This is a genomic window from Erythrobacter sp., assembly GCF_011765465.1.
Lineage (GTDB): Bacteria > Pseudomonadota > Alphaproteobacteria > Sphingomonadales > Sphingomonadaceae > Erythrobacter.
In genome coordinates, this window is the sequence record NZ_CP050265.1 from 2,584,801 (window position 1) to 2,639,353 (window position 54,553).

Sequence of the window (54,553 nt, forward strand, 5' to 3'; positions counted from 1 at the left end):
GCGCCATCAGCAGCGAGGTGAGCATCGTCTCCTCGTCGCCCAGCAGCCGATGTGCGATCCGCGCGGCGAGCAGCATGGCGCAAAACAGGGTGACGAGCGGCACGATCACCAGCGCCGCCCCTTCCGCCGCGCCCGCGCCGAGGATCGGCGAAAGCAGCGCGATGACGAGCAGCAGCGGGATGTCGACCAGCCGCGACCAGTGCATCGCGATGCCGCCTCCCGGCGCATCGACCCGGTGCTGGACGAGGTCGAACCAGCCCTGCCCCGCGAGCACGTCGCGCACCTGCACCAGCCGCATCGCGTCGTCGGGGTCGGGGAATTGCCGCGCGCCGATCGCCTGCCAGTTGACCGCGAGGACCACCGCCGCGACGATCAGCCACGCAAGCGCGACCCGGATCAGCAGGTCGGCGGGAAAGGCTCCCGGGCGGCGCTCGACCAGCATTTCACGCCCCCTCGCCCGCTGCCGGAGCGGGGCGGAAGACGATCCGGCTGCGCACCAGCCACGTCGCCATGAAACTCACCCCGATCGCCACCAGCTTGGCCGCGCGCGGGTCCGCCCCGGCGCGCTCGCCGAGGCCGACGATGGCGGTGGTCAGCGCAAGGCCGAGCAGGGCGGAAATCACGAACAGCGCCTTCTGCCGGGTCCGCGCAAGGCCGCTTTCGGCGACCGATCCGTGGAACACCGCGCGGCTCGACATCAGCCAGTGCGCGACGATGCCGAGCGAATAGCCCGCCGCCGAGGCAGGCGCCGCCGCGCTCCCCGCCGACAGCAGCGCGAGGAACGCGCCCATGTCGACCGCCAGCGCGCCGACGCTCGCGAGCAGGTAGCGCACGAAGCGCGCATCGCGCAGCCGGACAAGGAGGCGGGCGGCGAGGTCCATCAGGCGCGCCTGCGCACGTCCTCGCCAGCAGGCTCGGGCTTCACCCGTTCGGGCACGCCGCGCAGGGACGTGAGCGCTGCGACCTGATCCTCGCTCAAGGGCTTCGTATCCGCCGCCTCGCGCGCGGGCAGGCCGGTATCGGCGCCCTCGTCGCCCGCTTCGTGATATTCGGCGTCCTCGTTGACGCACCACGTATCATAGACGCGCTTGCCGGCGAGGATGTTCTCGACCGTCAGCATCGCGGTCATCATCGCGTGGTCCTGGTTGTTGTAGCGGTGCATCCCGTTGCGCCCGACGAGGTGCAGCGTGGGGTGCTTTTCCTCGAGTTCGCGGCGCATCGCATCGACATTGGCGGCGTAGTCCTCGTCATAGACGGGATAAGCCTTTTCCTGCCGCACCACCGCGCCGCCGCGCACCTTGGCCGGGTCGACGAGGCCGAGGATGGCCATTTCCTTCTTCGCCAGTTTGACGAGATCCTCGTCCGAAGAGGTCCACAGCCCGTCGCCCTCGAAGCAGAAATATTCGAGCCCGACGCAGGCGACGTTTTCGTCCGGCACCATTTCGGGCGACCACGACCGGAAGTTCTGGACGCGCCCGACCTGCACCTTGGAATCGTGGATGTAGATCCAGTTGTCGGGGAAGAGATCCTCGCTGTCGATCATCAGCGCCACGGTGAGAAAATCGCGATAACGCAGCTTGCTCGCCTGCAGCGTGCTTTCCGGCAGCGGGTGGAGCCGCTTCGCCAGTTCGCGCATCGGGGCGGAGCTGATGACGTCCTTCGCGCGGATCTGCGCCGTGCCGGTCTTCGAGCGCGCGGTCATCGTCCACCCCGCGCCATCGCTGGCAAGCCGTTCGAGCGCATGGCCCATCAGCAGCTCGCCGCGCCCGCTGGCAAGGATATGATCGCGCGCCGCGTCCCACATCATGCCCGGGCCGAGCCGCGGGTAGCGGAAGGTCTCGAGCAGGGTCTTCGCCTGTTTCCCGCTGCCGTCGTTGGGCCGCTTGTTGAGGCCGAGGCTGCGCTTCAGCCCGTCGACCACCGCGCCCCACAGCGACAGCCCCTTGATCCGCTGCGCCGCCCAGTCCGCGCTCATTTCGTCGCAGGGCATCCCCCACACCTTCTCGGTGTAGGTCTTGAAGAAGATCGAATAGAGGCGCTTTCCGAACTGGTTGGTGGTCCAGTCCTCGAAGCTCTTCACCTCGCGGATCGGGAACAGCTTGTAGCGCAGGTAGCTCACCATGCAGGCGGTCGAGCGCAGCAGGCCGAGGTTCGACAGCGCCTCGAAGGCGCGCAAGGGATAGGAGTAGAACTTGCCCTCGTAATAGATCCGGCTCATGCGCGGGCGCTGGATGAAGTCGTTGGGCAGGATCTCGTTCCACAGGTCGACGACGGCCTGCGATTTCGAGAAGAAGCGGTGCCCGCCGATGTCGAAACGGTAGCCGTCGTGCTCGACCGTGCGGCTGATGCCGCCGACGTAATGCTCGTCCTGTTCGATGATCGCGACCGACTTGCCCTGTTTCGTCAGGAGATAGCCCGCGGTGAGCCCCGCCGGGCCCGCGCCGATGATGGCGACATCGACGTCGATGATCCCCGAACCCGCGACAGCACGCTCACTCATTCCAGCCCCCGTTCATGCGTTTCGCCCGGGCTGGGCGCGGTCTGCGCGCTGCCGGGCGGGTCGATGCCGGGAGTGAAGGAAATTGGTTAGCGAGCGGTAAACGGCTGCGCTTTACGGCGGAAAAATTGTCGCAGGGCCAGGGGTATCCGCTTAATCGCTCACTCGTGGAGCAGGCCCGGGTCCTGCAATTGCGCCGCCAGCCGGGCGAAATCGCCGAGCGTGAAGGTGTCGTCGAACACGACGCCGTATTGCCTGTCGCGCCGCCAGCGGACCTTGGCGCGGACTTCCTTGCGTGTGCCGGTGAGGTCGGCGCCCTCGATCCGCAGCGACTGGTCGATCGCGAACAGCCCGTCGCATTCGAAGCGCGCGCCCTGCTGCGAGACGTTCTCGACCACGCCCTCGCATTGCTGGGTCAGGGTTTTCACGGTGATCGGGAAGACGAGGTCAAGCCTGATGCCGCGCTTGGGATACATCCCGGCCTCGTTGATGAGGCGGGCGACATCGACCGGGCGGGTGAATTCGAAACCGGCCTCGTTCTCGCGCTGCCAGACATCGCGCATTTCGTAGGCTTCCCCGCCGGGCATATGAAGTTCGTATGGCCCGCCCGAAGGCAGGCGGTGGAACAGGCGCACGCTGACCCCGGTTTCGGAAACGTCGCGGATGACGCAGACGAATTCGCCTTTGGCGCAGACGAGCTTGGCGGCGCGGATCAGCAGGGTGAAGCGCGGCGCGGCGCGCATTTCATCAGCGGCCCGCGCGTCCCCGGCCCCTTCGCCGGGCCTGCCGGAATCGGGCGCATCGGTATCGGGCGTGCCATCGCCGGCCGTCTCGGAGCCGGAAAGGGCCTCGTCTCGGGGCCAAGGATTGCTCGCTGCCTGGTCCATAAGTCGTGCCCTGCCGGTGCGAGCGCGCTGTGGCGACGCGACCGGTTCGAATGATCCCCGCAAGTTCGTGGGTCGGGATTAGGGCAGCGCCGGTTAAGAGCGAGATAACGCTGAACCGGGTACTGGCGCGGTGGAGGGTGCGGATAGGAAGGGCGACCGGACGCCATCGGACCGACTGGGTTGCGGGATATGTGCAGCGCCCCGCCCTCAAGCAGCGAAGCGGTAGGGCGGCAAAGACCACCCTCAAGCAGCGGTTGCGAAGCACAGCCGAAGGCTGAACCGGTAGGGCAAAAAACAACGCCCTCAAGCAGCGGAGCGGTAGGGCTGAAAAAGCGTGCGGGTGGCGGGACTCGAACCCGCACGAGCCAAAGCTCAGGGGATTTTAAGTCCCCGGCGTCTACCATTCCGCCACACCCGCGCAGGAGTGGCGATAACGCCCGGCGCGCGGGCAGGCAACTCGCACGCCGAACGCTTGCCTTGCGCCGCGCCAAGGGCCAAGGTCGCTGCGGTGCAGCAAAGCGGCGGGCGGACTCCCCGCCCTCGAACAACGGAGCGGTAGGGCGACGAACCCGCCCTCAAGTAGCGGAGCGATAGGGCAGACAAAAACGCCCTCAAGTAGCGGAGCGGTAGGGCAACAAACACGCCCTCAAGCAGCGGAGCGGTAGGGCAGAGAATATGCCGGGCGACACAGTTCACGACGCGCATTCGGTGGTGGCGACGATCCAGCCGGCGATCGCGCTGATCGGGCTCGGCATCGGCGCGGCGCTCGTCTCGCGCGCGGTGCGATTGAATCCGATCGTCGGCTATATCGCGCTGGGCCTCGTCATCGGCGCACTCGGCTATCGCGAGGCGTTCGGCGGGCCGGTCGTCGCGGCCATGGCCGAGGCGGGGATCATGTTCCTGCTATTCAATCTCGGCCTGCATTTCTCGCTCGGGCGGATCCGCGAGGAAGCGGCCAACATCTTCGGCTTCGGCAGCCTGCAGATGCTGGTGGCGGGCGGGGCCTTCATCGCGATCTTCCTCGCGATGGGCTTGGCCGTGGAGTTCGCGGTGATCGGGGGCTTTGCCATGGGCCTGTCCTCGACCGCGGTGGTGATCGGGCTGGTGCGCGAGCGCGGGCAGGAGGATTGCCCGGTGGGGCGGGCCTCGCAGTCGATCCTGATCTTCCAGGACATCGCCGCGATCCTGCTGCTGATCGCCGCGGGCGCTCTGGGAAGCGGCGGGGCGGTGCTGCCTGCGCTGGGCCTTGCGGGCGTCAAGGCGCTTGCCGCCTTCGGTATCGCGGTGCTGTTCGCGCGCCACCTGACCGAGCCGCTGTTCCGCCTGATCGGGCGGCTGGGGTCGAGCGAGGTGTTCACCGCGACCGCGCTGTTCCTCGCGCTCGCGGCGGGCTGGGCGGCGGGGGTTTCGGGCCTGTCGCTGACGCTTGGCGCTTTCCTTGGCGGGATGGCGGTGGCGGATTCGCCGTGGCGGATGATGGTGCAGGCCGAGATCGAGGCGTTTCGCGGGCTGTTCCTGAGTTTCTTCTTCATCTCGGTCGGGCTGATGATCGATCCCGCCGTTCTGGCGGCGAACTGGGCGCTGGTGCTCGCGGCGCCGGCGGGGCTGGTGGCGGTGAAATGCGCGTTCAATGTCCTTGCCGGGCTTGCCAACCGCTGGTCGGTGCCGGGCTCGGTGCAACTCGGTTTCCTGCTCGGCCAGGGAAGCGAATTCGCGCTCGTCCTGTTCGCGGTTCCCGCCGTCGCCGGGCTGGTCGAGGAGCGGATGATCGCGGTCCTCATCACCGCCATCGCGATCAGCCTCGCGCTCACGCCCGCCATTTCGGCGCTGGGCCGCAGGCTGGCGGGCAAGCTGCGCACCGGGCCGCCCGATGCGAAGCTCGGCGGGGACGATGCGCCGGTCGTGCTGATCGGGCTGACCCCGGCGGGGCGCGCGGTCGCGGACGCGCTGGGGCAGGAGGGGATCGGCTATCTCGCGGTCGAGGCCGACCACGACCGTTTCGAGCTGGCGCGGGCCGACGGGTACCGTGTCCAGCACGTCAACCCGACCGACCCAAGGAGCTGGGAAGCGCTCGGCATGGGGCGGCGCGCGATGGTGGTGGTGGCGAGCGGCAACGTCGCTGCCTCGCGCGCGCTCACCCCGCTGGTGCAGGAACGCTTTCCGGGGATCACGCGCGTGATCGCGCTGCCGGACGCGGCCATGCTGGACGAATTCGCCGCGCTCGGCATGGTCCCGGTCGAGACATCGGGCGAGGACGGCGCGGAGCGGCTGGTCGAAGCGGTCTTTAAAGGGCTCGGTCGGGAGCGGCGGCACACGGCGAGCGCAGCGGACGAGCCCGCCGCACCGCTGGCGGCCTGACGCCTCATCCGCCGTTGAGGCGTTTCCGGATTTCCTTGCCCGCCTTGAAATAGGGCACGCGCTTGGCCGGAACCTCGACCGTTTCGCCGGTGCGCGGGTTGCGCCCGGTGCGGGCCTGCCTTTCGCGCGTCGAAAAGGCGCCGAAGCCGCGCAGTTCGACCCGCCCGCCTTCGGCAAGGCGCTGGGCGATCTCGTCGAAGAAGATGTCGACCACCTGTTCGACCTCTTCGGCGCGCAGTTCGGGATTGTCCTTGTGAAGTGCCTGCAGCAATTCGGATCTGATCATTTTCGGCCTCCCGGCGACAGCACGGCGACAATTCGCGCTGCCCCGATGGCGGGTGCCCCCCGCTTTTTCCCCTTTGCCGCCCTGACCCGACGGGCGATGTCGAAGCCGGGAGATTGCCAGAGGATCGCGCCTCCCGCAAGCGAGTGCGGCGCCAAAATGGGCGGAATTTCAGCGATCGTGCCGTTTGTGAACGTTCACCCGCGCTCTAGCAGTTCGCCGACGTCGAGCCCGAGCCGGTCCATCCGTTCGCGCAGGTCCGGCCATTCCTCTTCGAGGAAACGCTCGCGCTCGGCCCGGCGCAGGCGTTCGGCGGCGCCTTTGACGACATACATCCCGACCCCGCGCTGGACCTCGACGAGGCCGTCGTTCTGGAACTGCTGGTAGGCTTTCGCCACGGTAAGCGGGTTCGCCCCCTGCTCGGCGGCGAGCGCGCGGACCGAAGGCAGCATCGCGCCTTCGGGATAGTCGCCTTCGATGATGGCGGCCGCGATTCTGTCGCGCAGCTTCAGGTAGACCGGGCGGGCCTGGCTCATGATACGTGTCCCTTGCACCCGCCCCGAGCGGATGCGAGGTGCATCAGTGCCATAATACAGCCATGCGCGTCAAGGCGGGCTCGTGACCGGCGTATGACACGCCTCAGGCGAGGTTCAGGCGGGGCTTGCGAACACGGCCCGCCGCACAACTGTAATCGAGGCTTCACATGGCGGTCTTTGCCGCTAGTGTGCGCGCCTTTCGGGGCGCGCCGCGTGAGAGGGTCGCGCTTCACGGGGATCAATTCGAAAAGGTTTCTTCATGGCTACCCAAGCACTGCCGGACGGGGACAGCGCAGGCACCATCCTTGGCCATCCCAAGGGTCTGTTCGTCCTGTTCTTCGCCGAGATGTGGGAACGCTTCTCCTATTACGGGATGCGTGCCCTCCTCATCTTCTATCTGACCAAGCACTGGTTGTTTTCCGACAGCGAAGCGGGTGTCATCTACGGCGCCTACACGGCGCTGGTCTACATCACCCCGGTGGTCGGCGGCTATCTCGCCGACAAGTATCTCGGGCAGAGGAAGGCCGTGCTGTTCGGCGCGATCCTGCTGACGCTCGGGCACTTCTTCATGGCCTTCGAAGGCGAGCCCGCCGCGGGCAATGAAGGCAACCCGATCATCTATATCTTCTGGCTGGCGCTGGCGCTGATCATCGTCGGCTCGGGCTTCCTCAAGGCCAATATCTCGGTGATCGTCGGCCAGCTCTACCCGCGCACCGACATCCGCCGCGACCCGGCCTACACGATCTTCTACATGGGGATTAACATCGGCGCGTTCTTCGGGTCGATCCTGTGCGGCTATATCGGCGAAACCTATGGCTGGGCTTACGGTTTCGGCCTTGCCGGGATCGGGATGCTGCTCGGCCTCGTCGTGTTCGCCTGGGGCACGCCGCTGCTGCTTGGCCGGGGCGAGCCTCCCAAGCCGCTCGCCAAGGGGACCGAATGGGGGATGTATGCCGCGGGCATCGCGCTCGTCGGCATCTGCTGGCTGGCGATCCAGTTCCAGAGCCTCGTCGGCTATGTCCTCGGCGGCTTCGGCGGCGCGCTGGTGCTTTATGTCCTTTTCACGGCGGTGGTGAAGCTGCCGAGCGAGGAGCGCGACCGGATCTTCGCGGCGATGTTCCTCATTCTGACCTCGATCATCTTCTGGGCGCTCTTCGAGCAGGCGGGCTCTTCGCTCAACCTGTTCACCGACCGCCATGTCGATCGCACGCTGTTCGGCATTGAAGTTCCGGCCTCGGTGTTCCAGTCGGTCAATGCAGGCTTCATCTTCCTGCTCGCGCCGGTGTTCGCCGCGACATGGACCGCGCTCGGTCGCCGCAACATGGAACCTTCCACGCCATTCAAATTCGGACTTGGCGTGATCCAGGTCGGCCTCGGCTTCCTCGTCCTCGTGTTCGGCGCGCAGTCGGTCGGGGTCGATGCGGCGACGCCGGTGATGTTCATCTTCCTGATCTACCTGCTGCACACGACCGGCGAGCTGTGCCTGTCGCCCGTGGGCCTGTCTGCGATGAACCGGCTGGCTCCGGCGCACATGGCCTCGCTCATCATGGGGACGTGGTTCTTCGCTTCGGCGACCGGCAATTTCGCGGCCGGCCTGATCGCGGCGGCGACCGGCGCGGAAGGCGTCGGCGAAGAAGCGGGCAAGCAGGTTGTGCTCGACGTTTACAGCAATGTCGGCTGGGTCGCGGTCGGCGTCGGCGTCGGCGTGATGGTCATCAGCCCGCTGATCAAGAAGCTGATGCATCTCGACACGCTTCAGGACGACAATGTCGGCGACGACCTCGAAGGCCAGCGCGAAGCGGGGCTCGAAGCGCAGGAAGGCGGCATCCGCCCGGCGACGCGTCCGAGCAATTGAGGCGACAAGGCGGGGCCGCGTGCCGGTCCCGCCCGCCGTTCTGTTCGACTTAAGTTACACCCGGCCTGTCCAATGACGTGGACAGGCCGGGTGTCGCGCGTCTAGGCTCCTTCCCTCTCGCGAGAGAAGGGGACTGACTTGATGCGTTTTTCACGATCCGAGCCTGCGCGCCTCGGCCTGATGGCCGGGCTGTGCGGGGCGCTTGCCCTTGCGGGCTGCACCACGACCGGCTCCGCCAATGCCGCTGCCGACCGCAGCGACAGGGCCGAGGCGGGCGATGCCTACGCCGCCAAGACGGAGAGCGAGGCGCCCTTCGCCTCGACCTACGAACCCTATCCCGGCGTTCCCACGGCGCTGGTCGGCGCGGTGGTCTATGACGGCGCAGGCGGGCGGATCGAGAACGGCACTGTCCTTTTCCGCGATGGCAAGGTGGTCGCGGTGGGCGATGCCTCGCTTTCGACCGAAGGCTACCGGGTGATTCCTGCGGGCGGCAAATACGTCACGCCCGGCATCATCGACATCCATTCGCACCTCGGCGACTATCCCAGCCCCTCGGTCGACGCGCATTCCGACGGCAACGAGGCGACCAGCCCCACGACGCCCGACGTCTGGGCGGAACATTCGGTCTGGCCGCAGGACCCCGGCTTCACCCGCGCGCTCGCCAATGGCGGGATCACCGCTCTGCAGATCCTGCCCGGCTCGGCGAACCTGATGGGCGGGCGTTCGGTGACGCTCAAGAACGTGCCCGCGCGCACGGTGCAGGGGATGAAGTTCCCCGGCGCGCCCCACGGCTTCAAGATGGCCTGCGGCGAGAATCCCAAGCGCGTCTACGGCAATCGCGGGCGCAAGCCCTCGACCCGGATGGGCAATTTCGCGGTCAACCGCCAGACCTGGCTCGCGGCGATCGACTACGCCAATTCCGACAATCCCAAGCGCGACCTCGCCAAGGAGACGCTGAAGGGCGTGCTCGACGGGGAGATCCTCGTCCACAACCACTGCTACCGCGCGGACGAGATGGCGCTGGTGATGGATATGGCGAAGGAGATGGGATACCGCGTCACCGCCTTCCACCACGCGGTCGAGGCTTACAAGATCGGCGACCTGCTGCGCGAAAACGACGTGTGCTCCGCGATCTGGGCGGACTGGTACGGCTTCAAGATGGAAGCCTATGACGGCATCCTCGAAAACGCCGCGCTGCTCCAGAACGAAGGCGCCTGCGTGGTCATCCATTCGGACGACGAGAACGACATCCAGCGGTTGAACCAGGAAGCCGCCAAGGCGCAGGCCGCGGGCAAGCGCATGGGCATGGACATTCCCGATGCGACCGTGATCGGCTGGATTACCCTCAACGCCGCCAAGGCGATGGGCATCGCCGACATGACCGGCAGCCTAGAGCCGGGAAAGATGGCCGACGTGGTGCTGTGGAACGGCGATCCGCTCTCGGTCTATTCGCGGCCCGAGAAGGTGTGGGTCGACGGCGCGCTGCTGTTCGACGCGATGGACCCCAAGCGCCGCCCGGTGAGCGATTTCGAGCTCGGCCAGCCCGGTGAAGGAGATGTGAAATGAAGCGCCTCCTGACACTTGCAGCCTCCGCGCTCGCGCTCGCTTCCACTCCCGCGCTGGCGCAGGACGTGGTCGTCACCAATGCGAAGGTCGTGCTCGGCGATGGGTCCGATCCGATCGAGAACGGGACGGTTATCATCGAGGACGGCGAAGTCGTCTTCGCCGGAACGCCGACACCGGGACAGACCTTCGAGACCGACACCGTGATCGACGCGGGCGGAGCATGGGTGACGCCCGGCCTCTTCGCGACCGTCACGACGCTCGGCCTTTGGGACGTGGGCGCGGTGAGCGAATCGAACGACCAGCGCGCCTCGCGCTCTCCGTTCAGCGCGGCGCTCGATGCCGCACCGATCGTGAATCCGAATTCGCAGCACATCCTCGTCCACCGCGCCGCCGGGATCACCCGCGCGGCGACGACGACGCTGCCCTCGGCCTCGATCTTCGCAGGGCAAGGCGCGCTGATCGATCTCGGCGCGGACCCCGAACCCGTCATGCGCCCGCGCGCCTTCCAGATGGTCGACATGGGCGAAGGCGCCGGGCGGATCGCAGGCGGCAGCCGCGCGGCGGCGCACGTGCTGTTCCGCAACGCCCTGCGCGAGGCGCAGTCCTATGGCGAAGCCGCGCGCATACCGGGGCAGAGCGCCTCGCGCCGCGACCTGCGCACCGGGGACGACGTGCCGGTCGACCCGCGCCTTGCCGGACGCGAGACGGACCGGCCGGGCGACGTGCTGCTCACCCGCTTCGATGCAGCAGCACTCGTCCCCGTCGTGCGCGGCGAGCAGAAGCTCTACGTCGCGGTCGAGCGCGCCGCCGACATCCGCGCCGTGCTCGCGCTGAAGGACGAATTCCCCGAGCTCGACATGGTGCTGGTCGGCGCGAGCGAAGGCTGGCTCGCGGCCGAGGACATCGCGCGCGCGGGCGTTCCGGTGATCGCCGATAGCCTCGATGATCTTCCCACCGGCTTCGACCAGCTCGCCGCGACGCAGAGCAATATCGGCCGGATGAAGCGCGCCGGGGTGCAAGTCGCGATCAACGCGGGCGCGATGCAGAACCCGCGCCGCCTGCCGCAGCACGCGGGCAATCTCGTCGCGCTCACCCGGATGCCGGGGGCGACGGGCCTATCGTGGGGCGAGGCGTTCGCCTCGATCAGTTCGGTCCCGGCCGCGATCAGCGGGATGGGCGGGCGCGCGGGCGTGCTCGCGCCGGGCGCGCTGGGCGATCTCGTGTTCTGGGACGGCGACCCGCTCGAGGTGACGAGCGTGCCCACGCGCGTCTTCATCGACGGCGTCGAACAGCCGATGGACAGCCACCAGAGCCGCCTCAAGGAGCGTTACCGCGACCTCGACGAAAGCGACCTGCCCAAGGCGTATGACTGGTAACTGGCGCGGCGCGCAAAGCGGTCTATAGTCCACCCCCCAAGCCTTGAGGGGGTGGATTATGGAACAGGGCCTCGTCGAACTGATCGCCGCGAACGCCGCCTTCGTCGGCACGCATTTCCTGATGTCGCACCCGCTGCGCACGCCGCTGGTGAATATGCTCGGCGCGGGCGGATTTCAGGTCGCCTATTCGATCGTCAGCGCGGCGACGCTTGCCTGGGTCTATTTCGCCTACAAGGCGGCGCCTGTCGGCGACCTGCCCGGCTCGGGCGAGATCGGCTGGATCATCGCCACCGCCCTGACCCTTCCCGCGACCGTGCTGCTGGCGGGTTCGCTGTTCGGCAACCCCGCCCTGCCCGTCCCGGGAGCCGAGGCGCAGGCCCGCGCCGAGCCGAAGGGCGTGTTCCGCGTGACGCGCCACCCGATGATGTGGGGGATCGGCCTGTGGGCGCTCTCGCACATCATCCTCTTCGCCAACTGGCGCAGCGTCATCACCGCGTTTGCCATGGGCCTGCTCGCGCTGGTCGGGGCGAAATTGCAGGACGCGAAGAAGGAGGGCCTGATGGGCGAGGCGTGGAAGGCATGGGAGGCGAAGACCAGCTACGCCCCGCGCCTTGGCAAGCTCGCCTCGGCGGGCGCGCTGGCGTGGGGGCTGGGGATCGTCCTGTTCCTCGGCCTGTCGTGGCTGCATATCCGCGCGGGCGGGATCCCGGCGGGGGTCTGGCGCTGGGTCTATTAAAGGGTCAGGGCCGCGGCGCGGGGTCGGGCAGCCAGCCCATCCACAAGGCGAAACCGCCGATCACGATCAGCGCGACGAAGGCATAGGACACCCAGTCGAGCACTCTCTCCATTATCGGTGCTTTCGGCTCGGGCCCGCGGCGAATACTGATCGGGCGCGCGGGCCTGCGACGCTCGTCGAAATGGCGCACGACCAGTCGCTCGGCCTTCGCCAGCGGCTGCGCCTCCTCCTCCTCGCCGAGCCGCACCGTGCCCGCATCGACATCGACATGAACGGCAAGGCCATAAGCGCCATCGGGCCAGCGGCGGACGAACAGGGTGAAGCGCCCCGGCTCCTCGTGCCATTCGACCGAGGCATCGAAGCTTTCGTCCTGCAGTTCGAAAACCGTCCGGCGCGCCGCGAGATCGCGCACGCGCGGGGTTTCGCGCCACTGCGAATGAAGCCCCTCGCTGAGCCAGTATTCGACCTCGAAGCGCCCGTCGGGCGAAGTCTCGGTCCGCGTGCCGCTCACCGGTTCACTCCCCCCTGAACACCGCCTCGCGCTTTTCGATGAGTGCCGCGACGCCCTTGGCGTGGTCGGCAGTGTGGTGCATCATCGCCTGCGTGTTCGCAGCAAGTTCGAGCGCGGTGTCGTAGCTCACCTCGCGTCCCTGCCGCAGCAGCATCTTCGACTGGCGCAGCGAATGGGGCGGCATTTTCGCGATCCGGCCCGCGAGCGCGCGGACCTCGTCCATCAGCGCGTCGGGCTCGACCACGCGGCTGACGAGGCCCCAGTCCTGCGCAGTCTTCGCGTCGATCACGTCGCCGGTGAAGAACAGCTCCGCCGCGCGGCTCATGCCGATGACCCGCGGCAGGATCCACGTGCCGCCGTCGCCGGGAATGATGCCGAGTTTCAGGAAGGTCACGCCGAATTTCGCCTTCTCGCTGGCGATGCGAATGTCGGCGAGGCAGGCGACATCGCAGCCCAGCCCGATGGCAGGCCCATTGACCGCCGCGATGACAGGGACGCGCAGGCCATAAAGCGCGCGCAGCATTCGGTGGATATTGTCGCGGTAGCCGTCCGAGATCGCGGGCGGCGTCCCGCCGAAAGTGCCGGACTTGTCGCGCATCGCCTTGATGTCGCCGCCCGCGCTGAAGGCCCGCCCCGCACCCGTCAGGATGACGCAGCGCACCTCGCGGTCGGCGTTGATCGCCTCGCAGGCCCGCGCGAATTCCTCCCCGTCGCCGGGCGCGCCCAATGGGTTCATGCTCTCCGCCCGGTTGATGGTGAGCGTGGTGACAGGGCCGTCGGCGGAAATGGTGAGGAGGGACATGGAGCACTTTCCTTTCGCCCCCGTCATGCCAGCACCGCGCGATTTCGTCACCCGCGTATCACGGTGCGGGGTAGCCTTCGCGTTTGAGCAGCGTCGCCAGATGCGCGGCATTGGCGGCGAGGCTGCGCGCGGTCGTCTCCACCGGGTCGGGCACGTCATCGAGATCCTTGAAATCGACCGGCTGCATCGCCTCGCCGACCCAGTAGCACGAGCCCATCGGCGGGATCGTCCAGCCCGTGTCGGACAGCGCCTGGAAGCATTCGGCTGCGACATGGTGCGCGCCGTCCTCGTTGCCGACCACGCCCACCACCGCGACCTTGCCGTAAGGGGGATAGCGGCCTTCCTCGTCCGCCTCGCCGAGGAAGGCGTCCATGCGTTCGAGCACGCGCTTGGCGATGCTCGAGGGCTGGCCGAGCCAGACGGGTCCGGCGAGGACGAGGATGTCGGCGGCGAGCACCTTTTCGCGCATCGCGGGCCAGGCATCGCCCGCGCCTTCGTCCGAGGTGACGCCGGGCTTCACGTCATGATCGGCGACGCGGATGGTTTCGGTCAGAGCCACGTCCTCGCGCGCGAGGTGCTGCGCGATGAGCGCGATCATGCGGTCGGTCGAGGAGGCTTCGCCCGCGCTGCTCGGCTTGAGGCTGCAATTGAGGGCGATTGCGGAAAGGGGGGCGGAAGGGGTCATGGCTGTCTCCTCTTGTCCCCCACCCATCGAGACGGGCGGCGGCGGGGAGATGTTCCAAGGAACCCGCGATCAGCCGCCTTCGCCGACGGCCTCGGCCACGGCAGCGATGTGCGCCGGGCCGACCTCGCAGCACCCGCCGATCACGCTCGCTCCCGCGTCGCGCCAGCCTGCGGCGAAGCGGGCGTAGGCGGCCGGGTCCAGATCCTCGCGCGCGGCGAGCCCATCGACCTGCGCGCCTTCGCGCAGCGCCTCGATCGAGACGAAGCCGTTGGCATAGGCGCCGAAGGCCGCGACTTCGCCTGAAAGCACTTCGCAGGCGGCGGAAATCGCCTCGGGCGGGGAGCAATTGGCGAGCACGGCCTCGGCCCCCTCGTCGGCGGCGGCCCGCACGGCATCGGCAAGGCTTTCGCCAGAGCGCAGGCGGCTGCCGTCGCTTTCGTCCACCGTCACCGAGGTCCACACCGGCAAACCGCTTGCGCGCGCGGCGCGGGTGGCGACGACCGCCTCCTCGATGCTGGGCAGGGTTTCGCACAGGAAGAGATCGACCGCGCCTGCCTGCGCTTCGACGAGGCGTGCATATTCCGAGCGGGCCGCGCGCGGTTCGAGCCGTTCCTCCGGGCGATAGTCGCGCGCGAGCGGCGGCAGGACTCCCGCGATGCGACCCCGTCCGGCCTTGTCCCGCGCGCGCCGAGCTGCGTCGACAGCCGCGGTCTGAAAGCGGGCGAAGTCCTCTGCATGGCCGAGCCGTTCGAGCCGCGTGGGCGTCGCGGCGTAGCTCGCCAGCGTGATGACATCGGCGCCCGCTGCGAGAAAGTCGCCGTGGACCTCTGCGACCAGTTCGGGCCGGTCGGCGAGCACCCTGACCGACCACAGCGGCGAGCCGGTCTCGCCCGCGCGTTTCACCAGTTCCTGCCCGGTGCCGCCGTCGAGAATGGTCATGGTCATACCGGGCCAATGCATGGGCCACGCGGATCGTTTCCGATCCGCGCCCGCTTGAAACCCGGTAAAAAGGGCGAAAGCCTAGGCCCGCGCTTCCTCGACGCTCGCGCTGTTGTGCTTCAGCGCCTTGAGCACCGTCTCGACGATGTGCGGAGCGTTGAGGCGGGCGATGTCGTACTGCTTGTCCGGCGAATCCTGGTCGATGAAGATGTCGGGCAGGCGCATCGTGCGGATTTTCAGCCCCGCATCGGTCAGCCCTTCGTCGGTGGCGAAGGTCAGCACGTGCGCGCCCAGACCGCCGATCGAGCCTTCCTCGATGGTCACGACGACCTCGTGGTTGCGGGCGAGCTTGGCGATCAGGTCCTCGTCCAGCGGCTTGGCGAAGCGCATATCGGCAATCGTGGTCGACAGCCCCTTGGCCTCCAGCGTGTCGGCCGCCTTCTTGGCCTCTTCGAGCCGCGCGCCGAGCGAAAGGATCGCGACCTTGGCGGGCTTGTTCTCATCGCCGCGCACCACCCGGCCCTTGCCGATTTCGAGCTTTTGCGGAGTCTCGGGCAGCGGAACGCCCGTGCCCGCGCCGCGCGGATAGCGGAAGGCGATGGGGCCGGAATCGTGTTCGGCGGCGGTGTAGGTCATGTGGACCAGCTCCGCCTCGTCCGCGGCGGCCATGACCACGAAATTGGGCAGGGTCGCCAGATAGGTGATGTCGAAACTGCCCGCATGGGTCGATCCGTCCGCGCCGACCAGCCCGGCGCGGTCGATCGCGAAGCGCACGGGCAGGTTCTGGATCGCGACATCGTGCACGACCTGGTCGTAGGCGCGCTGGAGGAAGGTCGAATAGATCGCGGCGAAGGGCCGCATCCCCTGCGCCGCCAGCCCCGCGGCGAAGGTCACGCCGTGCTGTTCGGCGATGCCGACGTCGAAGGCGCGGTCGGGATGCCGCTTGGCGAAACGGTCCACCCCCGTGCCCGAAGGCATGGCCGCGGTGATCGCGCAGATCCGCTTGTCGCTGTCGGCAAGGTCGGCAAGCGTGTCGCCGAAGACGTTCTGGTAGGCGGGCGGGCCGGCCGAACCCTTCTGCTTCTCGCCGGTGACGACATTGAATTTGGGCACGCCGTGATACTTGTCGGCGCTTTCCTCGGCCGGGGCATAGCCCTTGCCCTTGGTGGTCACGACATGGATCAGCACCGGGCCTTCGGACGTGTCGCGCACGTTTTCGAGCACGGGCACGAGATGGTCGAGATTGTGCCCGTCAATCGGGCCGACATAGTAGAAGCCCAGTTCCTCGAACAGCGTGCCGCCCGTCACCATGCCGCGGGTGTATTCCTCGGCCTTGCCGACCGCGTCGTGGAGGCGGCGGCTCATCTTCTTGACCGCGCGGCTGGCGAGGCTCCTGAGGCCGAGATATTCGCTCGAGGAGACCATGCGGGCGAGATAGGCCGACAGCCCGCCCACCGGGGGCGCGATCGACATATCGTTGTCGTTGAGGATGACGACCAGCCGGTTGCCCGCCTGCGCGGCGTTGTTCATCGCCTCGTAGGCCATCCCGGCGCTCATCGCGCCGTCGCCGATCACCGCGATCCCGCGCCCGGGCTTGCCCGAAAGCTTGTTCGCGATGGCGAAGCCCAATGCCGCCGAGATCGAGGTCGACGAATGCGCCGCGCCGAAGGGGTCGTATTCGCTCTCGCTGCGCTTGGTGAAGCCCGACAGCCCGCCGCCCTGGCGCAGGGTGCGGATGCGGTCGCGCCGCCCGGTGATGATCTTGTGAGGATAGCACTGGTGGCCCACGTCCCAGACCAGCCGGTCCTCGGGCGTGTTGAAGACGTAATGCAGCGCGACGGTCAGTTCGACCACGCCCAGACCGGAGCCGAGGTGGCCGCCCGAGGTGCTGACCGCGTCGATCATCTCGGCGCGCAATTCGTCGGAAAGCTGGCGAAGCTGCTCGGGCTTCAGCTTGCGAAGCTCGGTCGGGGTCGGGACCTGGTCGAGGAGCGGGGTGACAGGTGGATTGGTCATTTCGTCAGCTTTACAGAGTCGAATCGCGCCTGTCGATGAAGCCGTTATCGTTACAACAGGACATCGAGCGCGCCGGGCGTGAGAGGCTTCAGGCGCAGGACGCGCACAGCCCGCGGATCTCGAGCACCGGGCGCTCGGCGCGGAAACCGCGCTGCCCGGCGAGCGCGCGAACCGAGCGGCTCACGTTCTCGTCGTCGATATGCGTGGCCTCGCCGCATTCGTCGCAGACGAGGAAGATGCAGTCGTGCTCGCAGCCCGGGTGGCTGTTGGCGAGATAGGCGTTCGAGCTTTCGACCCGCATCGCAAGGTTGTTCGCCACGAACAGGTCGAGGATGCGATAGACGCTGTTGGGGGCGACCCGCTTGCCGCGCGCGGCGGAGAGGTTGTCGGCGATGTCATAGGCCGAGACGGGGCGGTCGTGGCCGGAAAGCTCGACGAAGACCGCTTCGCGCATACTCGTCCATTGCTCGCCGCTCGTCGTGAGCGCGGCGCGGGCGGCGGCGACCAGGCTTTCGCCCGAATGTTCGATATGCGCGTGGGAATGTGCGTGGTGTGCCATGGACATCATATAGGCCCGCCATGCGCGCTTCGCCAAGCGGCTATTGAAGCGGGGGCGCGCTCCGCCCGACGTTACGGCGCGCTAGGCGTCCGGGAGGCCGTCGCGCAGGAAGTCCGCCCGCCAGTCGCCCGGGAACATGGCCTCGAGCGCCTCGACCTTGGGCCGGTCCCAGCGCAGGATGTAACCGTGGCGCGGATTCTTCGCCATGAAGTCCTGGTGATAGGCTTCGGCCGGGTAGAATAAGCGCTGTTTCTCGATCTTCGTGACGATCGGGCGGTCCCAGATGCGCGCGCGTTCGAGCTGGGCGAGATAGGCCCTCGCGACCGCCTCCTGCTCCTTGCTCGTGGGGACGAGCGCGGTGCGGTAATGCGACCCGACATCCGGGCCCTGCCGGTTGAGCTGGGTCGGGTCGGCGACCACCGAAAAGAAGATCCGCAGCAATTCGTCGTAGCGCACCACGAGCGGGTCATAGGTGATCTTCACGGATTCGGCGTGGTTCGTCATGCCGGTGGTGACGATGGAATATTTCGCGTTCTTCGCCGTGCCGCCGTGATAGCCCGACACCGCCGATTTCACGCCCTTGACGTGGCTGAAGACCGCTTCGACCCCCCAGAAGCACCCGCCCGCGAAGATCGCGGTCTTGAGACCCGCGCCCTCCTTGGCGATGCGCTTGGCGGCGGGGGCATCGACCGGCTCCTCGGCGGCGAGCGCGGGTCCGGCACAGCCGCTTACGGCGAGAGCGCCGGCGAGGAGGGGAGCGAGAAGGCGGTTCAATCCGCTTCCCCGGTGACGGGCGCGATGAGGAACTCGGGCGCGGCGAGCGGGGCCATCGGCGCTTCGGCGGCGTGCGCGGGCGACGCCATTTCGTCCCCGACCTGCTCCGCATTGGCGACGCCTACGCCGATCGCGGCGATGACGAAGCCGATGGCGAAATTGCGGTAGAGGTCGTTGGCGAAGAGGCGCATGGCGGGGGGTCTTTCGGCTCGGTCGTTTCCTTGATGCGGGGCTCCCATGCCGCAGGATGGCTTGCAATCCGGTGAACGCCTCGTTGGAGATGCGTTTTCCTGCGGCGGGCGGTCCCGATTTCACTCCAAGCTACGCGAAGCCGTCCTCGCCGGATGCGGGCGCAGCGGGAGCATCCTCCACGCCCTCAAGCAGCAAAGCGGTAGGGCGTAATCAATGCCGGAAGTGGCGCATCCCGGTGAAGACCATCGCAAGGCCCGCTTCGTCGGCTGCCGCGATAACCTCTTCGTCGCGGATCGAGCCGCCCGGCTGGATCACGGCGGTCGCGCCCGCCTCGGCCGCGGCGAGAAGCCCGTCGGCGAAGGGGAAGAAGGCGTCGGAAGCGACCGCGCTGCCTTTCGTGCGGGGCGCGTCCCAGCCGTAGGTCTCGGCCGCCTCGCGCGCCTTGATCGCGGCGATGCGCGCCGAATCGCGGCGGTTCATTTGCCCTGCGCCGATCCCGGCGGTCGCGCCGTCCTTGGCGTAGACGATGGCGTTCGATTTCACGTGGCGCGCGACGGTCCAGGCGAACAGGCAGTCCCTGAGTTCCTGTGTCGAAGGCGCGCGCTTTGTGACGACGCGCAGGTCGTCCGCGCTCACCGCTCCGTTGTCGCGCGACTGGATCAGCATCCCGCCCGCGATGGTCTTCATCGCGAAGCCGCCCCGGCGCGGATCGGGCAGCGCGCCGCATTCGAGCAGGCGCAGGTTCTTCTTCTTCGCAAAGACTGCGCGCGCGCCCTCGCTCACCGTGGGAGCGATCACGACTTCGGTGAAGATGCCCGCAATCGCCTCGGCGGTCGCTTCGTCGAGCTCGGTATTGACCGCGACGATCCCGCCGAAGGCCGAGACGCTGTCGCACTGGAGCGCGGCTTCCCATGCCTCGAGCAGCGAGCCCCCCTGCGCGACGCCGCAGGGATTGGCGTGCTTGACGATGACGACGGCGGGGTCCTGCCCGGCGAATTCGGCGGCGAGTTCGAGCGCGGCGTCCGCGTCGTTCAAATTGTTGTAGCTGAGCGCCTTGCCCTGAAGCTGTGTTGCCTGCGGCACGCCGCCTGCGGTGACCTGCGGCACATAGATCGCCGCCTGCTGGTGCGGGTTTTCGCCATAGCGCAGCGTGTCGGCGCGGGTGAAGGCGAGCGGCAGGGTCGCGGGGAAGGGGGTCGCGCCCAGCGCCTCGGGCCCGAGCGGGTGGGTGAAGGCATCGCCAAAAGCGAACCAGCTTGCGATCGCCGCGTCATAGGCGGCGGTGCGGGCATAAGCCTTGCCCGCCATGCGGACGCGGAACGCCTCGGAAGTCGCGCCCTCGTTCGCTTCCATTTCCTCGATGAGCGAGGCGTAATCGGCAGGGTCGGTGAGGATGGTGACGAAGCCGTGGTTCTTCGCCGCCGAGCGGACCATCGACGGCCCGCCGATGTCGATGTTCTCGATGATCTCGGCGCGCGACGCGCCCTTCGCCACTGTCTCCTCGAAAGGATAGAGGTTGACCACGACGAGATCGATCGCGCCGATGCCGTGCGCCTCCATCGCCGCGCGGTGTTCGTCATTGTCGCGCAGGGCGAGCAGGCCGCCGTGGACTTTCGGGTGCAGCGTCTTGACCCGCCCGTCCATCATCTCGGGAAAACCGGTGAGGTCGGACACGTCGCGCACCTCCAGCCCCGCTTCGCGCAGGGTGCGCGCGGTTCCGCCGGTGCTCACCAGCTCGACCCCGCGCGCCGCCAGCGCCTGCCCCAATTCGGCCAAGCCGGTCTTGTCGGACACCGACAGCAGCGCCCGCTGGATCGTCGTCGTGCTCACGAAATGCTACCCCGTCTTTCTCAGCAGCCAGGAGAATTGTCCCCCGCCGCGCGATGTCAGCCCCTCGATCACGAGCTGGGCGGTCGGATGCGGGCGCCCGTCGCCATCGACCCACAGGCTGTCGTCGATGGCGAGCGCGATATCGCCCGCCGCCGCACTATCGCCGCGCAGGCGGAATTGCCAGAGCTTCCCGCCCTCGGTCAGCAGGCTCGCCCCGCGCCCGTCCTCGGACAGGCGCGCCTCGATGCCCTTGCCGAGATGGAAGCGGATCGCGAAGCCGATCTTGCCGCGCTTGCCCTTGCGCGCGGCGGGAACGAGGATGTCCTCGCCGGCCAGTTCGGTCCCGTCGGCGCGCAGCGAAAGGACGCGGCGGTGGGTCAGGCCGAAGCGCGCTTCGTAGCCGTCGTGGCTCGCCTCGATCCGCACGCCGTCGCGGCCGTCCTCGCCGATCAACCGGCGTTCGACCTCGACCGTCTCGACCCCGCGCCCGAGCTTGCCGTGGAGTTCCACCGCGGTCGAATTGGCGTTGTCGAGGACCAGCGTCGAATGGGCGGCGCTGGCGCGCAGGCCCTGCCCGATGCGCGCCGGGACGAGCCCCCCCGCGAGCGCCGCGCCGCCGCAATTGACGATGATGCGCGCCGGACCGTCGGACATTTCGAAAGCGAGCGTCGAAGCGCAGCCGCAGCGAGCATGGCGCGCGCGCGGCGGGGGCGCGGCGTCGAATTGCACCTGCGTCGCCCCTCCTCGCAGCCGGTGAAAGCCCCAGTGTTCGGTTTCCGCCAGCGGGCGGGTGCGCACGCCGGTCGCCTCGATCAGCCGCTCGAGCCGCGCCGCGTCCACAGCGCCCTGCCCCTGCCAGCTACCCAGGCCGCCGTCACCATGGCGCAGCGCGAGCAGCGGCGGCACGAGCAGTTCGCGCATGACGTAAAGCGCCTGCGGAGGTTCGACCCCCGCGGCCTCGTAGCAGGCGAGAAGGTCGGTCAGCAGGCCGATCGCTTCCATCTGCGCCGCCGGACAACGCGAGAGGATGCCGCCGTCCTCGCCGACCATGTCGCCCAGCGCGCGGATCAGGCCGGCTTCGCCATAGAGGCGGCGCGGGCGGCCTTCGGGCAGCAGAAGGCCCGCTGCGATCACGCCCGCCCAGCCCGCGACCTGGCCGAGTCCGGCCCCGCTCGCGGCGGCCTTGCGGTCGAGCCAGTCGGCGGTATCGCTTATCGCTTCGAGCAGGCGGGGTTTCAAATGCGGATCGCGCCCCGAGAGCACCAGCGGCGCATGGACCAGCCACGCGAGCAGCCGCAGGCCCGCCATTTCCACGTCCCACGCCGCCCCCCGCGCGGGCGCGGGATGCGCGGCGAGCCATGCGGCAGCGATGCGCTCGGCGACGGGCACGCAGTCGGCGCGCGGCGCGCTCGCCGCGAGGTCGGCGAGCCAGGAAAAGGAATGCACCGCCCGCTCGATTCCCGGCGCGAGCCGGGTCGAACCGGTGAAATCGAGGCTCGCGATCGGCTGCTTGACCCCGTGGACGAGGAAATGCCCGGCGCGCAGGGCCGTGCCCGCCGCCCGGTCGCCGGGCACGGAGCCCTCGACCGTAGCGAGGACGCGCAGCGGCGAGGCTCGGCGGAACGGCGCGGCGAGCGCCTGGCGCGGCACGCCGAGACGATAGGCCATGCGGATGAGCGTTTCCCCGGCGCGCGCCTTGGGAGCGATCACATCGGACAGCGCCAGTGCGCGCGAGGTCTCGGGCGAGGCGGGTGTCTCGGCGGTCTCGGGCGGCGCCGCCTCCACGGTCGGCTCGGCCCGCTGCGGGAGCGGCATGGCCGCGGCCTGGTCCTGCGCCTCGACCTCGTCCTGAGCGGATTTCTGCGAGGGAAACAGGCTCTCCATCATCCGGCCCCCTTCAGCGCGGCGATATTGGCGGCGTAGCGCTCCGGCCCGCCCTTGAACGTGGCCGAACCGGCGACGAGCACGTCCGCGCCCGCCTCGACGCATTGCTGCGCGGTCTCGGGATTGACCCCGCCGTCGACTTCGAGGTGGATGTCGCGCCCGGTCGCATCGATCATCGCGCGCACCTTCTCGATCTTGGCGAGCTGCGAGGCGATGAAGCTCTGTCCGCCGAAGCCGGGATTGACGCTCATCACGAGGATGAGGTCGACGAGGTCCATCAGGTTGTCGAGCACCTCCACCGGAGTGCCCGGATTGATCACCGCGCCCGCCTTCTTGCCCAGCCCCCGGATCGCCTGCAGCGTGCGGTGGACGTGCGGCCCGGCCTCGGGATGGACGGTGATGATGTCGGCCCCGGCCTCGGCGAAGGCTTCGAGATAGGGATCGACCGGCGCGATCATCAGGTGGACGTCGAAGGGCTTGTCGGTGTGCGGCCGCAGCGCCTTCACCACGGCCGGGCCGATCGTGATGTTGGGCACGAAATGGCCGTCCATCACGTCGACATGGATCCAGTCCGCGCCCGCTTCGTCGATCGCGCGCACTTCCTCGCCCAGCCGGGCGAAATCGGCGGACAGGATCGAGGGGGAGATCAAAGGTGTCGGCATAAGTGTGCGTCGCGCCCTTCTTCGCGCGATTGTCGCATTACCGGAGGGGCGAATCGGGCGACAAGCATGGTTTACGGGCTTTTCCACCGTCATCGGCGAGTCCGCACCGGACCGCGTCGGGCAGCGGTTAAGGCGCAATTCACGGCGCTGCTGCCACTTGTATGAGCCAATGCAAGGCTCCAAGCGTTTGCGGGGGTCTTTACGGGCGGGAGCAGACGGCCCGCCGACAGGATATTCACGAAAGACGGGGCACATCATGGTTTCACGGGGCATCCCCATGCACTTTACGCCTTCGCCGCGACGCGCTCGGCGGCTCTTCGCCGGGTGCGCCGCGCTCGCCGCAGCGGGCGCGCTCGCCTTCGGCTTCGCGCCGGGGGCGCAGGCGCAGCAGACCTACGGCGTCAAGATCGACAACGACATGAGCCAATGCGCGCCAGGCAAGGGGCCGGCCATCCGCCTGCGCATCACCGGCCTGAGGTCGAGCGCGGGCAACCTGTTCGTGCGGACCTATTTCGCCAAGGACAGCGATTGGCTGCGCTCGCGCCGCTACATCCACCGCATCGACATGAAGCCGAGGAAGGGCGTGACCTATGCCTGCGTGCCGATCCCGCGCGCCGGGAAATACGCGATCGCGGTGCAGCACGACGCCAATGGCAACCGGGAAAAGGACTTTTCGACCGACGGCGCGGGAATGTCGGGCGATCCCGTCATCCGCACCTTCCTCGGCATCCCGCGCCCGCCTTCGCTCGAGGAAACGACCTTCAGCGCGGGCGACGGGGTGACGCGCCTGTCGATCGAGATGCGCTACCTCGACTGATCCCGGCGGTGGCGCCACAGCGCCCACAGCACGCCGGGCGCGGCGAGCAGCGGGTGTTTCTCGCGGAAGGGCGTGACTGCGACCGGCATCCCGGTGTGGCGCTCGATCTTCCACGCGGCATAGCGCGCCGCGCCCTCGAAAGTCGTGCTCGCCTTGACCAGCCGCGCGAGGTTGAGCGGCTTGCCCAGCCTTTCGCGCCTGGCCCACCAGCGCAGCACCGCCTGCCTTTCGCGCGGGTCAAGGCGGGGGGCGATGCGTTCGCCTTCGCGGGCGAAGTCGATCCCCGCCGCCTCAAGCGCGAGCGGGAGGAGGCCGTCGAAGTGCGCGGCATTGACCGAGAGGATGTCGTTCTCGCGTCCCGGCTTTTCGACCCGGAATTCGGCCCGATAGGTCGCGCGGAACAGCGCGCGCCAGTAATCGCCGGGCGTGCCTTCCTCCGGCCCGAGCGCCACGGCGAGCCGGGCGGCGGTGATCGCCGCGGCGGCGAGCACATCGACGACTTCGCCCCGCGCCCGGTCGTCCGCCGCCCAGGCGAGCGCGCTGGGCTGGACGAAACGCGCCCAGATCGTCGTGTCGACCCGCTCCCCGCAGGCCGCCTCGCCGAAGGTCGCGAGCCGCATGGTCGCCACCTTGGCGCGCAGGGTCGCCTCCCCGTGTGAACGTTCACGGTAACTCACGCGCGGCCAGATGCGCGCTTCGTCCGCGGCGTCTCCGGGCAGCAGAACATAGAAATCGAGCACGCCGTCGAGCGATCCGGTGCGCAGGTTCGATCCGTAGAACAGCACCGCCCGCGCGCCCGCTTCCGCGCCCAGCGCGGCGGCGAATGCGCGCACGGCGGGATCGACCGGCGCATCGAGCGCCCCGGCGATCCGCTTCAGCAGCGGCTTTTCGGGAAAATCGGACCTCTCGCCAGCAGCAAGCGGCGCGGCCTCGCGGGCCATGACCTGTCTCCGGCCTTCAGGGGGTGACGAATTCGAGTTCGGGCCCCTGGCCTATGCGATAATTGCCCGCCGGAAAAGCCTCGCCATCAAGGATAAACTGATCCTCGATCTCGAGCGTGAATTGCGAAGCGGCGATCTGGTGAATGCCCTTTTCGCGCAGGCCGGAGGCCGCGCGCCCGCGCACGATGGCGGGAACGGAAAGCGTGGTCAGGCGCGAGATCTGGTCGACCGCGACGAGCTTCAGCCCGTGGCGCAGCTTGCCGAAGGGAACGAGCCCGGCGGGCAACCGCTCCAGCGTGGAGGCGAACAGCGCCTGGCGGTAGGCGGGATCGCCCTTGCCGCTGTGTTCGAGCGGCGCCCCGCTCGCGCCCAGCCGTATCGTCATGCGCGCGCCCTTGCGCCACGGGTTGGAACGCGTCGCGAAGAGCGACTGGGCGAGCGCCCACAGCGCGGTCGCCCCCACGGCGAGCGAATTGAACGCGCCGAGCCGGTGCGAGACCTGCCCCGCGCGCGTCGCGGTGGTGAAGGCGCCCGCGCCGAAGATGAATCCGAAGACATGGGCCGAGGCGGGATCGTCGAGCGATTCGATCTCGATCGGGCGACGGCGCACCGTGCCCCCGCTGTCGAGCGCCTCGATCGCGGCCTGCAGGCTCCAGTCCTTGGGCACGCCGAGATCGATCGTCAGCGCGTTGGTCTTGCCTTTCGGGAGGACCGCGATCGGCGGCCAGTCGTCGCCGAACAGGCCCGCGCCGCAGGTCAGCACGTCGCGCACCGTCCCGTCGCCGCCATTGACGACGAGCAGGTCGATGTCGCGCGCGGCGAGATCGGCCAGCGCCTCGTGCAGCTGGCTGCGGTCGCCCGGCTGGGCGATGTGGATATGCGGGCTGATCGAACAGTCGAGGTCGGCCCCCCGATTGCGATGGCTGCGCGGATTGTAGATCACGCCCACGACCGGCGCCTCACCGGGCGCGCGCTCGCGCCGCGCGCGCGCACGCGCGGGGCGATCGCCCGAAGCGGCGTCGCGGCGCGGCAGCTGCGCGAATTCGTAGATCGAGGTTGCCATGGCGGGGCCCCTATAACCGTCGGGCAGCGGGCATACCACTGCCATGTTTACTCCGTCTTGTAACATTACGACGAGCGTTGCGCGGATACATCGGTCGCCCGCGCGCATTTGCAAGTCGCAACAGGCCGAGCCGCGCCGCAGCCGCGCTGCGGGGCTGGGGGAACGCGGGGCTGGATCGCGGCGCGGGCCGCGCTAGGATCGCGCCATGCTCAGCCCCGACCTGCTCGATTCCGCCCGCGCGCTCGCGCCCGACATCACCGTCCTGCGCCGCGCGATCCATGCCGAGCCCGAACTCGGCCTCGACTGCCCGATGACCATGGCCAAGGTGCGCGAAGCGCTCGCCGACCTGCCGCTCGAATGGCGCAGCGGCCCTTCGACCACGGGCGCGGTCGCGACGCTGGTGGGTGCCAAGGCGGGCGCCAAGGCGGACGGGGGCACGCGCCGCGTGCTGCTGCGCGGGGACATGGACGCGCTGCCGATGGAGGAGAAGACCGGGCTCGACTTCGCCTCGACGATACCGGGCCGGATGCACGCCTGCGGCCACGACACCCACACCGCGATGCTGGCGGGCGCGGCGCGGATGCTGTGCGAGCGCCGGGCCGAGATCGCGGGCACGGTCGATTTCATGTTCCAGCCGGGCGAGGAGGGACACCACGGCGCGCGCTTCATGCTGGAAGACGGCCTGATCGACCCGCTCCCCGACGCCGCCTTCGCGCTCCACGTCATGCCCAATGCCCAGCACGGGGTGCTGGCGGGCAAGCCGGCGCCGCTGATGGCGGCGGCCGACCAGTTCACCATCACCGTGACGGGCAGGGGCGGCCATGCCTCGATGCCGCATGACTGCGCCGACCCGGTCCCGGCAGCGGCGGCGATCGTCGCCGCGCTGCAGGCGATGGTGACGCGGCGCTTCGACGCGGCGAGCGCGGTGGTCGTCACCGTGACTCAGATCCACACCGGCACGGCGCACAACGTGATCCCCGACGAGGCCATGCTGGCGGGCACGATCCGCACGCTTTCGCCCGAGCACCGCGCGAAGGTCCGCGAACTGGTCGCCGCGACCGCCGCCGACACCGCCCGCGCGCACGGGGTGGAGGCGACCTGCGAGATCGTCCCCGGCTTCCCCGTCACCCTGTGCGATCCGCGCGCGGTCGCGCTCGGCGCGAAAGTCGCGCGCGAACTCGGCGGCGATACGGGCTGGCGCGACCTTGCAGCCCCGATCATGGGCGCGGAGGATTTCGCCTATGTGCTCGAAAAGGTGCCCGGCGCGATGTTCTTCCTCGGCGTCGCGCCCGAAGGCGACGACTGGAGCGCGTGCTGCGCGATCCATTCGCCGCGGATGCACGTCGATGAAAGCGCCCTGCCCCGAGGCGCGGCGATGCTGGCGGGCTGCGCGCTCGAATTTCTCGACAACGGATTCGCCTGATTCTCGCCTGGCGGAGCCTCTTGGCGACCGGATTTGTCATTTTTCGACGATTCTGTCAGGAAATCGGCAAGATTAATCCAGTGTGAACGATCTCCCCGTCTTAATTTCCTAACATATGTGAGTTAGCTTCCCACCGTCAGGTCGCGCTGAAAAGCAGGGGACGTTGCCATGGGCCGGGGCAACATCACGATAGAGGACGTCGCGCGCGAGGCCGGGGTTTCGCGCCAGACCGTGTCGCGCGTGATCAATCGCAGCCCCAGCGTCAGCGCCTCGGCGCGCAGCCGGGTCGAACAGGCGATCGAGGCGCTCGGCTATGTCCCCAATGCCGCCGCGCGCCGGATGGGCGGGGCGCGCAGCTATCTCGTCCTCGCCGCGATCGAGCGCGGCCCTGCAGGCGCCGCCCTGCCGCTCGACCGAATGCTGCTCGACGGGCTCCTATGCTGCAGCGCGCAGGGCTATCACCTGATGTTCGAACAGGTTTCCGGCGAGCGCGATCTCGCCGCCGCCCTGACTTCGCTGACCCCCGACGGGGTAGTCCTGCTCCCCCCGCTCGACGAACGGCCCGGCCTCCACGAAATGCTGGCGAAACGCTCCATCGCGGTCGCCTGCCTCGGCGAAAGGCGCGAATACGGGCGCGTGCTGCCGGGCCTCGACGAAGCCGGTTTCGGCGAGGCCGCGACCGCGCGCCTGCTCGAAAAGGGTCACCGGCAGGTCGGATTCATCGGCGGGGACGGCGACCTTGCCCGTGCGCGCCGCCGGATCGAGGGCTATCGCCGTGCGCTCGCCGAGGCGGGCAGCCGGGCGCACCGCCATTTCGTCTCGGACGAGCCGCGCGACCTTGCCGGGGCGATGGACCTCGCGCGCAGCTGGCTCGCCCCGACGATCCGCCCGACCGCGATCATCGCCGGGACCGAAGCGGTCGCGCTCGGCGTGCTGCAGGTCGCGCGCGAACTGGGGCTCGTCGTGCCGCGCGACCTGTCGCTGCTCGCGCTCGAGGACACGCCGGGCCTCGCCCGCAGCCATCCCCCGATATCGAGCCTGCACCAGCCGCTGGGCGCGCTGTTCGCGGGGGCGTGCAGCCGTCTTATCGAGGTCGGCAGCGCGCCCGGACCCGACACCGCTGCGGGCGCGGTGGCAGGACCGCTTACCCCGGCGGCCTCGATCGAGCCGCACGTCTTCGCCGACCGCGCGACGATCGCGCGCGCGCCGCGGGCGGTCTGAAACGCGCCGGCGATTTCTTCCCGGCACGCGCGCAATCCTTCCCCCAGACCTAGGCAATGCCCCGCGATGAGCGGGCAGGCAAACGATCACACCCCGCCGCTATCGGTGTGCGCCCCTCCGCAGCAAGACGGGCCACCCGATGCAATCGTTCAAGGACAGGATAGCCGACCTCAACCTCTCGACCCGGATCGCCGGGCTGGTGATGCTCTCGCTCGCCATGCTCGCGCTGGTCAGTATCGGGGTGATGAAATTCGCCCTGACGTCCGAGGCGGAGCGGCTCGCGCAGGAACGCCAGGAAGCGAATATGCGGGTCGCGTGGAACGTGCTCGGCCAGTACGGCGAGGGCTTCGTCGAACGCGGCGGCGAGCTTTATATCGGCGACAAGGCGCTCGACGGCTTTTACGAGCCGGTCGACCGGGTACGCGAACTCGTCGGCGGGTCGGCGACGGTGTTCCACCGCGACCTTCGCATCACCACCAATGTCCAGAAAGCCGACGGATCGCGCGCGGTCGGCACGCGCCTCACCAGTCCCGAGGTGCGCGATGCCGTTCTGGTGCGCGGCGTGCCCTTCCGCGGGGAGGCCGACATCCTGGGCGTGCCGCATTTCACCGCCTACGACCCGATCAAGGACGCGAGCGGCGAAGTGATCGGCGTTCTCTATTCGGGCATTCCCAAGGCCGAGTTTCTCGCCGGCGTCAACGCGACCGCGTGGATGTTCGCGCTGGTCTTCACCGCGGCGACCGTGCTGATCGGTGGCCTGATCCTCGTCGTGCTGCGCCGCAGTTTTGCGCCGCTGGCCCTTCTGTGCGGCCTGATGGACCGGCTGCGGGGCGGCGAACACGATTTCACCGTCGATTTCACGAGCCGCAAGGATGAGATCGGCACGATCGCCTGCGCGATCGACGCCTTCCGCGATGCCGCGATTCTCCGGCAGCGCGACCAGAACAGCCAGCGCGAAGTCGTCGCGACGATCGGCCAGCGGCTCGGCCGGCTCGCCGAGGGAGATCTCACCGCACGCATCGCCCAGCCCTTCCCCGAAGCCTACGAACCCATCCGCCGCGACTACAACCGCGCGCTCGAGGCGCTCGAGCGGACCATGCTCGCGGTCATCGGCGCAGGCAATGCGATCAACACCGGCGCGAACGAGATCCGCCAGGCTTCCGACGATCTGTCGCAGCGCACCGAAAGGCAGGCGATGAACCTTTCGGAAACCGCCAATTCGATGGACCGCATCACCGAGATCGTCCGCGATTCGGCGGACAAGGCGACCGGCGCCAATACCAAGGTCGACGAAACCCGCAGCGATGCCCGGCAATCGGCCGAAGTCGTGGGCCGGGTGATCGACGCCATGCGCGCGATCGAGCAATCCTCCGGCGAAATCTCCGAAATCATCGCGGTGATCGACGGCATCGCCTTCCAGACCAACCTGCTCGCGCTCAATGCCGGCGTCGAAGCGGCGCGGGCGGGCGAGGCGGGCAAGGGGTTCGCCGTGGTCGCCTCCGAAGTGCGCGCGCTGGCCCAGCGTTCGGCCGAAGCGGCGGCCGACGTGAAAAGCCGCATTTCGGCCTCCGCCCAGGAGGTCGAATCCGGCGTTCGGCTGGTCGGCGAGGCGAGCGATTCGCTCGAGCGGATCTTCACCAGCGTCGAGGAGATCAGCGAAGTCATCGCCGGGATCGCGGATGCCGCGCAGAGCCAGGCGGGCGGCCTCCAGCAGGTCAACGAGTCGGTGACCGAAATGAATTCGGTGACCCAGCAGAACGCCGCCATGGTCGAACAGGCGACCGCGGCCGCACGCAGCCTTGCGGACGAAGCCGACCTGCTCTCGCGCGAGATGTCCCGCTTCACTCTCGCCGCGCCGACCGGGGACGTCTTGCCCGGACCGCAGGGCGCGCCGGGCGAGGCGATCGCCCCGCCGCCCCGTCCTGCCCGGAGCGTGCAGACGCAGGGCTCGGCGGCGCTCGCCCTTGCGACGGACGACTGGTCCGAATTCTGAGCCAATCCCCGCTGCCGCACTCCTGCCCCCGGTTTCGCATCACGAGGTCATCGCCATGGAAGTCCGTTTCGTCTCCCGCCGCCTGCCCGCCTCCCGTATGATCCTGGGCGCGCTGTTCCTCGGCGCGCTCGCGCAGCCGGCCAGCGCGGACGAGATCGAGGTCGAGCCACTGGTCGATGCCCGGCTCCAGCTCGAAACGCTCGAGGTCGAGAGCCTGCCCGAAACATCGGAGGCGCTCACCCTGCGCATTCGCACCGGTGCCGAGGCGACGCGCGGGCGCTGGACGGCGCGGCTCGAAGGGCAGGCGAACATCGCCATCGTCGACAATTTCGCCGACGGGCTCGACGGGGTCACCGATCGCCCGATCATCGCCGATCCTGAAAACCTCGCGCTCTACCAGGCCTATCTCGGATACGAGGCGCCCGGCTTCGCCGCGAAGGTCGGGCGGCAGGAAATCGGCCTTAACGACGAACGCTTCATCGGGACCGCGCCGATCCGCCAGAACGCCCAGAATTTCGACGCGGTGCGCGCGGTGTGGACGGGTGTCGAGGGGCTCACGATCGATGCCAGCTATGCCTGGGCCTTCCGTCCCTTCTGGGGCCGCGACGGCTTCGGCTCGCGCCCGGAATCGGTCGGGGGCGACAATGTCTTCGTCAATGTCGCGGTCGAAACCGGGCTCGGGACGCTTACGGGGTTCGCCTACATCGTCGATCTCGACGACGAGAACGCGCAGTCCTTCCGCCTTTCCAGCCGGACCTTCGGCGCCCGTCTCGACGGGAAGCAGGAGGTGGGCGGGGGCCTTGCCGTGTCCTATCTGGCGAGCTTCGCCCGGCAATCGGACAGCGGGCGCAATCCCAATGATTACACGGCCGATTTCCTGGTGGTGGAGGCGAATGCCCATACCGGCGGCTGGAAGCTCGGCGCGGGGCTCGAGATCCTCGGCGCGGATGAAGGCCAGCCCTTCGCCTCGTTCCAGCGCCCGTTCAACACCGGGCTCAAGTTCCTCGGCCTCGCCGGCCGGTTCCTGCCCACCCCGCCCGACGGGCTGCGCGACTATTACGCCGCGGCGGCCTTTGCCCCGGGCGACGTCGGCGCGCTCGAAAAGGTGACGCTGAAAGCGGCCGTCCACCATTTCACCAGCGACCGGGAACTGCGCGTCTACGGCAACGAGCTCGACCTTGTCGCAAGCGCGGATATCGCCGACACGAACGTCGCGTTGCGCTATGCCGATTACCGGGAAAGCGGGTTTTCGGCCGACACGCAGCGCTTCATGTTCCAGCTCGGCTGGATCTACTGATATTCCGCGAGCATCTGAAGCGACAGGTAACTGGCGCACCCGACAGGATTCGAACCTGTGACCTCTGCCTTCGGAGGGCAGCGCTCTATCCAGCTGAGCTACGGGTGCGCGGGGCGACAAGACGCTCTGTGCAGATTTCTCTAGGAGTTTTCGATGCTCTCGGAAGCTCCGGCGCTTCCTCTAAGGCTTAGCGAACGGGGTGGCAATGGCCTTGGTGTGATCGGGTTGTGATCGACTGGCCCATCGGTCTGAAAGAAGGACCCCATTGGAAATCGACACCTAGCCTTCTGCTCTGATGGGAGAAAACGTTACTAGTATACCCTTCGCCATACCCCCTACCTCCCTTAGGTTAGCGTAAGGCAGGCTTACAGCGAGACAGGGAATATCCTCCCTTAGTCCCCGCCTCTAGTGGACCAAAGGCTCTACGCCGACAGTCTCCTTGAAGCTCCCCTTCAGCGTCTCCGTTGCCAGCTCCTTCCACTCATTCGGGACTATGAGGCTGTCGTGGACTGGAAGTGACGCTACCTGATGGTCATAGGCGAGGACTTCCATTGCCTTCATCATTGCCTCGCTTTCAAGATACTGAAGCGGACCCCAGTCAAAGGGAGCTGCTTGTCCATCAGTCCCGAGTATCGGGAGTTTCGCAAGGATCGCGTCTCCGGTCTCCTTCAGAGGATACTCCCGGGAGAGATCAATGCCGTGCTTCGCCATGAACGCCTCTTTGGTCTCCTTCTTCCAGCGAACGTGACGCTTCCCGTGCCCTAGGGTCATGACGACCCAATGTTTGACAACTTCCCTCGGAATGCCCTCCACGGCATAGGGGTCCCCCCTTAACGTGTCTTTCGGAACGACCCCAAGACCGGCAAGAATAGTCAGATGGCTGGACTGAATATCGATCTCCACAGTCTTTTGACCATTGATGCGGATTGACGCCCGGTCCTCCTTTTTCGCGGTCTGAAAAGTGTCCTTCCCCAGAGCGGTCAATCTCCCCCCAGTCTTCCAGCAGAAGCCTGGCTGGTCGCCATTCGCAAAGATGCGACGCAGGAAGACGGGCCCGTATGGCTCGATGGTCTGTTCCCACAAGAAGGCGTTGAGACGGTCCATCCTTTCCTTGATCGCAGCCCCCTTCGGGTCCTTCAGGTCGAGGGGGAGGGTGCGTCCATATAACGTCTGGCCCCCGCGCCTCACCTTCGCCGCCCGAACGGTCACAGAAGTCTGAGTCGGGATGGTCTTACGCTTCAGGCGAACGAAGTGCTCGCACCAGGTGTCCCGGGTGATGCCTTCGTCCGCGAACCAGTTTCGGAGCCAGTCGTTTGCCCTGAATCGAGCGCCTCGGCTCCATGACAATTGGCGCTTCCCTCCAGTGAACTCGCTGTTGGTGTATTGTCGTGTGCCCGGGACGAAGTCGATCATGTGTCCCTTCATAGGGTTCAGGACGGCCATGAAGGGCCTGTAACCGACCGCCTCGCCAGTGAATTGGCCGGGACTTAAGGCGCGAAACAGCCAACCTCCGTGGTCTTCTGGGTCTCGTTCCAAAAGGTCAGCTATGAAGGCCGCAAAGGCCCTTCGTTTCGCCTGATTGGGTCGCCGCTTCGCCTGATGAAGGAGCATCAGCAGCAGCTTGTCGCAGAGGTCAGCACACAGGGGCGAGGACGGCTGGGCGTCCAGCGCAGCGAAACGAGCCTGCGACAATTCCGCAGGGGAGGGCGATGGGGTCACTTAAAGTGCTCGGTGCTGTTGGGTTGGTGACAGGTGAATGGTCCTTGCTCGGTCGATGCATAGGCCGCTCACTCTTGTCTCATAGTGCGTTCTGGTAGACCGTGGAAGCTCCAACCAGCTACGAGGTTGTCGATTTTTGGGTCCCCTTTCCAGCACGAGCGGGTTCCCCCGAAAGACCCTATCGCATGGGTCTTCAAAACTTCGGTTAAAGGCTCAGGCTTGTTGTTGTTGTCCGGCCTTACGGAGGCGAGTAGCCTTCTGAAAGTCAGCCAGAGCCGAACTTGGCGAGAAGCTGATCGCAAGGCTGTTTCCCTTCGACCTCCTTCTCGACCATCAGGAACAGCCCCTCACCGCCCATAGCCTTCTCCCAGACCTCACCGATTGCGACCTTCGCCTTGCTGTCGTCATTCGTCGCGTAAGGCTCGCCCTTGTTTTCTATGACTGCCAGTTTCCCGTCAGTCAGTTCCGCCACGAAGTCGGGATAAGTCTGCCAAGGATCATTCGCATGAGGGTCTTACGAGACAGGTAACTCTGCCGCCTCTGGTATGTGGTGGCTTTGTCGCATAACCTCCCGAAAAGCGGACATTCCGCTTACGACCCATTGCAGACGTTGGGCATACGGTTAAACAGTAACCTATGCCGACATATCGAAACGGTCATGTTTGGGATGCAAAACTCTTAGATGTATTGACGATTGTTATCGACCCCGAAGTGTTTCCAGATGACGGTGAACTTCAAACTGTTTGCGGCTATTTTCGTAAAGAGTTGATCTCAATGAGGGACGTTTGCCAGCGAACGGACGTCAAAACCCTTTTTGATCCCAAGGAACTGAGGGTCAGGATGATCTATCTCTTGATGGGCTACCCCCACAATTCGGACCGACTAATCGATGAGCGCTACGGATACGATGTCAGTTGGCGTGATTGATGCTTCGTCGGTAGGGTGCATTCCAGAAGTTCCGCTTCCCACCCCACTTCCAGCCGTCCTCCCCCGAAAGCATGGGAGCCGAAAGCCGACATAACCTTCGGCTCCTGTCCCTTTCAGCGACCAGCGAATACCGAATTGGCGATGACCGCCAAGCTGATGGCGATGATGTAGGCTGGGGCGAGTAGGTCAGCCACTGACCGCCTCACGCCTTCCACGCGTTCCCGTGTTTCCTCGATCTCGGCGCATAGGTTCACCAGCAGATCGTCCTTCAGGCTGTAGATCGCGGACGCGACCTCCTGGCTTTCTGACCGCTCGCTCATGCCCGGACCCCCTGCGAGAGCTGACGCTGGGCCGACCAGTCTCTACCTGCCAGCTTTCGGGCCAGATCGTCCGCCCGGAGGTGCGCGTAGCGGAACAGCATCCTCGGGTCCTTGTGGCCCGATATGACCGCGAGTTCAGGGACCGTCAGACCAAGCTCACAGAAGCGCGAGAGAGCCTCGTGGCGCAGATCATGGAAGCGCAGGTCCGTAAGGCCCGAACGCTTCTGGACGCGCTTCCACGCCTGCTTGAACGCCTCCACAGTGATGGGAAAGAGACGATCCTCTACAGGTCCGGCTTCGTCGCCTTCCTCTGGCCGCTTGAGGCTCTTTATGACCGCCAGAGCAGCATCCGTGAGGGGAATGGTGCGAGGGACGCCCGTCTTCGTGGTCGGGATGTAGGCAATGCGCCGCTCAAGGTCGACGTTGGTCCAAGTCAGTTCGAGGACCTCACGTCTCCGCAAGCCCGTCTCGATTGCGAGCATGACGATGGGCCTGACGTATGGGTTGCGGGTAGTCTGAAGCGCCTTGTGGAGCTTTTCGGCCTCGCCAGCTTCGAGCCGCCTGTCGCGGGCATCGTTGGCGACCGGGAAGGAGACTGCTCGCACCGGATTGGACGCGAAAGGAAACCCCCAGTCCTTCGTCGCGACCTCAATCACGCTCGCTAACAGGTAGAGTTCCTTGCGGACTGTCGCGGGCTTCACTTCGTTCAACCGTCGATCTCGATAAGCGGCGATGTCTCTTGGTGCGATGTCGATAAGCTTCTCCCTAGCGAGGCTGCACTGTTTGATCTTGCCGAGGCGTAGTGCCTCACTCGCGGAGCTACGCTTGCGAGGCGTCACCTCTCGTAGGTATCGTGCAATGAGTTCCGACAAACAGGTCTCGCGCAAGGGGCCGTCGCTCACCGGCAGTTTGCCTGCATCAATGCGAGCCTCCACCTCTCGCGCCCAAGTCAGTGCAGCGGATTTCGTCGGCAGTGTCTTGCTCCGTGGAGCGTATCCTTTGCGCCGGACCTGAGCGCACCAGCCGTTCTTCCGTTTCGAGATCGATGCCATTCTTTGTGCTCCGTGTGATCGAATTGTGATCGGAGCACCGAAAGCAGTGACGCTCATCGTCCCGCCTGAACTGACGGTCTCGAAAAACCTAGATATATCTAATGCTTAGAGGGTCTTCTCGGAACGCCACCCGCATACTCTGAACCTGTGACCTCTGCCTTCGGAGGGCAGCGCTCTATCCAGCTGAGCTACGGGTGCTCTGGTCGCGCCAAAGGCGGGCGCGACGTGGGCCTCGTGGGCGGCGCTTAGCAAGCCGGGCGGCGCTTCGCCAGCATAATCGTGGGCGCGCGCTTCGTCGCAGGAAAACCACTTTCCGCCTTAACCAATCGGCAAGACCCGGACGCCTATTCCCGTTCCCATGTCAGCCCTTCCGCCCGACCAGGTCCGTTCGATGCGCGAAAGCGCGGATGCCGCGAAAGAGCCGCTGGGCTCGCTCGCGCGGCGCTGGCACGGCCTGCACGAACAGGCCGCCGGGCTCGCCGCGCTGGCCGGGCTCGCCCCCGAAGCGGAAAGCGGCGCGGTGGCCGGCTTTTCCGCGCGGCTCGGCGAAGCGAGCGAGTGGCAGCGCGAGCTCGCCTGGCAGGGGATCGAGGATATCGACGCGATGATGCGCCCCGGCCTCGCCGCGCTCGAAACGCTGACCGCGCGCGGGCAGGAAGCCGCCGCCCCTGCGCTGGCGCTGTGGCGCGAATTTCATGCCGCGCGCGACGCGGTGCTGGCAGCGGTCTCGCGCGACTGATCGCGCCCGGCCGCTTGCCGGTTCGGGTGGCTTGACTGTGTTCCCATTCTGTTCCAGCCATTCGGCATGACCGACCCGCTTGCCGCCCTTCCCGATTCGCCCGATGCCTCTTCCATCGCCGATCCCGCCGCCGCGCCGCTTGCGTCAGACGTCGCGCGCGGCATCGCCCGTCTGTTCGCGCGCAACGGCATCTGGTGCCTGCCCGAAATGCCGCTGAGGAACGGGCGGCGCGCCGACCTGATGGGCGTCGATGCCAAGGGGCTGGTGGTGATCGTCGAAATCAAGGTCGCGCGCGGCGACCTGCTCGGCGATGCCAAGTGGCCCGATTATCTCGACCACTGCGACCGGTTCTTCTGGGGCGTCCCGCCGGGGCTCGACCGAAGCCCGCTCGAAAGCGAAGCCTACCGGCCCGATTGCTGCGGGATCATCGTCGCCGACGGCTACGACGCGGAGATCCTGCGCCACGCCCCGCTCCATTCGCTCGCGGCCGCCCGGCGCAAGGTCGAGGTCGAACGGCTCGCAAGGGTGGCGATGCGGCGGCACACGGTGTTGGCCGACCCGCATTGTAATGAGTGGGGCGGCGAGAGCGCCTGAAGGATCGCAGGCACATCCACAAAGGTGCTGTCCCGGCGCGGGAAAATCGGCCATAGATGGGCGATGCTCGGTCCGGACACGCCGCTTTTCGTCGCCCTGCTCTTCGCCAGTGTCGCGACGAGCGTGATGGTCGCGCTGCGCTATTTTCTCGCCTCGGGGCTGTTTTCCTGGCTCACCGAAAGGGTCCGCCCGGGCCTTTACGCGGCGAGGGGCGCGCAGATCCGGAGCGAGATCGCGTGGTCGCTGACGGCGGCGGCGATCTACGGCACGCCCGCCGGACTGATGCTGTGGAGCTGGCGTAATCTGGGCTGGACGCAGATCTACACCGATTTCTCCGCCCTGCCCCTGTGGTATCTCCCGCTCTCGGCCTTCGTCTATCTCTTCGTGCAGGACACGTGGTTCTACTGGACCCACCGCGCGATGCACGTGCCCCGCCTGTTCCGAATCGCCCACGCCGTCCATCACCGCAGCCGCCCGCCGACCGCGTGGACGGCGATGAGCTTTCATTGGGTGGAATCGCTCACCGGCGCGATCGTCCTCCCCCTTCTCGTCTTCGTCGTGCCGATCCATGTCGCGATGCTGGGCACGGTGCTCGGCATCGCCACGATCATGGGCGTGACCAATCACATGGGCTGGGAGATCTTCCCGCGCCGCCTCGTTCACTCGGCGTTGGGACACTGGCTGATAACGGCGAGCCATCACGAGAAGCATCACGAGGACTACAGATGCAATTTCGGGCTCTATTTCCGCTTCTGGGATCACCTGTGCGGAACCGACCGCGGCCTGTCGCGACGGATCGCCGGGCCGCTTGTGCCCGTGCCGGTGGGGGCCGCCGCCAAGCTGCCCGTGCCGCCGCGCGGACCGGAGCCTTCGTGAGGGCGCTTGCGCTTCTTGCCGCCGGCACGGCGACGCTGGCGGCTTCGCCCGCGGCGGCGGACGAGGTCGTCATCACCGTCACCGGGCTGCGCTCGGCCGAGGGCACGGTGCGCGCCTGCATGACCACACAGGAAGACATCTTCCCCAAGTGCATCAAGGATCCCGCCTCGCACCGGACCGTGGTGAAGGCAGGCGAGACGGTGACGATCCGCTTCACTGACGTGAAGCCGGGCAATTACGCGATCGCGCTGCTGCATGACGAGAACGACAACGGCAAGGCCGACCGCGCGCTCGGCATGATGCCCAAGGAGGGCTACGGCTTTTCGCGCGATGCGCCGGTGAGGATGGCCCCGCCCAAGTTCCGCGACGCCGTGTTCGAGCACAAGGCCGGGCGGCAGGACCTCGCCATCCGGATGCGCTATTTCCTCTGACGGGGCGGCTCCGCCGGGCCACGATTTTGCCCGCGCCACTTAACGCAATGTTTACCACGTAACGCCAGAACGGCTCGAAACAGCCGTTTATGGAAGGGCGGACACGGGCAATGGACAATCTGCGGGGCCATTTCGAATCCGGCGAACCGGGCGAGACGGATGCGGTCGCGACCGGTCCGCAAAGCGCGCCGGACACCTTCGGCGACGAGACGCCGGAGACGAGCGAGGCGAACGAAGATTCCGGCGACGTCCCGCCCGCCGCGATCGGCCAGGACGAGCGCCGGATGCAGGTGCGCGCCTACAACCACTGGGCGAGCCTTCTGGGCGATGCCAGCTTCCCCTCGATCGAGGACCTCACGCCCGAGGAGCTGACCGATTTCGGCCCGAACAGCGTGCTGCTTGATTTCTCCGCCGGGATCGAAGACCCGGTGGTGCAGTATCTCGGCGACCGGCTGGGCGAGGAATGCGGCGCGAGCGGGCCGATCCGCACGCTTGCCGATGTCCCCCCGCGCTCGCTGCTGAGCCGGATCACCGACCATTATATGCAGATCCTCGCCAACGAGGCGCCGATCGGCTTCGAGGCGGAATTCGTCAACCAGCGCGGCGCGGCGATCCTCTATCGCGGCATCCTGCTGCCCTTTTCCAGCGACGGCGAGACGATCGACTTCATCTACGGCGTCATCAACTGGAAGGAGATGGCCGACGCGCTCACCGCGGACGAACTCCTGCTCGAGATCGACCAGGCGCTCGAGCTCGACGATGCCGAAGAGGACGAGGACCAAGCGCGCCCGCATCATGCCGATGCTCTCACCGAATGGGCAGATTCGCCCGCTTTCGAAGTCGACGAGCCCGTGACCGCGGACGACCACGACACGCACGGTGAAGACCGCGACGTGCTCGACCTGGGCGCGGGCTTCGACGAGGACCACGATTTCACCGGGGGCGAGAGCCGCGACCTGCCGATGCCCGATTTCGGCCAGTATGCGCTCGACGATCCCGAAGACGAAGACGAGGAAGACGAGGGCGGAACGTCCTACAATTTCGCCTCGCTCTCCGACTACATCGAAGCGCCTGCCAAGAAGGCGATCGACCTCGAGGCCGAGCATTTCGACCCCGAGGATTACCGCGTCGAGGATTTCGAAAACGCCCATGGCGCCCCGGAGGCAAGCGGGTGGGACGAACCCGCACCCGAACCCGAACCCACCTATGCCGACCTACCCGAGGACGCCGGCCTTGCCGACTGCCTCGCCTCGGCCCGCGAACTCGCCCGCAGCGCCCGCGCCAGCGAAGACCGCAGCCGCAATGCGCTCTATGCCGCGGTCGGCCGCGCCTACGACGTCTCGCTCGCCGCGCAGGACGCGCCGCAGGAATTCGCCGAACTGGTCGAGGAAAGCGGCCTGACCATCCAGGAACGCGCGCCGATGACCCCGGTGGTCAAGCTCGTCTTCGGCAGCGACTACGACAAGACCCGCCTCACCGAATACGCCGCCGTGCTGAGCCACGCGCACCGGCTCGGGCTCGAACGCGGAAGCCTCGCGCGCTTTCTCGGCGAGGTCGAGGGCGGGCTCAAGGCCGTGGTCCAGGCCGAACGCCGCCTGCGCCGCGAGGAAGCGGGCAAGCCGGTCCAGACCGAAAAGGCCGTGCGCGAGGCGCTCGCCGAAAAGCTGCGCGAACTCGAAGCGATGATGTTCGACGACCTCGCCCCGGACGGCCCCGAATTCGGCCTGCTGGTGATCCGCCGCGACGAGACCGGGACGATCCACCTCCTCGGCGAGGTCGAGGAAGACGTGCCGCTGATCGAGCGCGCCGCGAAGAAGCTGATCGGCTGACGCCGCCCCGCAGCGGCAAACGCTCCCGCTACGCACGCCCCTTGGCCTCGCCCCGCCGCGCGGCTAGGTGCTCCGGGCAATGCTGCTCGGATTGTTCTCGCGGCGCGGCCCCGTGCGCGTCCAGCCCTTCTTCGGCTACCGCAATTCGCACCATCTCCATCTCAATGCCCGCGCGATCCGGGCGCGCGAACCCGTCTTCGAGACGCGCGGCTTCTGGCGCGATTTCGCCACCATGCTGGGGGAATACGCCTCGCACGAAGTGCCCGGGCTGGCGGTCGACCTCGAATACGACTGCGCCAATGGCGAGGTGATCCGCGGCGAAGGCACGAGCGGGCCGGAAGGCTTCGTGCGCTTCGACCTGCCCATCGCGCCGGCCTGCCCGCCGGCCCCGCGCACGCGCTGGGAACGCGCGCGGCTGCGCTGGCGCTGCCCCGAAACGGACGAGGCGGGCGAGGCTCCCGCCTTCATCCTCGCGCCCGGAGGCGAAACCCGCATGGGAATCATTTCCGATGTCGACGACACCATCCTCGAAACCGGCATAACCGGCAATTTCCGCGCCATCGCGCGCAACTGGAAGCGCGTCTTCGCCCAGATGCCGAGCGAGCGCGTGCTGGTCCCCGGCGCGACCGGCTTCTTCGCGGCGCTGGGCGGCAATCCGCCGGGCGCACAGAAGGCCGACGAGGCGATCGGCGCCATCGAACCGCAGGCCCGCGTGCGCCCGGTCTTCTACGTCTCGTCGAGCCCTTGGAACCTGTTTTCCTACCTTGTCGCTTTCAAGCGCGAGCGCGGCCTGCCCCTGGGCCCGGTCATGCTGCGCGACTGGGGCTTCAACCGGCGCACGCTGGGAAAAGAGGGGCACGGTTCGCACAAGCTCGAGGCGATACGGCGCATCCTTGCGACCTTCCCGCAATTGCGCTTCGCCCTGATCGGCGACGACACGCAGCGCGACCTCCTCGCCTTCGGGAGCATCGCGCGAGAGCATCCGGAACGAATCGCGGCGGTGTTCATCCGCGCAGTCGCGGGCGCGCCGATGACCGAAGAGGAACGGGCTGCGAGGACCGCGATCGAGGCAGCGGGCGTGCCCTTCTGGACCGGCAGCGACTACCGCGCGGCGGCGACCTTCCTCGAAGCTGCGGGTCTCGATTTCGAAGGCGGTCTCGAAGACCTAGTGCGCACGGCGAGCGAAGGGCAGCCGCCGGATGAAAGGGCCAAGTGAAAGGGGACGCTGACGATATGGGCAAACTGCTTTGGGGCCTCGGGATCGGCCTGGGTGCGCTCGTGCTGGGCGGGGCGGCGCTGCAACTCGCGATCATGCGCAACGGCCCGGCGGTGCTCGATGCGGTCGACCGCATCGCGGGCGGCGCGCGCGGGGCGGAGCGCAAGGCGCTCGCCTCGACCGGGGAGGACACGGCGCAGAAGGTCGTCGTGTGGGGACCGCAGGAGCCCGCCGGGTCCGCGCGAGCGGTGCTCCTGTTCGTCCACGGCGGGAGCTGGAATTCGGGCGATCCGGAGGATTACGGCTTCATCGGCCGGAGTTTCGTCGCGGAAGACTTCGTCGTCGTGCTGGCGGGTTACAGGCTCGTCCCGGGAGGCGAATATCCCGCCATGATCGAGGACACCGCCGCGGCGATCGGCTGGACGCACCGCAATATCGCGCAATATGGCGGCGATCCGGGCCGGATCGTCCTCGCGGGCCATTCCGCCGGGGCCTACAATGTCGCGATGGCCGCGCTCGAACGCCGGTGGCTCGCGGCGGAAGGCGTGCCGCAGGGCGCGGTCAGGGGCGTGATCGGGCTGGCCGGGCCTTACGATTTCTACCCCTTCGACAGCGATTCGTCGAAAGCCGCTTTCGGCGCCGCACCCGACCCGCAGGCGACCCAGCCGGTCGCCCATGTGCGCGGCGACGCCCCGCCTTTACTGCTCGTCCACGGCAAGGCGGACGACCTCGTGAAGATCCGCAACAGCCGCGAACTCGCCCGGCGGACCGAGGCGGCGGGCGGGCGGGCCGAAACCCTCTTTGTGGACGGGGCCAACCACAACGACCCGCTGCTCGCGCTCGCCGCGCCGTGGCGGTCGCGGGGCGCGGTGATGGACGCGGCGGTGCGCTTCGCCCGCGCGGTCACGGACGAAGAGCCGCTTTCAGTTTCCGTTCAGGCCGAAACCCGCTAGAACGGGTCCATAATGTCGCGGCCCCTCTCCCTGCCGAACGCGCAATGGCGCGCCTTCGCCTATGCGCTCGCCTTCCTTGCCAGCATCGCGCTGGCGACGACGCAGGCCGCCGCGCAGTCCGTGCTGCGCGATGCCGAGACCGAGGCCCTGCTCAACGACATGGCGCGCCCGCTGATCGAGGCGTCCGAACTCGAACCGGAAAACGTCGACATCGTGTTGATCAACGACAGCTCGATCAACGCCTTCGTCGCGGGCGGGCAGGTGGTCTATGTCCATACCGGCCTGCTCGCCGCCGCCGACACCGCGAACGAGGTGCAGGGCGTGATCGCGCACGAACTCGGCCACATCACCGCAGGCCACGTGGTCCGCTTCGAGGAACGTGTGCGCGCCGCGCAGGGGATCACGATCCTTTCGCTGCTGCTCGGCGTGGGCGCGGCGCTGGCCGGGGCGGGCGATGCGGCGATGGGCGCGATGATGGCGGGCCAGCAGGCCGCGATGGGCAGCTTCCTCGCCTTCAACCGCAACCAGGAAGCCGCGACCGACCTTGCCGGGGCGCGCTATCTGTCGGGCGCGGGGATCACCGGCAAGGGCATGATCTCCTTCTTCGAGAAGCTGCGCAATTTCGAGATCCGCCGCGGCTACAGCCAGTCGGACGAAGCCGCCTATGGCCGCACCCACCCTCTCTCGGGCGACCGTATCCAGACCCTGCGCGGCCTGCTGCAACAGGATCCGGCCTGGGACACGCCGGCAGATGCGGCGCTGCAGGACCGGTTCGAGCGGGTGCAGGCCAAGCTTTACGGCTACCTCGCCGAGCCCGAGCGCACCCTCAACGCCTATCCGCCGAGCGATACCAGCGTGCCTGCGCGCTATGCCCGGGCCTATGCCTGGCACAAGGAAGCACGGGTCGAAAAGGCGCTCGCCGAAACCGAGGCGCTGCTCGCGCTCGAACCCGAAAATCCCTATTTCCTCGAGCTCGAAGGGCAGGTCCTGCTCGAATCCGGGCGGCCGGACGAAGCGCTCGCCCCGCTGCGGCGCGCGACGGATCTGACGCTGAACCAGCCGCTGATCGCCTCGATGTTCGGCCACGCGCTGATCGCGACCGAGGACGAGGCGAATTACGCCGAGGCCGAAAAGGTCCTGCGCGCCGCGGTGGCGCGCGACCGGTTCAATCCCTTCGCGTGGTATCAGCTGGGCATGGTCTATGCCGCGCGCGGCGACATGGCGCGCGCGCGGCTTGCCAGCGCCGAACAACAGGTCATGGCGCGCCGCTATCCCGAAGCCCTGCGCAGCGCGCAGGCCGCCGAGGCGGCGCTCCCGCGCGGGACGCCCGACTGGATCCGCGCGCAGGACATCGCATTGCAGGCCCGCAGCGAACTGGAACGCCTGCGCGATTCCCGCTAGGCGGCCCCAACATCCACCCGAGTTTCCCGGAAAATCATGCCAGCAAGCATCCGCAACCCGCTTCTCACCGCGCTGCTCGCGCTCGTCTTCGGCTTTCTCGGCGCGGCGATCTGGTCCTATGCCGGGCTTGCCGACAACCGCACCCGCGCCTTCCTGCTCGACAATCCCGATATGCTACCGGCCATGGCCGAAGCCTACCAGGCGCAGCAGTCGCGCGAACGGCTCGCCCAGCTCGGCGACGAGGTCTACGACCCCTTCCCCGGCGCGGTGCTCGGCAATCCGGACGGATCGAAGGTGCTGGTCGAATTCTCCGACTATAACTGCGGCTATTGCGAAGCCAGCCTCAAGGATGTCGCCCGCCTGATCGAGGAAGACCCGCAGGTGAAAGTGGTCCTGCGCGAACTGCCGCAGTTCGAAGGCTCCGAAGCCGCCGCGCGCATGGCGCTCGCCGCCGCGTTGCAGGGCAAATACGCCGAATTCCATGATGCGATGTTCGCCCGCGGCCCGGCCGGCCCCGACACCGCCGAGGCGGTCGCGCGCGACATCGGGCTCGACATGGAGCGGGCGCGCGCTGACATGGAATCGGACGCCGTCTCGGTCGAGATCGCGCGCAATTTCAGCCTCGCCCGCGCGCTCGGCTTCAACGGGACTCCCGCATGGGTGACGGGCGATGCGACGATCAGCGGCGCGGTCGGATACGAGCGGCTGAGCGAGGCGCTCGACGAAGCCGGGGCGAACGCGGAAGGCTGAGCGCGATGCGCCGGGTCGTTCTTGCCGCGCTGCTGGTGAGCCTCGCCGCGCCGCTTGCGGCGGCTCCCGACCTCGAGGACATCGATCTCGACGCCGAGCGCGCCGCGATCGGTCGGTTCCAGGACGCCGACCAGCGGCTGCAGGACGTGGGCTGGAAAATCATCCGCGGCAATGCGGAATTCTGCACGCGCGTTATCCCGTCGATCGGCCTGCAATTGCAGGATCTTGCCAGCTACGGCGCGCCCGAGATCGCGCGCGCCGCGCTCGGCCTGTCGGGCGATTTCGCGGTCGAGACCGCGGCGCGCGGCTCGCCCGCGGCGCTGTCGGGCGAATTTACCCGCAACCGTGAGATCGTGCGGCTCGAACGGCTCGATCCCAACGAATGGGACGCGGGCGAGCGGATGGACTGGCAGCGGCTCAAGCGCGCCCACGACCATGTCGATGCCATGCTCGCCGAACACGGCGGGATCACCATCGGCTTCGCCGACGGGGGCGAGGCGCGGGTGGTCCCGGTCGATACCTGCGCCAGCCGGTTCGAACTGATGGGCGACGGACGCAAGGCGGTCGCCGACGGGGAGCGGGTGGTGATCGGGATCGAGTTTCCCGCCTTCTCCTATCCCGAAGAGGTCTTCGCCGGCGTCGTCGCGCACGAACTGGCGCATAATTTCCTGCGGCATTCCGAATGGCTCGACCGCAACCGGCGCAAGCGCCGCAACGTGCGCAAGACCGAGCGCGAAGCCGACCGGCTGATGCCCTGGCTGCTCGCCAATGCGGGATATGAACCCGAAGCCGCGATCCGCTTCATGGAGACCTGGGGCCGCAAGCATGATGGCGGCCTGTTCCGAGCCCGCACGCATGACGGCTGGGACGAGCGCGTGGAGTTCATCGCGGCGGAAATCCCGCTCATCCGCGAGCTGATGGCGCGCGAGGGCAAGGCCGACTGGCGGACGCATTTCCGGCGCGGGATCGACCCCGACAAGGGGCTGAAGAAGGCCCGCCGCTAGCGCGCCAACGCCCCGCCGGGTGCGCCGAACGGTTCGCCGCGCGCGCCCGCATTCCGGGAAAACCGCTGCCAAGCGCACCGAAATGGGCTACATGAGGCGGGCAATGTCCGTTCTCGCGATCCAGCCAGCGCCGTTCTTCGCCAGCAAGAACCGCGCCTTCTGGAACCTCCAGCTGGCCGGCTGGGGCGGCGCGTTCCTGCTGCGCGCGGTGATCGCCTTCGCCAACGACCAGCCCTTCGACCTGCTCGCGCTGATCCTCGTCACCACGATCACCGGCTTTTCGATCAGCTGCATTTTGTCGGTGATCTACCGCCAGCTGATAAACCGCCAGCCGATCGTCACCTGGGGCGTGACCGCGCTGGTGCTGGGGGTGGCGGTGATCATCCACACCTCGATCGATGCCTGGGTGCAGGGGATCTATTACGGCGCCTCGCGCGAGACGAGTTTCGCCCAGCGTTTCATCGGCCTTTCCTACATCCCGCTCACCCTATTGGGCGGGTGGAGCGCGCTCTATTACGCCATCAACTACTTCCTCACGGTCGAACAGCAGGCCGACCGGCTCGAACGGCTCGAGGCACAGACCACCGCGGCGCAGCTCGCCATGCTGCGTTACCAATTGAACCCGCATTTCCTGTTCAACACGCTCAATTCGATCAGCACGCTGGTGCTGTTGAAGCAGACCGAGCCCGCCAACGCGATGCTCACCCGCCTGTCGAGCTTCCTGCGCCACACGCTCATCATGGAACCGGGCAGCCAGGTCACGCTCGCGCAGGAAGTCGAGACGCTGAACCTCTATCTCGACATCGAGCGGATGCGGTTCGAGGAACGGCTGCGGACCCATTTCGATATCGAGGACGCGGCGCTCGATGCCATCCTGCCTTCGATGCTGCTCCAGCCGCTGGTCGAGAACGCGGTCAAATACGCCGTCAGCCCGCAGGAGGAAGGCGCGCGCATCTCGCTGACCGCCAAGGTGATCGGCGACAGGCTGCGCATGACGATCGAGGACACGGGACCGGGGATGGACGTGCCGGTCCAGCAGGACCTGCTCGATTACGCCGCCCGGGCCGAGAGCCTGCGCCGCGAGGATGCTCCCGGCAGCGGAAAGCCGGTTTCGACCGGGGTGGGCCTTGCCAATATCCGCAACCGGCTGGTCCAGGCCTATGGCGCGAACCATATCTTCGACACGCGTTCGGAACCGGGCGGCGGCTTTACCGTCGTCATAGAGATACCCTTCACCCCGCAGGCCGATGCTTCGCCTGCGCAATCCCGCGCCGCCGCCCGTACGGCCACCGGCGACGCCGACAGCGACACGTCCCCCGCGCCCGATACCTCCCGCACCGGAGCGGCGGACAATGTCATCGATTTGAACCCCCCTAAAACGATCGGATCTTCCGCATGACAATCAGAACAATCCTCGTCGACGACGAGAAACTCGCGATCCAGGGCCTCCAGGTCCGCCTCCAGGCGTTCGACGACGTCGAGGTGATCGACACCTGCTCGAACGGGCGCGAGGCGATCCGCAAGATCAAGACCGAAAAGCCCGACCTCGTCTTTCTCGACATCCAGATGCCCGGTTTCGACGGGTTTTCCGTGGTCAAGGGCGTGATGGAGATCGAACCCCCGCTGTTCGTCTTCGTCACAGCCTATGAGGAACACGCGATCCGCGCCTTCGAGGCGAATGCGGTCAATTACCTGATGAAGCCGGTCGACGAGGTCCGCCTTGCCGACACGATCGAGCGCGTGCGCGAACGCCTCGCGCAGAAGAAGTCGAGCGAGGATGCCGAACAATTGCTCGACGTGCTGGCCGAAGTCGCCCCCGACCGTGCTGCGGAATTCACCGATGCCGACGGCAGCGCGGCGGATCGCTTCGAAAAGCTCATCAACGTCAAGGACCGCGGCCAGATCTTCCGCGTCGAAGTCGATTCGATCGAGCACATCGAAGCTGCCGGCGATTATATGTGCATCTACACCGGCGACAATTCGCTGATCCTGCGCGAGACGATGAAGGATCTCGAGCGCCGCCTCGACCCGCGCAAGTTCCAGCGGGTGCACCGCTCCACCATCGTCAATCTCGACCAGGTCCGGCAGGTCAAGCCGCACACCAACGGCGAATGTTTCCTCGTGCTCGATTCGGGCGCGGAGGTGAAGGTGTCGCGCAGCTACCGCGACGTGGTGGCGCGCTTCGTGCATTGATTTGTTGCGAAGGCGCATCCGCGCCTTCGTCCTCGCTAGACGCGCAGCAGAGCTGCGCCCGCTGCGGGCGGCCGGTCGGCCTTGCGGACCCTGCGGGTCCGTTTATTGGGGTGGGCATGACCTTTTCGTTGCTCGGTTTCGACCTTGATCGCTTCGTCCGCGAAACGCTTGCCGAAGACCTCGGCGAGGGGCTTCCCGGCGGCGGGCGCGATGTCACTTCGGACAGCGTGATCCCCGCCGAAGCTCGCTTTTCGGGCGTGATGGACAGCCGCGATGCGATCGTCGTCGCCGGACTTCCGCTGGCCGAAGCCTTCTTCCGCGCGCTCGATCCGGACTGCACCATCGAGATGCTCGTCGCCGACGGCGAGGCTGTGGAGGCCGGGACCGAGCTCATGCGCCTCTCGGGCAAGGCCCGCGCGCTGCTCACCGCCGAGCGCAGCGCTCTCAACACGGTCCAGCACCTCTCCGGCATCGCCACCATGACCCGCGCCTATGTCGAAGCCATGCGGAAAGGCAGCGCGACCTGCACCCTGCTCGACACGCGCAAGACACTGCCCGGTCTGCGCGCGCTCGAGAAATACGCGACCCGGATGGGCGGCGCACGCAACCACCGCATGGGCCTGTGGGATGCGGCCATGATCAAGGACAACCACGTCGCGGTCGCGGGCAGCGTGGGCGAAGCGGTGCGCCGGGCGGCCGAGGCGGGGGTGAAACCGATCATCTGCGAGGTCGACCGGATCGACCAGGTCGAACCGGCGCTTGCCGCGGGCGCGCATCACATCCTGCTCGACAACATGGAGCCCGAGATCCTGCGCGAAGCCGTCGCGCTGATCGCGGGCCGGGCGGCCACCGAGGCGAGCGGCGGGATCGACCTTTCGACCATCGCGGCCAAGGCGGCGAGCGGGGTCGATTACGTCTCGGTCGGGCGGCTCACCCAGAGCGCGCCCGCCGCCGACATCGGCCTCGATTTCCAGCCGGAATAAGGCCGTGCGCAGAGCCCCGAGCCCCCGCCCGCTCGCGGTCCATGCCTTCGCCGCGATCCTGCTCGGGCTCGCTGCCTGGAACCTCGCCACCGCCTTGTGGGACCTGCCCGCACAGGAAGAGATCCTGCGCTCGCTGGGCCTCGGCTTCGAATGGAACCGCGACTGGACCATTGTCGCAAGCTCGGCATGGTTCACGGTCGAGCTGATCCCGATTGCCGCCGTGTGGCTCGTCGCAAGCCGTTTCGCGCGCGGGTTCATCACGGCGATGGCGGCGATCAAGGTCGTGCTGATCCTCTCCAACCTGCCGATGCTCTATGCCCTGCCGGGCGTGCTCGTCGGACAGTCGATTTCGCTGGTGGCGGTGGCGCTGCTCTACACGCGCGAGGCGAATGCATGGTTCGCAAAGGAGCGGGATGATCCGGCGGTGTTCGACTAGCCTTGCGGCCCTGCTGGCGCTCGCCCTGCCCGCCGCCGCGCCAATGCCGGTTTGGGCGCAGGCGTATCAGTGCCGCGCGCCCGCCATCCGCTCGGTCCCGGCCATCGCGCCCGACGGGCCGCGGCGGGAAATGCCGGTCACGGGCTACACCCTCGCCCTTTCATGGTCGCCCGAATTCTGCCGCTTCCGCGAAGGCCAGCGGGCGCACCGCTTCCAGTGTTCGCGCGACAATGGGCTGTTCGGCCTCGTCGTCCACGGCCTGTGGCCCGAAGGCCCGCGCGGGCGCTGGCCGCAATGGTGCGCCACGCCCGCAAAACCGACGCCCGCCGAGCTCGCCGCGCAGATGTGCGTGATGCCCTCCGCCCGCCTCGCCGCGCGGCAATGGGCCAAGCACGGCGCCTGCATGGCGAAGCGCCCGGCGACCTATTACCGCGTCACCCGCATCCTGCTGAGCGGCCTGCGCCTGCCCGATTACGACCGCATCAGCCGCGAGGACGGCCTCACCGCCGGACGCATCCGCGGCGCTTTCGCCGAGGCCAATCGCGGCTGGTCGTCCGCCGCTGTGGGAGTGAAGCTCGACGAAGGCGGCTGGCTCGAGGAAATCCGCCTCTGCTATGACAGGGGCTTCAGGCCGAAGCGCTGCGATGCCCGCCGCTTCGGCGCAAAGGACGACGCGCCGGCGCGGATCTGGCGCGGCCTGTGACGGGAGAGAACGCATGATCGACATCGAGGAAATCGCACCCAACACCCACCGCATCGCGATCTACGCCGAATTCCGCGAGGCCGATGCCCGCGCCTTCGTCGAATTCGCTCAGCGCCAGCTCGAGGCCGGGGCGGGCGGCAATGTCCTGATCGACCTCGTCAGCCTTGCGGGCTGGTCGTTCTCGGCGATGAGCGAGGAACTGGTCCACGTGCCCATGCTTTTGCGCTGGGTCTATTCGCTTGGCCGCATCGCGCTGGTTTCCGACGAGGAATGGATGCGCACCGCCGCCCGGCTCGAAAGCGCCCTGCTGCCGGGCGTCACCTATGCCGTCTACGACGAGGACGAGATGGACGCCGCGCGGGCGTGGGTGACGGGCGAAATCGACCACCCCCACGGCGGGGCGGTGAACGAGCTCGACCTCGGCGCGGACATCGCAGGGTTCGAACTGGTCGGCCGGCTCGACCGCGAAGAGGCCGAACGCGCGCTCGACACGGTCCGCGCGCGGCTGGTGGGGACCGAGTGTTCGAAGCTGATGGTGGTGATCCGCAAGTGGCACGGCTTCGAAGCCGACGCCGCGCTCAGCAGCCACGTGATGAATTCCAAGATCGACCTCCTCAAGCATTGCGACCGCTACGCCGTGGTCGGCGGGCCCGACTGGATGCGGGCGCTGGCGGGAACCTTCGGCAAGCTGGTGAAGCCGGAAGTGCGGACCTTCGACCTCGACGAGGAAGACGAGGCGCTGGCCTGGCTGCGCAGCTAGAGGCTTGGGGCTAGCGCCGCTCGCGGAAGAAATCGCGCAGCAGCGCCGCCGCCTCGGCCTCGCCCATGCCGGAATAGACCTCGGGCCGGTGGAGGCACTGGGCCTGTTCGAACACCCGCGCGCCGTGTTCGACCGCGCCGCCCTTGGGATCGCTCGCGGCGTAATAGAGCCGGGCGATGCGGGCATGGGCAATCGCGCCCGCGCACATCGCGCAGGGTTCGAGCGTGACGTAGAGATCGCATCCGGTGAGCCGTTCGGAGCCCAGCGCCTCGGCCGCCATGCGCAGCGCGCGGATCTCGGCATGGCCGGTGGGATCGGGCGGCAGGCGGGTGGCATTGGCGGCGAGCGCGATCACCTCGCGGCCACGCACGACGGCGGCGCCGACCGGGACTTCCCCGGCCAGCGCCGCGTCCTTCGCCGCATCGAGCGCGGCCCGCATCGCATCGGGAACCGGCCAGCGGGGCATCGCCCCGGCGCTGTCCGGCCCCGTCACGCGGTCACGGGCCGCGTCGCGGCTTGATCAGTTGGCCTCACCATCGCCCGCAGGGTCTACATCAACCGTGGGGACTTCGACAGTCTCCTCCTCGGTGCCGACATCGACATCCGGGCCTTCGACGTCGTATTCGGGCATATTGCCTTCTTCGACGGTCGGCATGCCTTCGACTTCGGGCATTTCGCCTTCCTCGGTCTGTTCGACGTCGCAGGCGGCAAGGCCGAGCGCGGCGGTAGCGGCGAAAGTGGTTGCAATGATCCTTTTCATGGCGTTTCCTCCATAGTCTTCGGCGCGCGGATTCGGGGTGCGCCTTTGGTATTCGCAGGGTCAACGGGCCCACACGGCGGGATGTTCCGCCTTGACCTTACTCCTGCGCGTGGCTATGCGCGCCGCTTTCCGGGTTCACCTGAGTTTCCGCCGGGCCGAATCGTTTTCGAGGCCCCGGCAGGCTCGCCCGCCAAACTGGACGAAACGAGAGATATCATGTCGCGGATTTGCGAACTGACCGGCAAGGGCCGCCAGGTCGGCCACAATGTGAGCCACGCCAACAACAAGACGAAGCGCGTCTTCCTGCCCAACCTGCAGAACGTAACGCTGCTGTCGGAGAAGCTCGACCGCAGCTTCAAGTTCCGCGTTTCGACCCAGGGCCTGCGCTCGGTCGAACACAATGGCGGGCTCGACAACTGGCTGCTCAAGACCAGCGACGACAAGCTTTCGGCGCGCGCTCTCAAGGTCAAGCGCGAGCTCAAGAAGGCCGCCGCCTCGGCCTGATCCGTTGGGCTGGGCCGGGTTGACCGGTCGCTATTTTCCAAAAAGGCGTGCGGGGCGACCCGTCACGCCTTTTTTGCATTGACCGGCGCAGCGCCCTCAATCTTCGGCGGCGGAAGGATCGAAGACGAGCTTTGCCAGCAAGGTGCGCTGCATGATCGAAAGATTGTCGTCGGAGATGATCCACACGGCCACGCGGCCGTCTTCGAACGGCTCGAGCGCGATGCCCTCGTAGTTCTCGGGAGGAACGACGCCTTCCAGCCGCAGCGCGATGCGCGGTGCCCAGGTCTCGCCAGCGCGCGGTGGCGGGCCGATTGCGATGAGGCTCTCGAACGGCGGCAGGGCGAAGACGGTGTTGCGCATCAGCAAGAGCAGGTCGCCGCCCGGCAATTGCGCCAGATCGGTCGCGGCGAAGCCGGGCGCGGGATTGCGAAAGGCGAAAGGCTCGCCCGCCTCCACCTCGACCGGGTCGCCTGCGAAGACCAGGCCCTCGCGCCCGCCTTCGGGCAGGACCACGAAACGTCCGTCGGAAAGCCGCACCATTGCCTCCGCGCCCGAATTGGAGGGCCAGCGGACCTCGCCTTCGAGCAGGCGCATCCCGTCGAACCCGTGTCCAGGCGTATAGCGCAGGATCGCGTGCGTGTTTTCGAAACCCAGCCAATATGTCCCGGTGGCAGGGTCGCGCGTCGCGGATTCGATGTCCCACAAATCCTCGCTGAGCGGCGGCGCGACGGCCTGGAGCGCGATCGGACGCTCGCCCGGCTCCGGCGACGGTCCGTCCGGGCGGGCGAAGGCGAAGCGCGAACCGCGGTCGGAAAAGGCGAGCAGGCGATCGTCGCGCGCAGCGAGCAGTGCCGAATAGCCGCCGAAATCGCGATTGGGGCCCGAGGAATAATGCCACACGCCCGCGACGCTCCAGCCCGGGGTGGTGGTTCGGGCGGGCCCGGCGACCCGCTCGAGCGCGACGTGGCGCGGCAAGCCTTCGGCCACCGGCGTGCGCACGAACGTCCCCGGCGCGCACATCAGGGCCACGCCGAGCGCGGCGATCAGCCGCTTCGCGCGCATTTCAGTCCATCGGCCCCGCGAGCAGCAGCGGATCGAGCCGCCAGTCCTTCCACTTGAGGCTCCAGTGCAGGTGCGGCCCCGTCGCCCGCCCGCTCGACCCGACATTGCCGATATACTGGCCCTGTTCGACCGCCTCGCCTTCCTCCACCGCGATTTTCGAGGCGTGCAGGAAAGCGCTGTTCAGCCCCATGCCGTGATCGATGATGATGAGCGATCCCTCGAGGCTGAAGCCGGTGCGGGCGAGCACCACGACCCCGTCCGCAGGGGCGACGAAGGGCGTGCCGGCGCCGGGGGCGATGTCGATGCCCGAATGATAGCTGCCCGGTTCGCCGCGGTAGATCCGCTGGCGCCCGAACCGCCCTGAAATCCGCCCCTTGACCGGCCAGATGAAATCCTGCCGCCAGCCGGTCGCGCCCGTTTCCTTCGCCCGCGCGGCGACGATCGCTTCCCATTCGGGCTTGCGCTTCTTCCACCACGCTTCGCTTGTCCCGCCGCTGCGTTTGGCCACGTTGACGCGTTCGATGTCCCAGTCGCGCCGGGCGATGGCAAGCTCGCGGCGCACGTGCGCGCCATTCGCGAGTTCCGCTTCGAGCACCAGCGTTTCGGGCGCGTCGCGGTCGAAGGCGGCGAAGAAGCTGCCGTCGGAGGCGATGTCGACCGGCTGGTCGGCCAGCGTCACCGTCTCGGCCCCCGCAGGCGCGGTTCCGCGCAGGAATCCGCCCTGGATCAGGCGGCCCTCGACCTCGAAGCCCTCACTCGCGCGGCTTTCGGCGGCCTTTGCGGGAGCTTCGCCTGCGCGCTCGGAGCCGCCCGAGCAGGCGATCAGGAACGCCGCCGCGCAAACCGCGAAGACCGGGTGCGACCGGCGCAGGGGCAGGGCGGTCATTCGCGGCCGAGCAGGCGGCGCGTCGCGACCTCGGCGGAGGCATAGGCCTCCTGCAGTTCCGCGCTCCAGTAGCGCAATTCGTCGAGCGGGATGATCTCGCCCGTCACCGCGCACACGACGTGCTGGCCAGGGCGCAGGACGCGGAAACTGGCGGGGCCGTAATAGAGCCTTGCGGCCTTGTCGGAAGTGGACATCAGCATGGGGTCTTCCATAGCAGCGAGCGCCTATCCGAACAAATCGTCCTGTCGCGGCGCACTCGCGGGTTCTTTCGGCGTAGCGGAACGCGCTTTGCCGCCCGCTGAACGGGGCGCTGAACCGGCAGGCGCGACCTCCAGCGTTCCGTCGGCGAATTGCAGCGAGAGCGTCGCCTCCTTCGCCGCACGCGCCTTGCGGGTCAGCGCCTCGCCGCTTGCCGAGCGGACGATGGCATAGCCCCGTTCGAGCGGCTTTTCCGGGTGCAACTGGTCCGCGATCCGCGCCAGCGCGGCAAGTCGTTCTCCGGCATCGCGCAGGGGCCGCTCGACCAGCGAGGGGACCAGCCGCGCCGAAGCGAGCCGCCGCTGCGCCTCGGCATGGCCGCGCCGCAGCATTCCGGGATGGAGCCTCGGCCCCCAGTTCGCCAGTCGTTCGCGTCCCTGACCGGCCCGGTCGAGCAGGCCGCGGCGCAGGCGTTCGGTGGCCTCGTCGAGCCGCTGCGCCTGCGGCTGGAGCAGTTCCTCGGGCCGCGGCAGGCGCTGGGCGCGCGCTTCGAG

Annotated in this window: 57 protein-coding genes and 2 tRNA genes (2 of these 59 running past the window's edge); 28 read left to right on the forward strand and 31 right to left on the reverse strand. The window is 67.7% G+C overall.

Annotation, left to right across the window (positions count from 1 at the left end; all coding sequences use genetic code 11):
* From G9473_RS12365 to G9473_RS12385, 5 genes are all read right to left on the reverse strand, one after another.
* Positions 1 to 442, reverse strand: the beginning of a protein-coding gene (locus G9473_RS12365) for a hypothetical protein (protein WP_291133635.1). The gene continues 1,373 nt to the left of window position 1, outside the view; only the first 442 of its 1,815 coding nucleotides appear in the window; it begins with the start codon at positions 440 to 442; the stop codon falls past the left edge of the window.
* Position 443: 1 nt separating this feature from the next.
* Complete coding sequence (locus G9473_RS12370; protein WP_291133636.1) at positions 444 to 881, reverse strand: GtrA family protein; 438 nt, start codon at positions 879 to 881, stop codon at positions 444 to 446.
* Positions 881 to 2,500 (reverse strand): NAD(P)/FAD-dependent oxidoreductase, encoded by a 1,620-nt coding sequence (locus G9473_RS12375; RefSeq protein WP_291133637.1) that lies wholly within the window; start codon positions 2,498 to 2,500, stop codon positions 881 to 883. The genes G9473_RS12370 and G9473_RS12375 overlap by 1 nt, the downstream gene beginning before the upstream one ends.
* 158 nt (positions 2,501 to 2,658) lie before the next feature.
* Positions 2,659 to 3,384 carry a PilZ domain-containing protein gene (locus G9473_RS12380; RefSeq protein ID WP_291133638.1) on the reverse strand — a complete coding sequence of 242 codons (726 nt, stop codon included), beginning with the start codon at positions 3,382 to 3,384 and terminating at the stop codon, positions 2,659 to 2,661.
* 335 nt (positions 3,385 to 3,719) lie between these two features.
* A tRNA-Leu gene (locus tag G9473_RS12385) sits at positions 3,720 to 3,802 on the reverse strand.
* A gap of 257 nt (positions 3,803 to 4,059) precedes the next feature.
* Here G9473_RS12385 and G9473_RS12390 point away from each other — a divergent pair.
* Positions 4,060 to 5,742 (forward strand): cation:proton antiporter, encoded by a 1,683-nt coding sequence (locus G9473_RS12390; RefSeq protein WP_291133639.1) that lies wholly within the window; start codon positions 4,060 to 4,062, stop codon positions 5,740 to 5,742.
* 4 nt (positions 5,743 to 5,746) lie between these two features.
* Here the strand turns inward: G9473_RS12390 and G9473_RS12395 are convergent, their stop codons facing one another.
* Both G9473_RS12395 and G9473_RS12400 read right to left on the reverse strand, forming a co-directional pair.
* Positions 5,747 to 6,028, reverse strand: a complete 282-nt coding sequence (locus G9473_RS12395) for an integration host factor subunit beta (protein ID WP_291133640.1) — start codon at positions 6,026 to 6,028, stop codon at positions 5,747 to 5,749.
* A 194-nt stretch (positions 6,029 to 6,222) separates the two neighbouring features.
* Positions 6,223 to 6,561, reverse strand: a complete 339-nt coding sequence (locus G9473_RS12400; RefSeq protein ID WP_291133641.1) for a GntR family transcriptional regulator — start codon at positions 6,559 to 6,561, stop codon at positions 6,223 to 6,225.
* A 259-nt stretch (positions 6,562 to 6,820) separates the two neighbouring features.
* Between G9473_RS12400 and G9473_RS12405 the strand changes: the two genes are divergently transcribed.
* The 4 genes from G9473_RS12405 (at position 6,821) to G9473_RS12420 (ending at position 12,094) form a co-directional block, all read left to right on the forward strand.
* Positions 6,821 to 8,416 (forward strand): peptide MFS transporter, encoded by a 1,596-nt coding sequence (locus G9473_RS12405; RefSeq protein ID WP_291133642.1) that lies wholly within the window; start codon positions 6,821 to 6,823, stop codon positions 8,414 to 8,416.
* A 141-nt stretch (positions 8,417 to 8,557) separates the two neighbouring features.
* Entirely contained in the window at positions 8,558 to 9,982 is a 1,425-nt protein-coding gene (locus G9473_RS12410; RefSeq protein ID WP_291133643.1) for an amidohydrolase, read from the forward strand.
* Positions 9,979 to 11,358 (forward strand): amidohydrolase family protein, encoded by a 1,380-nt coding sequence (locus G9473_RS12415; RefSeq protein WP_291133644.1) that lies wholly within the window; start codon positions 9,979 to 9,981, stop codon positions 11,356 to 11,358. The genes G9473_RS12410 and G9473_RS12415 overlap by 4 nt, the downstream gene beginning before the upstream one ends.
* Positions 11,359 to 11,416: 58 nt before the next feature.
* Positions 11,417 to 12,094 carry an NnrU family protein gene (locus G9473_RS12420; protein WP_291133645.1) on the forward strand — a complete coding sequence of 226 codons (678 nt, stop codon included), beginning with the start codon at positions 11,417 to 11,419 and terminating at the stop codon, positions 12,092 to 12,094.
* Positions 12,095 to 12,098: 4 nt separating this feature from the next.
* Here G9473_RS12420 and G9473_RS12425 read toward each other — a convergent pair whose 3' ends face one another.
* The 11 genes from G9473_RS12425 to rpe all read right to left on the reverse strand — a co-directional run bounded on the left by G9473_RS12425 (position 12,099) and on the right by rpe (position 22,948).
* The gene (locus tag G9473_RS12425) at positions 12,099 to 12,605 is read right to left on the reverse strand and encodes a hypothetical protein (RefSeq protein WP_291133646.1); all 507 of its coding nucleotides are present in this window, start codon (positions 12,603 to 12,605) and stop codon (positions 12,099 to 12,101) included.
* A 4-nt stretch (positions 12,606 to 12,609) separates the two neighbouring features.
* Positions 12,610 to 13,407 (reverse strand): crotonase/enoyl-CoA hydratase family protein, encoded by a 798-nt coding sequence (locus tag G9473_RS12430; protein WP_291133647.1) that lies wholly within the window; start codon positions 13,405 to 13,407, stop codon positions 12,610 to 12,612.
* A 58-nt stretch (positions 13,408 to 13,465) separates the two neighbouring features.
* Positions 13,466 to 14,092, reverse strand: a complete 627-nt coding sequence (locus G9473_RS12435) for a flavodoxin family protein (protein ID WP_291133648.1) — start codon at positions 14,090 to 14,092, stop codon at positions 13,466 to 13,468.
* Between the two features lie 69 nt (positions 14,093 to 14,161).
* Entirely contained in the window at positions 14,162 to 15,052 is an 891-nt protein-coding gene (locus G9473_RS12440; RefSeq protein WP_291133649.1) for a homocysteine S-methyltransferase family protein, read from the reverse strand.
* A gap of 60 nt (positions 15,053 to 15,112) precedes the next feature.
* Positions 15,113 to 17,047 (reverse strand): 1-deoxy-D-xylulose-5-phosphate synthase, encoded by a 1,935-nt coding sequence (gene dxs / locus G9473_RS12445; RefSeq protein ID WP_291133650.1) that lies wholly within the window; start codon positions 17,045 to 17,047, stop codon positions 15,113 to 15,115.
* A gap of 88 nt (positions 17,048 to 17,135) precedes the next feature.
* Positions 17,136 to 17,606, reverse strand: a complete 471-nt coding sequence (locus tag G9473_RS12450; protein WP_291133651.1) for a Fur family transcriptional regulator — start codon at positions 17,604 to 17,606, stop codon at positions 17,136 to 17,138.
* 81 nt (positions 17,607 to 17,687) lie between these two features.
* Positions 17,688 to 18,380, reverse strand: coding sequence for a peptide-methionine (S)-S-oxide reductase MsrA (gene msrA, locus G9473_RS12455; protein WP_291133652.1), 693 nt, complete (start codon positions 18,378 to 18,380; stop codon positions 17,688 to 17,690).
* Positions 18,377 to 18,571, reverse strand: a complete 195-nt coding sequence (locus G9473_RS12460; protein ID WP_291133653.1) for a hypothetical protein — start codon at positions 18,569 to 18,571, stop codon at positions 18,377 to 18,379. Before G9473_RS12460 ends, msrA begins: the two co-directional genes overlap by 4 nt.
* Positions 18,572 to 18,782: 211 nt before the next feature.
* Positions 18,783 to 20,402 carry a bifunctional phosphoribosylaminoimidazolecarboxamide formyltransferase/IMP cyclohydrolase gene (gene purH / locus G9473_RS12465; protein WP_291133654.1) on the reverse strand — a complete coding sequence of 540 codons (1,620 nt, stop codon included), beginning with the start codon at positions 20,400 to 20,402 and terminating at the stop codon, positions 18,783 to 18,785.
* Positions 20,403 to 20,408: 6 nt separating this feature from the next.
* Positions 20,409 to 22,289: a heparinase II/III-family protein gene (locus G9473_RS12470; RefSeq protein WP_291133655.1), complete on the reverse strand. Its 1,881-nt coding sequence runs from the start codon at positions 22,287 to 22,289 to the stop codon at positions 20,409 to 20,411.
* The gene (gene rpe / locus G9473_RS12475) at positions 22,286 to 22,948 is read right to left on the reverse strand and encodes a ribulose-phosphate 3-epimerase (RefSeq protein ID WP_291133656.1); all 663 of its coding nucleotides are present in this window, start codon (positions 22,946 to 22,948) and stop codon (positions 22,286 to 22,288) included. Before rpe ends, G9473_RS12470 begins: the two co-directional genes overlap by 4 nt.
* 277 nt (positions 22,949 to 23,225) lie before the next feature.
* Here rpe and G9473_RS12480 point away from each other — a divergent pair, with 277 nt between their 5' ends.
* Positions 23,226 to 23,765 carry a DUF2141 domain-containing protein gene (locus G9473_RS12480; protein ID WP_291133657.1) on the forward strand — a complete coding sequence of 180 codons (540 nt, stop codon included), beginning with the start codon at positions 23,226 to 23,228 and terminating at the stop codon, positions 23,763 to 23,765.
* Here the strand turns inward: G9473_RS12480 and G9473_RS12485 are convergent.
* On the reverse strand, positions 23,753 to 24,706 hold the full coding sequence (locus tag G9473_RS12485) for a hypothetical protein (RefSeq protein ID WP_291133658.1): 954 nt from the start codon (positions 24,704 to 24,706) through the stop codon (positions 23,753 to 23,755). The two genes, G9473_RS12480 and G9473_RS12485, sit on opposite strands and share 13 nt — an antisense overlap.
* Positions 24,707 to 24,722: 16 nt before the next feature.
* Positions 24,723 to 25,769 carry a diacylglycerol kinase family protein gene (locus tag G9473_RS12490; RefSeq protein WP_291133659.1) on the reverse strand — a complete coding sequence of 349 codons (1,047 nt, stop codon included), beginning with the start codon at positions 25,767 to 25,769 and terminating at the stop codon, positions 24,723 to 24,725.
* Between the two features lie 205 nt (positions 25,770 to 25,974).
* Here G9473_RS12490 and G9473_RS12495 point away from each other — a divergent pair, with 205 nt between their 5' ends.
* From G9473_RS12495 to G9473_RS12510, 4 genes are all read left to right on the forward strand, one after another.
* Positions 25,975 to 27,192 (forward strand): M20 family metallopeptidase, encoded by a 1,218-nt coding sequence (locus G9473_RS12495; RefSeq protein ID WP_291133660.1) that lies wholly within the window; start codon positions 25,975 to 25,977, stop codon positions 27,190 to 27,192.
* Between the two features lie 168 nt (positions 27,193 to 27,360).
* Positions 27,361 to 28,413 (forward strand): LacI family DNA-binding transcriptional regulator, encoded by a 1,053-nt coding sequence (locus G9473_RS12500; RefSeq protein WP_291133661.1) that lies wholly within the window; start codon positions 27,361 to 27,363, stop codon positions 28,411 to 28,413.
* A 139-nt stretch (positions 28,414 to 28,552) separates the two neighbouring features.
* Positions 28,553 to 30,406: a methyl-accepting chemotaxis protein gene (locus tag G9473_RS12505; protein ID WP_291133662.1), complete on the forward strand. Its 1,854-nt coding sequence runs from the start codon at positions 28,553 to 28,555 to the stop codon at positions 30,404 to 30,406.
* 55 nt (positions 30,407 to 30,461) lie between these two features.
* Entirely contained in the window at positions 30,462 to 31,703 is a 1,242-nt protein-coding gene (locus G9473_RS12510; protein WP_291133663.1) for an alginate export family protein, read from the forward strand.
* 31 nt (positions 31,704 to 31,734) lie between these two features.
* Here the strand turns inward: G9473_RS12510 and G9473_RS12515 are convergent.
* The 3 genes from G9473_RS12515 to G9473_RS12525 all read right to left on the reverse strand — a co-directional run bounded on the left by G9473_RS12515 (position 31,735) and on the right by G9473_RS12525 (position 33,894).
* Positions 31,735 to 31,811: transfer RNA gene (locus tag G9473_RS12515), tRNA-Arg, on the reverse strand.
* A gap of 297 nt (positions 31,812 to 32,108) precedes the next feature.
* Positions 32,109 to 33,116: a hypothetical protein gene (locus G9473_RS12520; protein ID WP_291133664.1), complete on the reverse strand. Its 1,008-nt coding sequence runs from the start codon at positions 33,114 to 33,116 to the stop codon at positions 32,109 to 32,111.
* A 571-nt stretch (positions 33,117 to 33,687) separates the two neighbouring features.
* The gene (locus tag G9473_RS12525; protein WP_291133665.1) at positions 33,688 to 33,894 is read right to left on the reverse strand and encodes a hypothetical protein; all 207 of its coding nucleotides are present in this window, start codon (positions 33,892 to 33,894) and stop codon (positions 33,688 to 33,690) included.
* A gap of 164 nt (positions 33,895 to 34,058) precedes the next feature.
* Between G9473_RS12525 and G9473_RS12530 the strand changes: the two genes are divergently transcribed.
* Complete coding sequence (locus G9473_RS12530; RefSeq protein ID WP_291133666.1) at positions 34,059 to 34,349, forward strand: hypothetical protein; 291 nt, start codon at positions 34,059 to 34,061, stop codon at positions 34,347 to 34,349.
* A gap of 113 nt (positions 34,350 to 34,462) precedes the next feature.
* On the opposite strand, the gene G9473_RS12535 is transcribed toward G9473_RS12530, so the two are convergent.
* Positions 34,463 to 34,669 (reverse strand): hypothetical protein, encoded by a 207-nt coding sequence (locus G9473_RS12535; protein WP_291133667.1) that lies wholly within the window; start codon positions 34,667 to 34,669, stop codon positions 34,463 to 34,465.
* The gene (locus G9473_RS12540) at positions 34,666 to 35,721 is read right to left on the reverse strand and encodes a site-specific integrase (RefSeq protein WP_291133668.1); all 1,056 of its coding nucleotides are present in this window, start codon (positions 35,719 to 35,721) and stop codon (positions 34,666 to 34,668) included. Before G9473_RS12540 ends, G9473_RS12535 begins: the two co-directional genes overlap by 4 nt.
* Positions 35,722 to 36,079: 358 nt before the next feature.
* Between G9473_RS12540 and G9473_RS12545 the strand changes: the two genes are divergently transcribed.
* From G9473_RS12545 to G9473_RS12620, 16 genes are all read left to right on the forward strand, one after another.
* Complete coding sequence (locus tag G9473_RS12545) at positions 36,080 to 36,460, forward strand: hypothetical protein (protein WP_291133669.1); 381 nt, start codon at positions 36,080 to 36,082, stop codon at positions 36,458 to 36,460.
* A gap of 66 nt (positions 36,461 to 36,526) precedes the next feature.
* Complete coding sequence (locus G9473_RS12550) at positions 36,527 to 37,054, forward strand: MmcB family DNA repair protein (RefSeq protein ID WP_291133670.1); 528 nt, start codon at positions 36,527 to 36,529, stop codon at positions 37,052 to 37,054.
* Positions 37,055 to 37,117: 63 nt separating this feature from the next.
* Positions 37,118 to 37,930 (forward strand): sterol desaturase family protein, encoded by an 813-nt coding sequence (locus G9473_RS12555; protein WP_291133671.1) that lies wholly within the window; start codon positions 37,118 to 37,120, stop codon positions 37,928 to 37,930.
* Positions 37,927 to 38,361 (forward strand): DUF2141 domain-containing protein, encoded by a 435-nt coding sequence (locus G9473_RS12560; protein ID WP_291133672.1) that lies wholly within the window; start codon positions 37,927 to 37,929, stop codon positions 38,359 to 38,361. The genes G9473_RS12555 and G9473_RS12560 overlap by 4 nt, the downstream gene beginning before the upstream one ends.
* A 110-nt stretch (positions 38,362 to 38,471) precedes the next feature.
* Positions 38,472 to 40,190, forward strand: coding sequence for a hypothetical protein (locus G9473_RS12565; RefSeq protein ID WP_291133673.1), 1,719 nt, complete (start codon positions 38,472 to 38,474; stop codon positions 40,188 to 40,190).
* A gap of 79 nt (positions 40,191 to 40,269) precedes the next feature.
* Positions 40,270 to 41,406 (forward strand): phosphatase domain-containing protein, encoded by a 1,137-nt coding sequence (locus tag G9473_RS12570; RefSeq protein WP_291133674.1) that lies wholly within the window; start codon positions 40,270 to 40,272, stop codon positions 41,404 to 41,406.
* A gap of 17 nt (positions 41,407 to 41,423) precedes the next feature.
* A complete protein-coding gene (locus G9473_RS12575) occupies positions 41,424 to 42,359 on the forward strand; it encodes an alpha/beta hydrolase (RefSeq protein WP_291133675.1) in 936 nt (311 codons plus the stop codon).
* Positions 42,360 to 42,371: 12 nt separating this feature from the next.
* Positions 42,372 to 43,760 (forward strand): M48 family metalloprotease, encoded by a 1,389-nt coding sequence (locus G9473_RS12580; protein ID WP_291133676.1) that lies wholly within the window; start codon positions 42,372 to 42,374, stop codon positions 43,758 to 43,760.
* Positions 43,761 to 43,796: 36 nt separating this feature from the next.
* A complete protein-coding gene (locus G9473_RS12585) occupies positions 43,797 to 44,510 on the forward strand; it encodes a DsbA family protein (RefSeq protein ID WP_291133677.1) in 714 nt (237 codons plus the stop codon).
* A 5-nt stretch (positions 44,511 to 44,515) separates the two neighbouring features.
* Positions 44,516 to 45,514 carry a hypothetical protein gene (locus G9473_RS12590; RefSeq protein WP_291133678.1) on the forward strand — a complete coding sequence of 333 codons (999 nt, stop codon included), beginning with the start codon at positions 44,516 to 44,518 and terminating at the stop codon, positions 45,512 to 45,514.
* 103 nt (positions 45,515 to 45,617) lie between these two features.
* Positions 45,618 to 46,913 (forward strand): sensor histidine kinase, encoded by a 1,296-nt coding sequence (locus G9473_RS12595; protein ID WP_291133679.1) that lies wholly within the window; start codon positions 45,618 to 45,620, stop codon positions 46,911 to 46,913.
* Positions 46,910 to 47,707 carry a LytTR family DNA-binding domain-containing protein gene (locus tag G9473_RS12600; protein ID WP_291133680.1) on the forward strand — a complete coding sequence of 266 codons (798 nt, stop codon included), beginning with the start codon at positions 46,910 to 46,912 and terminating at the stop codon, positions 47,705 to 47,707. The genes G9473_RS12595 and G9473_RS12600 overlap by 4 nt, the downstream gene beginning before the upstream one ends.
* Before the next feature lie 116 nt (positions 47,708 to 47,823).
* On the forward strand, positions 47,824 to 48,690 hold the full coding sequence (nadC, locus tag G9473_RS12605; protein ID WP_291133681.1) for a carboxylating nicotinate-nucleotide diphosphorylase: 867 nt from the start codon (positions 47,824 to 47,826) through the stop codon (positions 48,688 to 48,690).
* 4 nt (positions 48,691 to 48,694) lie between these two features.
* Positions 48,695 to 49,126, forward strand: coding sequence for a hypothetical protein (locus tag G9473_RS12610; RefSeq protein ID WP_291133682.1), 432 nt, complete (start codon positions 48,695 to 48,697; stop codon positions 49,124 to 49,126).
* Positions 49,104 to 49,829 (forward strand): ribonuclease T, encoded by a 726-nt coding sequence (locus G9473_RS12615; protein ID WP_291133683.1) that lies wholly within the window; start codon positions 49,104 to 49,106, stop codon positions 49,827 to 49,829. The genes G9473_RS12610 and G9473_RS12615 overlap by 23 nt, the downstream gene beginning before the upstream one ends.
* Before the next feature lie 13 nt (positions 49,830 to 49,842).
* Positions 49,843 to 50,589 (forward strand): STAS/SEC14 domain-containing protein, encoded by a 747-nt coding sequence (locus G9473_RS12620; RefSeq protein ID WP_291133684.1) that lies wholly within the window; start codon positions 49,843 to 49,845, stop codon positions 50,587 to 50,589.
* A gap of 10 nt (positions 50,590 to 50,599) precedes the next feature.
* Here G9473_RS12620 and G9473_RS12625 read toward each other — a convergent pair whose 3' ends face one another.
* Both G9473_RS12625 and G9473_RS12630 read right to left on the reverse strand, forming a co-directional pair.
* Positions 50,600 to 51,055 (reverse strand): nucleoside deaminase, encoded by a 456-nt coding sequence (locus G9473_RS12625; RefSeq protein ID WP_291133685.1) that lies wholly within the window; start codon positions 51,053 to 51,055, stop codon positions 50,600 to 50,602.
* Positions 51,056 to 51,109: 54 nt separating this feature from the next.
* Positions 51,110 to 51,349, reverse strand: coding sequence for a hypothetical protein (locus G9473_RS12630; RefSeq protein WP_291133686.1), 240 nt, complete (start codon positions 51,347 to 51,349; stop codon positions 51,110 to 51,112).
* 216 nt (positions 51,350 to 51,565) lie between these two features.
* Between G9473_RS12630 and rpmB the strand changes: the two genes are divergently transcribed.
* Entirely contained in the window at positions 51,566 to 51,853 is a 288-nt protein-coding gene (gene rpmB / locus G9473_RS12635) for a 50S ribosomal protein L28 (RefSeq protein ID WP_291133687.1), read from the forward strand.
* A 96-nt stretch (positions 51,854 to 51,949) separates the two neighbouring features.
* Here rpmB and G9473_RS12640 read toward each other — a convergent pair whose 3' ends face one another.
* The 4 genes in view from G9473_RS12640 to xseA are tightly spaced (at most 24 nt apart) and all read right to left on the reverse strand, a layout consistent with a single transcriptional unit that may run on beyond the window.
* A complete protein-coding gene (locus G9473_RS12640) occupies positions 51,950 to 52,915 on the reverse strand; it encodes an esterase-like activity of phytase family protein (protein WP_291133688.1) in 966 nt (321 codons plus the stop codon).
* A 1-nt stretch (position 52,916) separates the two neighbouring features.
* Positions 52,917 to 53,801, reverse strand: a complete 885-nt coding sequence (locus G9473_RS12645; protein ID WP_291133689.1) for a M23 family metallopeptidase — start codon at positions 53,799 to 53,801, stop codon at positions 52,917 to 52,919.
* Positions 53,798 to 54,001, reverse strand: a complete 204-nt coding sequence (locus G9473_RS12650; RefSeq protein ID WP_291133690.1) for a DUF2093 domain-containing protein — start codon at positions 53,999 to 54,001, stop codon at positions 53,798 to 53,800. Before G9473_RS12650 ends, G9473_RS12645 begins: the two co-directional genes overlap by 4 nt.
* A 24-nt stretch (positions 54,002 to 54,025) precedes the next feature.
* A protein-coding gene (xseA, locus tag G9473_RS12655; RefSeq protein WP_291133691.1) for an exodeoxyribonuclease VII large subunit crosses the window boundary here: on the reverse strand, positions 54,026 to 54,553 show its 3' portion. Its footprint extends 948 nt past the window's final position; 528 of the gene's 1,476 nt are visible here — the last part of the coding sequence; its start codon lies beyond the right edge, outside the window; its stop codon occupies positions 54,026 to 54,028.

Excerpts from the sequence above, each read along its gene's own strand:
- G9473_RS12370 (WP_291133636.1), bottom strand. The coding sequence starts at position 881 with ATGGACCTCGCCGCCCGCCTCCTTGTCCGGCTGCGCGATGCGCGCTTC.
- G9473_RS12375 (WP_291133637.1), bottom strand. The coding sequence starts at position 2,500 with ATGAGTGAGCGTGCTGTCGCGGGTTCGGGGATCATCGACGTCGATGTC.
- G9473_RS12380 (WP_291133638.1), bottom strand. The coding sequence starts at position 3,384 with ATGGACCAGGCAGCGAGCAATCCTTGGCCCCGAGACGAGGCCCTTTCC.
- G9473_RS12390 (WP_291133639.1), top strand. The coding sequence starts at position 4,060 with ATGCCGGGCGACACAGTTCACGACGCGCATTCGGTGGTGGCGACGATC.
- G9473_RS12395 (WP_291133640.1), bottom strand. The coding sequence starts at position 6,028 with ATGATCAGATCCGAATTGCTGCAGGCACTTCACAAGGACAATCCCGAA.
- G9473_RS12400 (WP_291133641.1), bottom strand. The coding sequence starts at position 6,561 with ATGAGCCAGGCCCGCCCGGTCTACCTGAAGCTGCGCGACAGAATCGCG.
- G9473_RS12405 (WP_291133642.1), top strand. The coding sequence starts at position 6,821 with ATGGCTACCCAAGCACTGCCGGACGGGGACAGCGCAGGCACCATCCTT.
- G9473_RS12410 (WP_291133643.1), top strand. The coding sequence starts at position 8,558 with ATGCGTTTTTCACGATCCGAGCCTGCGCGCCTCGGCCTGATGGCCGGG.
- G9473_RS12415 (WP_291133644.1), top strand. The coding sequence starts at position 9,979 with ATGAAGCGCCTCCTGACACTTGCAGCCTCCGCGCTCGCGCTCGCTTCC.
- G9473_RS12420 (WP_291133645.1), top strand. The coding sequence starts at position 11,417 with ATGGAACAGGGCCTCGTCGAACTGATCGCCGCGAACGCCGCCTTCGTC.
- G9473_RS12430 (WP_291133647.1), bottom strand. The coding sequence starts at position 13,407 with ATGTCCCTCCTCACCATTTCCGCCGACGGCCCTGTCACCACGCTCACC.
- G9473_RS12435 (WP_291133648.1), bottom strand. The coding sequence starts at position 14,092 with ATGACCCCTTCCGCCCCCCTTTCCGCAATCGCCCTCAATTGCAGCCTC.
- G9473_RS12440 (WP_291133649.1), bottom strand. The coding sequence starts at position 15,052 with ATGCATTGGCCCGGTATGACCATGACCATTCTCGACGGCGGCACCGGG.
- dxs (WP_291133650.1), bottom strand. The coding sequence starts at position 17,047 with ATGACCAATCCACCTGTCACCCCGCTCCTCGACCAGGTCCCGACCCCG.
- G9473_RS12450 (WP_291133651.1), bottom strand. The coding sequence starts at position 17,606 with ATGGCACACCACGCACATTCCCACGCGCATATCGAACATTCGGGCGAA.
- G9473_RS12460 (WP_291133653.1), bottom strand. The coding sequence starts at position 18,571 with ATGCGCCTCTTCGCCAACGACCTCTACCGCAATTTCGCCATCGGCTTC.
- G9473_RS12470 (WP_291133655.1), bottom strand. The coding sequence starts at position 22,289 with ATGATGGAGAGCCTGTTTCCCTCGCAGAAATCCGCTCAGGACGAGGTC.
- rpe (WP_291133656.1), bottom strand. The coding sequence starts at position 22,948 with ATGCCGACACCTTTGATCTCCCCCTCGATCCTGTCCGCCGATTTCGCC.
- G9473_RS12480 (WP_291133657.1), top strand. The coding sequence starts at position 23,226 with ATGCACTTTACGCCTTCGCCGCGACGCGCTCGGCGGCTCTTCGCCGGG.
- G9473_RS12485 (WP_291133658.1), bottom strand. The coding sequence starts at position 24,706 with ATGGCCCGCGAGGCCGCGCCGCTTGCTGCTGGCGAGAGGTCCGATTTT.
- G9473_RS12490 (WP_291133659.1), bottom strand. The coding sequence starts at position 25,769 with ATGGCAACCTCGATCTACGAATTCGCGCAGCTGCCGCGCCGCGACGCC.
- G9473_RS12495 (WP_291133660.1), top strand. The coding sequence starts at position 25,975 with ATGCTCAGCCCCGACCTGCTCGATTCCGCCCGCGCGCTCGCGCCCGAC.
- G9473_RS12500 (WP_291133661.1), top strand. The coding sequence starts at position 27,361 with ATGGGCCGGGGCAACATCACGATAGAGGACGTCGCGCGCGAGGCCGGG.
- G9473_RS12505 (WP_291133662.1), top strand. The coding sequence starts at position 28,553 with ATGCAATCGTTCAAGGACAGGATAGCCGACCTCAACCTCTCGACCCGG.
- G9473_RS12510 (WP_291133663.1), top strand. The coding sequence starts at position 30,462 with ATGGAAGTCCGTTTCGTCTCCCGCCGCCTGCCCGCCTCCCGTATGATC.
- G9473_RS12520 (WP_291133664.1), bottom strand. The coding sequence starts at position 33,116 with ATGATCGACTTCGTCCCGGGCACACGACAATACACCAACAGCGAGTTC.
- G9473_RS12530 (WP_291133666.1), top strand. The coding sequence starts at position 34,059 with ATGCCGACATATCGAAACGGTCATGTTTGGGATGCAAAACTCTTAGAT.
- G9473_RS12535 (WP_291133667.1), bottom strand. The coding sequence starts at position 34,669 with ATGAGCGAGCGGTCAGAAAGCCAGGAGGTCGCGTCCGCGATCTACAGC.
- G9473_RS12540 (WP_291133668.1), bottom strand. The coding sequence starts at position 35,721 with ATGGCATCGATCTCGAAACGGAAGAACGGCTGGTGCGCTCAGGTCCGG.
- G9473_RS12545 (WP_291133669.1), top strand. The coding sequence starts at position 36,080 with ATGTCAGCCCTTCCGCCCGACCAGGTCCGTTCGATGCGCGAAAGCGCG.
- G9473_RS12550 (WP_291133670.1), top strand. The coding sequence starts at position 36,527 with ATGACCGACCCGCTTGCCGCCCTTCCCGATTCGCCCGATGCCTCTTCC.
- G9473_RS12555 (WP_291133671.1), top strand. The coding sequence starts at position 37,118 with ATGCTCGGTCCGGACACGCCGCTTTTCGTCGCCCTGCTCTTCGCCAGT.
- G9473_RS12565 (WP_291133673.1), top strand. The coding sequence starts at position 38,472 with ATGGACAATCTGCGGGGCCATTTCGAATCCGGCGAACCGGGCGAGACG.
- G9473_RS12570 (WP_291133674.1), top strand. The coding sequence starts at position 40,270 with ATGCTGCTCGGATTGTTCTCGCGGCGCGGCCCCGTGCGCGTCCAGCCC.
- G9473_RS12575 (WP_291133675.1), top strand. The coding sequence starts at position 41,424 with ATGGGCAAACTGCTTTGGGGCCTCGGGATCGGCCTGGGTGCGCTCGTG.
- G9473_RS12580 (WP_291133676.1), top strand. The coding sequence starts at position 42,372 with ATGTCGCGGCCCCTCTCCCTGCCGAACGCGCAATGGCGCGCCTTCGCC.
- G9473_RS12585 (WP_291133677.1), top strand. The coding sequence starts at position 43,797 with ATGCCAGCAAGCATCCGCAACCCGCTTCTCACCGCGCTGCTCGCGCTC.
- G9473_RS12590 (WP_291133678.1), top strand. The coding sequence starts at position 44,516 with ATGCGCCGGGTCGTTCTTGCCGCGCTGCTGGTGAGCCTCGCCGCGCCG.
- G9473_RS12595 (WP_291133679.1), top strand. The coding sequence starts at position 45,618 with ATGTCCGTTCTCGCGATCCAGCCAGCGCCGTTCTTCGCCAGCAAGAAC.
- G9473_RS12600 (WP_291133680.1), top strand. The coding sequence starts at position 46,910 with ATGACAATCAGAACAATCCTCGTCGACGACGAGAAACTCGCGATCCAG.
- nadC (WP_291133681.1), top strand. The coding sequence starts at position 47,824 with ATGACCTTTTCGTTGCTCGGTTTCGACCTTGATCGCTTCGTCCGCGAA.
- G9473_RS12615 (WP_291133683.1), top strand. The coding sequence starts at position 49,104 with ATGATCCGGCGGTGTTCGACTAGCCTTGCGGCCCTGCTGGCGCTCGCC.
- G9473_RS12620 (WP_291133684.1), top strand. The coding sequence starts at position 49,843 with ATGATCGACATCGAGGAAATCGCACCCAACACCCACCGCATCGCGATC.
- G9473_RS12625 (WP_291133685.1), bottom strand. The coding sequence starts at position 51,055 with ATGCCCCGCTGGCCGGTTCCCGATGCGATGCGGGCCGCGCTCGATGCG.
- G9473_RS12630 (WP_291133686.1), bottom strand. The coding sequence starts at position 51,349 with ATGAAAAGGATCATTGCAACCACTTTCGCCGCTACCGCCGCGCTCGGC.
- rpmB (WP_291133687.1), top strand. The coding sequence starts at position 51,566 with ATGTCGCGGATTTGCGAACTGACCGGCAAGGGCCGCCAGGTCGGCCAC.
- G9473_RS12640 (WP_291133688.1), bottom strand. The coding sequence starts at position 52,915 with ATGCGCGCGAAGCGGCTGATCGCCGCGCTCGGCGTGGCCCTGATGTGC.
- G9473_RS12645 (WP_291133689.1), bottom strand. The coding sequence starts at position 53,801 with ATGACCGCCCTGCCCCTGCGCCGGTCGCACCCGGTCTTCGCGGTTTGC.
- G9473_RS12650 (WP_291133690.1), bottom strand. The coding sequence starts at position 54,001 with ATGCTGATGTCCACTTCCGACAAGGCCGCAAGGCTCTATTACGGCCCC.